General features: G+C 71.8%; 49 protein-coding genes, 1 tRNA gene and 1 pseudogene (1 of these 51 running past the window's edge). 20 read left to right on the plus strand and 31 right to left on the minus strand.

The annotated features are described in order from the left end of the window. The 4 genes and pseudogenes from E1285_RS03560 to E1285_RS03575 all read right to left on the minus strand — a co-directional run. Positions 1–320: pseudogene (locus tag E1285_RS03560) on the minus strand (hypothetical protein); the annotation flags it as partial. Positions 321–440: 120 nt separating this feature from the next. Beyond that, a complete protein-coding gene (locus tag E1285_RS03565) occupies positions 441–962 on the minus strand; it encodes a hypothetical protein (protein ID WP_132147974.1) in 522 nt (173 codons plus the stop codon). Positions 963–1,096: 134 nt separating this feature from the next. Continuing rightward, complete coding sequence (locus E1285_RS03570; protein ID WP_132147976.1) at positions 1,097–2,272, minus strand: C40 family peptidase; 1,176 nt, start codon at positions 2,270–2,272, stop codon at positions 1,097–1,099. 208 nt (positions 2,273–2,480) lie between these two features. Then, the gene (locus E1285_RS03575) at positions 2,481–4,466 is read right to left on the minus strand and encodes a thioredoxin domain-containing protein (RefSeq protein ID WP_132147978.1); all 1,986 of its coding nucleotides are present in this window, start codon (positions 4,464–4,466) and stop codon (positions 2,481–2,483) included. A 118-nt stretch (positions 4,467–4,584) separates the two neighbouring features. On the opposite strand from E1285_RS03575, the gene E1285_RS03580 reads away from it, so the two are divergent. Continuing rightward, complete coding sequence (locus tag E1285_RS03580) at positions 4,585–5,955, plus strand: MFS transporter (protein ID WP_132147980.1); 1,371 nt, start codon at positions 4,585–4,587, stop codon at positions 5,953–5,955. Between the two features lie 5 nt (positions 5,956–5,960). Here E1285_RS03580 and E1285_RS03585 read toward each other — a convergent pair whose 3' ends face one another. Together E1285_RS03585 and E1285_RS03590 are read right to left on the minus strand one after the other, a co-directional pair. Next, positions 5,961–7,319, minus strand: a complete 1,359-nt coding sequence (locus E1285_RS03585) for an NAD(P)/FAD-dependent oxidoreductase (RefSeq protein WP_132147982.1) — start codon at positions 7,317–7,319, stop codon at positions 5,961–5,963. Then, positions 7,312–8,280: a ribonuclease Z gene (locus E1285_RS03590; RefSeq protein ID WP_132147984.1), complete on the minus strand. Its 969-nt coding sequence runs from the start codon at positions 8,278–8,280 to the stop codon at positions 7,312–7,314. Before E1285_RS03590 ends, E1285_RS03585 begins: the two co-directional genes overlap by 8 nt. Before the next feature lie 85 nt (positions 8,281–8,365). Here E1285_RS03590 and E1285_RS03595 point away from each other — a divergent pair, with 85 nt between their 5' ends. Next, entirely contained in the window at positions 8,366–8,845 is a 480-nt protein-coding gene (locus E1285_RS03595; RefSeq protein WP_243722526.1) for a pyridoxamine 5'-phosphate oxidase family protein, read from the plus strand. A gap of 6 nt (positions 8,846–8,851) precedes the next feature. Here the strand turns inward: E1285_RS03595 and E1285_RS03600 are convergent, their stop codons facing one another. The 3 genes from E1285_RS03600 to mca are packed head-to-tail and all read right to left on the minus strand — an operon-like array spanning position 8,852 to position 10,654. Further along, positions 8,852–9,457, minus strand: a complete 606-nt coding sequence (locus E1285_RS03600; protein ID WP_132147986.1) for a tetratricopeptide repeat protein — start codon at positions 9,455–9,457, stop codon at positions 8,852–8,854. A gap of 49 nt (positions 9,458–9,506) precedes the next feature. Then, entirely contained in the window at positions 9,507–9,800 is a 294-nt protein-coding gene (locus tag E1285_RS45305) for a hypothetical protein (protein WP_243722527.1), read from the minus strand. Further along, positions 9,791–10,654: a mycothiol conjugate amidase Mca gene (gene mca, locus E1285_RS03610; protein ID WP_132148082.1), complete on the minus strand. Its 864-nt coding sequence runs from the start codon at positions 10,652–10,654 to the stop codon at positions 9,791–9,793. Before mca ends, E1285_RS45305 begins: the two co-directional genes overlap by 10 nt. A 178-nt stretch (positions 10,655–10,832) precedes the next feature. Between mca and E1285_RS03615 the strand changes: the two genes are divergently transcribed. Both E1285_RS03615 and greA read left to right on the plus strand, forming a co-directional pair. Further along, positions 10,833–11,216 (plus strand): DUF4307 domain-containing protein, encoded by a 384-nt coding sequence (locus E1285_RS03615; RefSeq protein WP_132147989.1) that lies wholly within the window; start codon positions 10,833–10,835, stop codon positions 11,214–11,216. A 206-nt stretch (positions 11,217–11,422) separates the two neighbouring features. After that, positions 11,423–11,923, plus strand: a complete 501-nt coding sequence (greA, locus tag E1285_RS03620) for a transcription elongation factor GreA (protein ID WP_132147991.1) — start codon at positions 11,423–11,425, stop codon at positions 11,921–11,923. Positions 11,924–12,006: 83 nt separating this feature from the next. Here the strand turns inward: greA and E1285_RS03625 are convergent, their stop codons facing one another. Continuing rightward, positions 12,007–12,516: an Lrp/AsnC family transcriptional regulator gene (locus tag E1285_RS03625; RefSeq protein WP_132147993.1), complete on the minus strand. Its 510-nt coding sequence runs from the start codon at positions 12,514–12,516 to the stop codon at positions 12,007–12,009. Between the two features lie 128 nt (positions 12,517–12,644). Between E1285_RS03625 and hppD the strand changes: the two genes are divergently transcribed. From hppD to E1285_RS03650, 5 genes are all read left to right on the plus strand, one after another. Beyond that, entirely contained in the window at positions 12,645–13,736 is a 1,092-nt protein-coding gene (gene hppD, locus E1285_RS03630) for a 4-hydroxyphenylpyruvate dioxygenase (RefSeq protein ID WP_132147995.1), read from the plus strand. 116 nt (positions 13,737–13,852) lie between these two features. After that, complete coding sequence (locus tag E1285_RS03635; RefSeq protein WP_132147997.1) at positions 13,853–14,722, plus strand: RDD family protein; 870 nt, start codon at positions 13,853–13,855, stop codon at positions 14,720–14,722. A gap of 103 nt (positions 14,723–14,825) precedes the next feature. Then, a complete protein-coding gene (locus E1285_RS03640; protein WP_132147999.1) occupies positions 14,826–15,647 on the plus strand; it encodes an RDD family protein in 822 nt (273 codons plus the stop codon). 61 nt (positions 15,648–15,708) lie between these two features. Further along, entirely contained in the window at positions 15,709–17,295 is a 1,587-nt protein-coding gene (locus E1285_RS03645) for a M1 family metallopeptidase (protein WP_132148084.1), read from the plus strand. A 174-nt stretch (positions 17,296–17,469) separates the two neighbouring features. After that, on the plus strand, positions 17,470–18,894 hold the full coding sequence (locus E1285_RS03650) for a M1 family metallopeptidase (RefSeq protein ID WP_132148001.1): 1,425 nt from the start codon (positions 17,470–17,472) through the stop codon (positions 18,892–18,894). Here the strand turns inward: E1285_RS03650 and ilvA are convergent. Genes ilvA through E1285_RS03665 form a run of 3 tightly spaced genes read right to left on the minus strand, consistent with a single transcriptional unit; the run spans position 18,887 to position 22,300 of the window. Further along, the gene (gene ilvA / locus E1285_RS03655; RefSeq protein WP_132148003.1) at positions 18,887–20,125 is read right to left on the minus strand and encodes a threonine ammonia-lyase; all 1,239 of its coding nucleotides are present in this window, start codon (positions 20,123–20,125) and stop codon (positions 18,887–18,889) included. The genes E1285_RS03650 and ilvA overlap by 8 nt on opposite strands. A gap of 25 nt (positions 20,126–20,150) precedes the next feature. Beyond that, positions 20,151–21,149 carry an ROK family protein gene (locus tag E1285_RS03660; protein ID WP_243722528.1) on the minus strand — a complete coding sequence of 333 codons (999 nt, stop codon included), beginning with the start codon at positions 21,147–21,149 and terminating at the stop codon, positions 20,151–20,153. Further along, on the minus strand, positions 21,146–22,300 hold the full coding sequence (locus tag E1285_RS03665; RefSeq protein ID WP_132148004.1) for an FIST N-terminal domain-containing protein: 1,155 nt from the start codon (positions 22,298–22,300) through the stop codon (positions 21,146–21,148). Before E1285_RS03665 ends, E1285_RS03660 begins: the two co-directional genes overlap by 4 nt. Positions 22,301–22,466: 166 nt before the next feature. Between E1285_RS03665 and E1285_RS03670 the strand changes: the two genes are divergently transcribed. From E1285_RS03670 to E1285_RS03690, 3 genes are read left to right on the plus strand one after another with little or no spacing between them, the layout of a single operon-like run. Then, complete coding sequence (locus E1285_RS03670; protein ID WP_132148006.1) at positions 22,467–23,903, plus strand: sigma 54-interacting transcriptional regulator; 1,437 nt, start codon at positions 22,467–22,469, stop codon at positions 23,901–23,903. A gap of 37 nt (positions 23,904–23,940) precedes the next feature. After that, positions 23,941–26,103, plus strand: coding sequence for a hypothetical protein (locus E1285_RS47095; RefSeq protein ID WP_243722529.1), 2,163 nt, complete (start codon positions 23,941–23,943; stop codon positions 26,101–26,103). Between the two features lie 26 nt (positions 26,104–26,129). Beyond that, the gene (locus tag E1285_RS03690) at positions 26,130–26,663 is read left to right on the plus strand and encodes a hypothetical protein (RefSeq protein ID WP_132148008.1); all 534 of its coding nucleotides are present in this window, start codon (positions 26,130–26,132) and stop codon (positions 26,661–26,663) included. Positions 26,664–26,729: 66 nt separating this feature from the next. On the opposite strand, the gene E1285_RS03695 is transcribed toward E1285_RS03690, so the two are convergent. Both E1285_RS03695 and E1285_RS03700 read right to left on the minus strand, forming a co-directional pair. Beyond that, the gene (locus E1285_RS03695; protein WP_243722530.1) at positions 26,730–27,839 is read right to left on the minus strand and encodes an alpha/beta hydrolase; all 1,110 of its coding nucleotides are present in this window, start codon (positions 27,837–27,839) and stop codon (positions 26,730–26,732) included. Between the two features lie 47 nt (positions 27,840–27,886). After that, positions 27,887–29,044, minus strand: a complete 1,158-nt coding sequence (locus tag E1285_RS03700; protein WP_132148010.1) for a cystathionine gamma-synthase — start codon at positions 29,042–29,044, stop codon at positions 27,887–27,889. A 170-nt stretch (positions 29,045–29,214) separates the two neighbouring features. On the opposite strand from E1285_RS03700, the gene E1285_RS03705 reads away from it, so the two are divergent. After that, on the plus strand, positions 29,215–31,371 hold the full coding sequence (locus E1285_RS03705) for an MMPL family transporter (protein ID WP_132148012.1): 2,157 nt from the start codon (positions 29,215–29,217) through the stop codon (positions 31,369–31,371). A gap of 165 nt (positions 31,372–31,536) precedes the next feature. Here the strand turns inward: E1285_RS03705 and E1285_RS03710 are convergent, their stop codons facing one another. After that, positions 31,537–32,928: a cystathionine beta-synthase gene (locus tag E1285_RS03710; protein WP_132148014.1), complete on the minus strand. Its 1,392-nt coding sequence runs from the start codon at positions 32,926–32,928 to the stop codon at positions 31,537–31,539. A 184-nt stretch (positions 32,929–33,112) separates the two neighbouring features. On the opposite strand from E1285_RS03710, the gene E1285_RS03715 reads away from it, so the two are divergent. From E1285_RS03715 to E1285_RS03725, 3 genes are all read left to right on the plus strand, one after another. Then, on the plus strand, positions 33,113–34,111 hold the full coding sequence (locus E1285_RS03715) for an SGNH/GDSL hydrolase family protein (protein WP_132148016.1): 999 nt from the start codon (positions 33,113–33,115) through the stop codon (positions 34,109–34,111). Between the two features lie 395 nt (positions 34,112–34,506). Beyond that, the gene (locus E1285_RS03720; RefSeq protein WP_132148018.1) at positions 34,507–35,727 is read left to right on the plus strand and encodes an acetyl-CoA C-acetyltransferase; all 1,221 of its coding nucleotides are present in this window, start codon (positions 34,507–34,509) and stop codon (positions 35,725–35,727) included. 199 nt (positions 35,728–35,926) lie between these two features. After that, positions 35,927–36,154: a DUF4287 domain-containing protein gene (locus tag E1285_RS03725; protein ID WP_132148020.1), complete on the plus strand. Its 228-nt coding sequence runs from the start codon at positions 35,927–35,929 to the stop codon at positions 36,152–36,154. A 357-nt stretch (positions 36,155–36,511) separates the two neighbouring features. On the opposite strand, the gene E1285_RS03730 is transcribed toward E1285_RS03725, so the two are convergent. From E1285_RS03730 to E1285_RS03745, 4 genes are all read right to left on the minus strand, one after another. After that, positions 36,512–37,360: a Bax inhibitor-1/YccA family protein gene (locus E1285_RS03730; protein ID WP_132148022.1), complete on the minus strand. Its 849-nt coding sequence runs from the start codon at positions 37,358–37,360 to the stop codon at positions 36,512–36,514. A gap of 105 nt (positions 37,361–37,465) precedes the next feature. Further along, a tRNA-Leu gene (locus E1285_RS03735) sits at positions 37,466–37,538 on the minus strand. Positions 37,539–37,555: 17 nt separating this feature from the next. After that, entirely contained in the window at positions 37,556–38,947 is a 1,392-nt protein-coding gene (locus tag E1285_RS03740; protein ID WP_132148024.1) for a class I SAM-dependent methyltransferase, read from the minus strand. Positions 38,948–39,033: 86 nt separating this feature from the next. Further along, positions 39,034–40,395 carry an NAD(P)/FAD-dependent oxidoreductase gene (locus E1285_RS03745; RefSeq protein WP_132148026.1) on the minus strand — a complete coding sequence of 454 codons (1,362 nt, stop codon included), beginning with the start codon at positions 40,393–40,395 and terminating at the stop codon, positions 39,034–39,036. A gap of 248 nt (positions 40,396–40,643) precedes the next feature. Here E1285_RS03745 and E1285_RS03750 point away from each other — a divergent pair, with 248 nt between their 5' ends. After that, positions 40,644–41,399, plus strand: coding sequence for a DUF4232 domain-containing protein (locus tag E1285_RS03750; protein WP_132148028.1), 756 nt, complete (start codon positions 40,644–40,646; stop codon positions 41,397–41,399). Here the strand turns inward: E1285_RS03750 and E1285_RS03755 are convergent. Next, entirely contained in the window at positions 41,396–42,217 is an 822-nt protein-coding gene (locus E1285_RS03755; protein WP_132148030.1) for a uracil-DNA glycosylase, read from the minus strand. The genes E1285_RS03750 and E1285_RS03755 overlap by 4 nt on opposite strands. A gap of 146 nt (positions 42,218–42,363) precedes the next feature. Between E1285_RS03755 and E1285_RS03760 the strand changes: the two genes are divergently transcribed. Further along, positions 42,364–43,140: a DUF2510 domain-containing protein gene (locus E1285_RS03760; protein ID WP_132148032.1), complete on the plus strand. Its 777-nt coding sequence runs from the start codon at positions 42,364–42,366 to the stop codon at positions 43,138–43,140. 48 nt (positions 43,141–43,188) lie between these two features. Here E1285_RS03760 and E1285_RS03765 read toward each other — a convergent pair whose 3' ends face one another. From E1285_RS03765 to eno, 4 genes are all read right to left on the minus strand, one after another. Continuing rightward, entirely contained in the window at positions 43,189–44,139 is a 951-nt protein-coding gene (locus E1285_RS03765) for a Ppx/GppA phosphatase family protein (RefSeq protein WP_132148034.1), read from the minus strand. Further along, the gene (locus E1285_RS03770; protein WP_132148036.1) at positions 44,136–44,735 is read right to left on the minus strand and encodes a DUF501 domain-containing protein; all 600 of its coding nucleotides are present in this window, start codon (positions 44,733–44,735) and stop codon (positions 44,136–44,138) included. The genes E1285_RS03765 and E1285_RS03770 overlap by 4 nt, the downstream gene beginning before the upstream one ends. A gap of 110 nt (positions 44,736–44,845) precedes the next feature. Next, complete coding sequence (locus tag E1285_RS03775) at positions 44,846–45,316, minus strand: septum formation initiator family protein (protein ID WP_132148038.1); 471 nt, start codon at positions 45,314–45,316, stop codon at positions 44,846–44,848. Further along, on the minus strand, positions 45,316–46,596 hold the full coding sequence (eno, locus tag E1285_RS03780) for a phosphopyruvate hydratase (protein ID WP_132148040.1): 1,281 nt from the start codon (positions 46,594–46,596) through the stop codon (positions 45,316–45,318). The genes E1285_RS03775 and eno overlap by 1 nt, the downstream gene beginning before the upstream one ends. A gap of 239 nt (positions 46,597–46,835) precedes the next feature. Between eno and E1285_RS03785 the strand changes: the two genes are divergently transcribed. After that, on the plus strand, positions 46,836–47,774 hold the full coding sequence (locus E1285_RS03785; protein ID WP_132148042.1) for a sulfite exporter TauE/SafE family protein: 939 nt from the start codon (positions 46,836–46,838) through the stop codon (positions 47,772–47,774). Between the two features lie 144 nt (positions 47,775–47,918). Beyond that, positions 47,919–49,262 carry a HAMP domain-containing sensor histidine kinase gene (locus E1285_RS03790; protein ID WP_243722531.1) on the plus strand — a complete coding sequence of 448 codons (1,344 nt, stop codon included), beginning with the start codon at positions 47,919–47,921 and terminating at the stop codon, positions 49,260–49,262. A gap of 72 nt (positions 49,263–49,334) precedes the next feature. Here E1285_RS03790 and E1285_RS03795 read toward each other — a convergent pair whose 3' ends face one another. The 6 genes from E1285_RS03795 to mfd form a co-directional block, all read right to left on the minus strand. Continuing rightward, positions 49,335–49,565, minus strand: coding sequence for a hypothetical protein (locus E1285_RS03795; protein ID WP_132148044.1), 231 nt, complete (start codon positions 49,563–49,565; stop codon positions 49,335–49,337). Between the two features lie 58 nt (positions 49,566–49,623). Further along, positions 49,624–50,568, minus strand: a complete 945-nt coding sequence (locus E1285_RS03800) for an NADP-dependent oxidoreductase (protein ID WP_132148046.1) — start codon at positions 50,566–50,568, stop codon at positions 49,624–49,626. A gap of 98 nt (positions 50,569–50,666) precedes the next feature. Continuing rightward, positions 50,667–53,177: a transglycosylase domain-containing protein gene (locus tag E1285_RS03805; RefSeq protein ID WP_165966438.1), complete on the minus strand. Its 2,511-nt coding sequence runs from the start codon at positions 53,175–53,177 to the stop codon at positions 50,667–50,669. 82 nt (positions 53,178–53,259) lie between these two features. Then, the gene (locus E1285_RS03810; protein WP_132148048.1) at positions 53,260–54,276 is read right to left on the minus strand and encodes a MazG family protein; all 1,017 of its coding nucleotides are present in this window, start codon (positions 54,274–54,276) and stop codon (positions 53,260–53,262) included. 5 nt (positions 54,277–54,281) lie between these two features. After that, positions 54,282–54,953 carry a SurA N-terminal domain-containing protein gene (locus E1285_RS03815; RefSeq protein WP_132148050.1) on the minus strand — a complete coding sequence of 224 codons (672 nt, stop codon included), beginning with the start codon at positions 54,951–54,953 and terminating at the stop codon, positions 54,282–54,284. Between the two features lie 42 nt (positions 54,954–54,995). Beyond that, on the minus strand, positions 54,996–57,671 hold the 3' portion of the coding sequence (mfd, locus tag E1285_RS03820) for a transcription-repair coupling factor (RefSeq protein ID WP_132148052.1). Its footprint extends 888 nt past the window's final position; the window shows 2,676 of its 3,564 coding nt (coding positions 889–3,564); its start codon lies off the right edge, out of view — the gene reads right to left on this strand; its stop codon occupies positions 54,996–54,998.

Here is a 57,671-nt window from a genome sequence, read left to right on the forward strand (position 1 = left end):
GTGCTCATCACGTCGCCGCGGTCGCGGTACCGGAACGCGAAGAGCTCCGGCTCGCGGGACGGGTCGCCCGGGGACGGGTCGGGGAAGCGGTCGTCGGGGTCGGGCCAGCGGGCGGCCTGCGGCGATCCGTCGGCCCTCGCGGCGTCCACGCGGGCGGCGAGGCCGGCCATGAAGTACCCGCACCGCTCCCCCACCGCACCGAAGGATTCGCCGTCGCGCCACAGCTCCAGCGTGATCTCGAACGGGTTGCCGCCGCGGTCGATGGAGGCGATCGGCACCACCGCGAGGTCGGAACCGTCCAGGCAGCGCAGCCCTCTCACCGCCGGACCACCCCCTCGCCGCCGCTCCTCGCTTCCAAGGCACATTAGGGCAGGTCATCCCCATGATCACACCCAATGATCATCGAGATCCGGTAATGGAGCCGAGCGGGACCGGGGCGGTCAGGCGCGCGGGCCGGCGGCGCGGGCGCGCTCCACGTGCTGGAGGGCGGTGCGCAGCTCGGAGAGCCACTCGTCGGTGTTCTTCCCGACGAGCCGCACGCACCAGGCGAGCGCGTCGCTGCGGCTGCGGGCGACCCCGGCGTCGACGAGGGTGTCCAGGACGCGGCGCTCGTGCTGCCGGAGCCGGGTCATGACGGGCACCGACAGCGTGGTGAACATCTCCCGCTCGTCGCCGCACTGGACGCCCCAGGAGACCTTGTAGCCGAAGCGCTCCTCGGCCTCGCGGGCGATGCCGACGCGGCGCTCGCGGGTGTCCTCGCGGAACCGCTGGATGTGACCGGCGATCACGCCGGCCCGTTCCGCGCCGGCCACCTCGGCGGCGGTTGCCGGTTCGGGCAGGCGGCCGACGACGCTGACCTCCTCGCGGTCGAGGACGACGTCGAGCGGCCCCTCGAACCAGGCCTCGGGGAGCCGTCCGGAGAACCAGCCCCGCAGCTCCTCCGCCGCTTCACTCGTATTCATGTAATGAAAATTACAACCTAACGGCGTACTGCGCCAGACCGATACCCGGATCGGCATCGATGGATACAGAGAAGGAGCCAGGACCCGCAGGGACCGTCGGCCGCCCTACGCGCCTCCGCAGGCCCGGTAACGGGTCAGCGGTTCACGTGCCGGGGGCTGACACGGACGGCGCCGCGCATGTTGCTGGTGTAGACGTTCTGGACCTGCACCACGGTCCCCCTGCGCGGAGCGGCGATCATCTTGCCCTTGCCCAGGTAGAGGGCGATGTGCGAGATGTAGCCGGGCGCGGTCGGGTCGTTGGCCCAGATCAGCATGTCGCCTGGCTCGGCCTTGCTGTAGGGGATGACCCAGCCGGCCCGCGCCTGGTCGGCGGCGACGCGCGGCAGGCGGATCCCGGCCTTGGCGAAGGCGTACTGCATGAGGCCGGAGCAGTCGTAGCCGCCCTCGGCCTCGGACTCGCCGCCCCACACGTACGGCCAGCCGAGCCGCGTGTGGGCGGCCTTGATCACCGTACGCACCTGCCGGGCGGTCATGACCTGCCCGTTCGCTTCCGCCTCGGGCACCTCACCCGTCTCGGGGAAGTCGATCTCCGGGTTGACCGCGACCGCCTTGGTGCCCTTGGGCAGCACCTTGCGGAGCTTCTTGATGAACGTCTTCGGCTCGGCCTTCGGGACGCTGATCAGCATCGCGTTCCCGGTGGGCATCCCGAGCGACTGCGCGGTGGAGTGCGAGATGACCGCGTCGACGTCGCTGATGCCCATCGTGGCGTACGCGCCGACGCGCATCGGCGACTTCTGCCGCTTGCCGCCGACGGGGACCTGGCTGCCGAGCTTGACGCCGCCGTCGTTGCCCATCGTGAACGAGATCGCGACGTCGCCGGAGGCCACGTTGCGCCACAGCGAGTCCGACTTGGCGGTGGGCTTGGGCGTGTAGTTGCGGAACGTGGACGGGTTGACGCCCATCAGCCCGACCTGCTTGCCGGCGACCATGCCCTGCACCGCGTCCACGACCTCGACGCCCTTCACGCCCTTGGCGCCGCGGACCTTCTGGACCACGTCGGCCGGGAGCGTGGACGGCGCGGCGACCATCACATGCGGTTCGAGCCGCTTGCCCTGGGGCGCGACCGCAGTCGGCGACGCGCTCACGGCGTCGGACGCGGCGACGTAACGGGCCCGCTGCGCGGCGGCGGCAGGCGTACCGGCGGGTTCGTCGCCGCCACGGGCGACCAGCACCGTGACGTTGGCGGCAAGGGTCGTGACGACCGAAACACCGATGATCGTCGGCAACACCCGGCGGTTCGGCTTCGCCACAGCCACACTCCTCGAAGGTCGCCTTGCCCCGCATCCTGACCCGCTGAGACACGACTATGGCTCAGACGGCGGGCCACCGTCCAGATACCCGGCCGATCGCCCGACACCCTCGTCCGCCGCGCCCCATCGGGTCAGCTCCAGCCCTGCTACTCAGTGGTAACACCAAGCCTTGACGAGATCAAGGTCACAGTGCCATAAAAGTGGACTGTCAGTCCAATTGCCCACGTAGTTCGCGGGTCAGCTCGGCCGTGGACGTCACCGGCCGCCGGCAGACGAACCCCTGGCACACGTAGGCCGCCGGGACCTCGTCCACGAGGCCGCGTCCCTCCAGCAGCGGCACGCCCTCCGCGTCCGGCGGGCCGACGCTGACCACCGCCCCCGGCGCGACCGACATGAGCGCCGTCCGGTGCAGCGCCCGGGTGCGCTCGTCATCCGGATCGCCGATCACCGCGATCTCCACCGGACCCGTCGCGCGCGCCTCCGCTACGGCCAGCCCCCAGCCCGCGAACCGCGCGTGCTTGTCGGCCAGCGTCGCCGCCGGGGCGAGCGCCGCCTCGGCGGCCTGCCGGTGCCGGTCCGACGCGGTGAACGCGGCGAACGACAGCAGCGCACCGGCCGCCGCGAACTGCCCCGAAGGCGTCGCGTTGTCGGTCGGGTCCTGCGGGCGCCGGAAGAGCCGCTCCGCGTCGTCGGCGGTGTCGTAGAAGCCGCCCTCCCCGTCCCCGAACCGTTCGAGGACGGTGTTCAGCAGCTCACCGGCAAGCCGCAGATGATGCGGATCCCCCGTGACGCCGTGCAGGGCGAGCAGGCCCTCGGCCACATCGGCGTAGTCCTCCAGGACACCGGCGTTGGCGCCCGCCGTCCCGTCCTTGGACGTCCGCGTGAGCCGCCCGTCATGCACGTGCACGCCGACCAGGAGCCGCGCCACCTCCTCGGCCGCCCGGACGAGATCCGGCCGGTCGAACAGCGCACCGCATTCGGCCAGCGCGGCGATCGCGAGCCCGTTCCAGGCGGCGACCACCTTGTCGTCCCGCGCAGGCGGAACCCTGTGCGCCCGCGCCGACAGCAACGCCGTCCGCACACGCTCGTACCGGTCGACGTCCTCGGGGTCGTTGAGAAGCTGCAGTACCGACGTCCCATGCTCGAACGTTCCGGTCACCTCGAACAGGCTCTCGGCGAACGCCCCGTCCTCATCACCGAGGACCTCGCGCAACTGCCCCGGCGTCCACACGTAGTACTTGCCCTCGACGCCCTCACTGTCGGCGTCCAAGGCGGACGCGAGACCGCCCTCGCCGGTCCGGAGGTCGCGGAGCATCCAGTCGCACGTCTCCAGCGCCACCCTCCGCGCGAACGGCGTCCCGGTCGCCCGCCACCAGTGCGCGTACACCCGCGCCAGCAGCGCGTTGTCGTAGAGCATCTTCTCGAAGTGCGGGACGACCCACCCCGCGTCGACCGAGTACCGGGCGAACCCGCCGCCGAGCTGGTCGTACAGACCGCCCCTGGCCATCGCCTCCATGGTGTGCCCGGCCATCGCGAGCGACTCCTCGCCGCCCGTCCGCGCATGGTTCCGCAGCAGGAACTCCAGCGCCATCGACGGCGGGAACTTCGGCGCGCCCCCGAACCCGCCGCGCGCCGCGTCGTAGGACCCGGCGAGCACCTTCACCGCGTGCGCGAGCATCTCCTCGCCGGGCACCTGCGTCCCCGCGAGCCCGGAGCCCCGGGACGTCAGCGCCGCGACGACCTGCTGGCCCTGCCCGACCACTTCGTCGCGCTGCTCCGTCCACGCCTTGTCGACCGCCTGCAGCAGCGCCCGGAACTGCGCCGGCGGGAAGTACGTCCCGCAGTAGAACGGATGGCCCTCCGGAGTCATGAACACCGTCATCGGCCAGCCGCCCTGGCCGGTCATGGCCTGGGTCGCCTCCATGTAGACGGCGTCGATGTCCGGGCGTTCCTCCCGGTCCACCTTGATGTTCACGAACAACTCGTTCATCACCCGCGCGATCTCGCCGTCCTCAAACGACTGATGCGCCATCACGTGACACCAATGACAAGCGGCATATCCGACAGAAAGCAGAACTGGGACATCTCGCCGACGCGCCTCGGCGAACGCCTCGGCGCTCCACTCCCACCAGTCCACCGGATTGTCGGCGTGTTGCAGGAGGTAGGGCGACGTCGCTTGAGCTAGCCGATTCACCCTTCCAGCCTCTCACACGCCGTCCCAGGTGCTGGGGCATTGCCATGGTGGGCGCGGGCGTGCTTAATTGGGGGCCGTTACTGGAAACACTGTTTCCCTGGAAGAAACATGGGCCACGATGAGCGCAGCCCCACCGACCCCCTCCGCTCGGATCGTCGCGTTCCCCGGGCGTCCGCCGGTTCCGTTCGATCCCGCTCGGGCCGCGCCGTTCGGCTGGTGGCCGGCGATCTGCATCGCCCTGGTCGCGCTGATCGACCGGGTCGAGGCCAACCTTATGGCCGGGGCGCTTCCCCGCATCCAGGAGGAGTTCGGTTTCTCCGACACCGCCGGAGGCGCCATCGCCACCGCCGCGGCCGTGGCCGGGGTGGTGCTGCTCATCCCGGCCGGACGGCTCGCCGACCGTACCCGGCGGACCTGGACGATCGCCGCCGTGGTGCTGATCTGGTCGCTGCTGACGGTCGGCAGCGGGCTGGTCCAGTCGTACGCGACGCTGTTCGCCGTCCGGGTCTTCCTCGGCAGCGCCGGGCTGCTCTACAACCCGTCCGGGTCCAGCCTGATCGCCGACTACTATCCCGGCTCCGGACGCGCCCGCGCGTTCGGGCTGGAACGCTTCGCCTACTTCTCCGGGCTCCCGCTGGGGATCATGCTGGGCGGTGCGCTGGCCCAGGCGTTCGGGTGGCGGGCGATGTTCTTCCTGGTCGCCGTCCCGGGCATCATCATCGCGCTGCTCTGCCTCACCATCCGGGAACCGGTCCGGGGCCTGGGCGACCGCATCGAGGCCATGCGCACGGCCTCGCCCGGCGCCGAACCGTCCGAGACCGAGGCGTCCGGTGACGGTGAAAAGGTCAAGGCGGTCGAACCGCTGTTCGCGCAGTTGCGGTCCCTGCTGGCCATCCGGACGCTGCGCTCGGTGGTCCTGGGGCTGACGATCCTCTTCTTCGGCCTCGGCGGCCTCTTCTTCTGGATGCCCAGCTACTACCAGCGCACGTACGACATCGCCGAAGGCCCCGCGGCGGCCATCGCGGGCGGCGTCGGGCTGCTCGGGATGGTCATCGGGACGCTGCTCGGGAGCCGGTACGGAGACCGGCGGCACGGACTGTCCCCCGGCTGGCGCGTCCACTTCGGCGCGATCGGACTGGCGATCGGCACCACGGGGCTGGCGGGCGCGGTCATGATCCCGGCGCTGCCCACGCAGATCGTGTTCTACTGCCTGGCCAACGTCGGGTTCTCGATCGCCATCCCCAACCTGACGGCGGCCAACGCGGACGTCGTCAGCGCCGGCCGCCGCGGGATGGGGTTCGCGGTCCTGCAGTTCCTGATCACGCTGGGCGGGGCGGCCGGGCCGCTGCTGGTGGGCGCGGCGTCCGACCTGACCGGCTCGCTGCGCGGCGCCTTCACCGTGCTGCTGCTCCCGCTGCTGGCCGGGACGCTGATCACCTTCGGCGGCCGCCGGCACTACGACGCCGACGCCGCCGAAGCCCTCAAGTGAGCCGGTCAGCCGGACAGGTCGGCCAGGGCGGCCTCGATCGCGCGGTGGAAGGTGGGGTAGGCGTACATCATCTCGCGGAGGACGGCGGTCGGGGCCTCGGTGTGGACGGCCACCGCGAGGGCGCCGAGGATCTCGCCGCCGGACGGGCCCACGGCGGTCGCGCCGACCAGGGTGCCCCACTCGGTGTTCTCGATGAGTTTGATGAACCCGTCGTTGCCGACCTTGTGGATCCAGCCCCGCGGTGACTCGGGAAGCTTGGCGATACCCGTGCGGACGGGAAGGTTCTGATCGCGGGCCTGGGCCTGGGTCAGGCCGACAGAGGCGATCTCGGGGTCGGTGAACGTGACCCGCGGGACGGCGCGGTACGAGGCGGGTGAGCCCTCCTCGCCGAGGATGTCGCGGACGGCGATGGCCGCCTGGTACATGGAGACGTGCGTGAACTGGCCCATGCCGGTGATGTCGCCGATCGCCCATACGCCGTCGGCGGCGCGCATGTGGCCGTCGACCGGGACCTGGCGGGCGTCCTCGTCCAGGCCGGCGTTCTCCAGGCCGAGGCCCTTGAGGTTGGGGCGGCGGCCGGTCGCGATCAGGAGCCGCTCGGCGGAGAGGGTCTCGTCGCCGAGGTCCAGGGTGAACTCGCCGTCGTCGTGGGTGACGGCGGTGACGTTCACGCCGGTGCGGACGCCGATGCCTTCGCGTTCGAAGACGTCGCGGAGGAGATCGCCGGATTCGGGTTCCTCGTTGAGCAGCAGGCGGTCGGCGGCCTCGATCACGGTGACGCGGCTGTCGAAGCGGGAGAACACCTGCGCCATCTCGGCGCCGACGACGCCTCCGCCGAGCACGATGAGCGACCCGGGCGCCCGGGTGGCCTGGACGGCTTCGCGGTTCGTCCAGTACGGGGTGCCGTCGAGTCCGTCGACGGGCGGGGCCGTGGGCGTGGTTCCGGTGTTGAGGACGATGCCGCGGCGGGCGCGGAAGACGCGGTCGTTCACCGTGACCTCGCCGGGGCCGGTGATGCGGCCCTCGCCCCGGACGAGCTCCGCGCCCTTTCCGGTGAGGCGGTCGGCGGCGACCTTGTCGTCCCACGAGTCGGTCGCCTCGTCGCGGATCCGGGCCGCCACCGGCGCCCAGTCCGGGCGGACGGTCGAGTCGCCCGCCATCCCCGGGACGCGGCCGCCCTCGGCGAGGAGCCCGGCGGCGCGCACCATCATCTTCGTGGGGACGCAGGCGTAGTACGGGCACTCGCCGCCCACCAGCCGGGACTCCACGGCGACAACGGACAGGCCCGCCTCGGCGAGGTTCCCCGCCGCGTGCTCTCCCCCTGGGCCGAGACCGATCACCACGACATCGACTTCGTCAGCCATGTGGTGTCTCCTGCCCACGTTGCCGGTCGGTTAGGCGGCGCGGCGCCATGGGAATTCGATCGAGGTCGTGAACGAGCGTGATCTCGCCTTTGAACACGGCGGATGCCTCGTCGACGAAGCGTTGTCCGTCCTGGACGCGGTACCGCTCGGAGAAGTGCGTCAGGACAAGGTGCCTGACGCCGGCTTCCGCCGCGACGGTGGCCGCCTGGGTCGAGGTGAGGTGGCCGTACTCGGTGGCGAGGGCGGCGTCCTCGTGCAGGAACGTGGACTCGATGACGAGCATGTCCACCCCATCGGCCAGTTCCCGGACGCCGTCGCAGAGCCGCGTGTCCATGACGAAGGCGACCTTCTGGCCGGGACGGGGGACGCTGCACTCTTCAAGCGTGACCGTCAGGCCGTCCGGGGCGGTGACGTGGCCGTCCTCCTGGAGCCGCCTGACCAGCGGCCCCCGCACGCCCCGCGCCGCCAGTTCGGCGGGCAGCATCGTGCGGCCGTCGGGCTCCTCCAGCCGGTACCCGTAAGCCTCGACCGGATGGGACAGCCGCCGCGCGACCAGGGAGAACGGGGCGCCGCCGGTGTCGAGCGGCATCCGCTCCCCCGAGACGGGACGCTCGCGGATCACGTCCGTGTCCCGGAAGGCGGTCGCGTTCCGCAGCCGCTCCCAGTACTCGCGGCCGCTCGCCGGGAACGCCGCGTCCACCGGGTGCTCGACGCCGTCGCGGGCGATGCGCTGGACGACGCCGGGCACGCCGAGGCAGTGGTCGCCGTGGAAGTGGGTCACGCAGATCCAGGTCACGTCGTTCGCCGAGACCCCGGCGTGCGCCATCTGCCGCTGCGTTCCCTCGCCCGGGTCGAACAGCAGGCCGTGGCCGTCCCAGCGCAGCAGATAGCCGTTGTGGTTCCGGGCCCGGGTGGGCACCGCGCTGGCGGAGCCGAGGACGATCAGGTCGCGAGCAGACATGCACCCATGGTGCCGGTAGAGGGGCCATGCAAGCGCTTGGTTATTCTGTGCGCGTTCGCAGGCGAGCAGCGTAAGGGAGGCCCCGGTGGCCGGGAGCAGCAAGCGCGAGAAGATCAAGATGACGCCGGACGAAGTCGCGTCCTACCTCGCCGACAACTACAAGGTGCAGGTCGCCACGGTCGGCAAGGACGGCGAGCCGCACCTGGTGACGATGTTCTACACGCTGTTCGAAGGAAAGATCGCCTTCACGACGTACAAGGCGTCGCAGAAGGTGCTGAACCTGCGCCGCAACCCCACCATGACGTGCCTGGTCGAGGACGGCGTCGAGTACAACGAGCTGCGCGGCGTCGCCCTCTACGGGCGCGGCCTCGTCATCGAGGACCACGAGCCCAGGAGCAAGGTCGGCATGGTCGTCGGCTCCCGCATGGCGGGGCTGCCCGTCCCGAAGCTGGGCGAACCGATCGACCCGGTCATCGCCGAGGGGATCGAGCAGGCCATCGCCAAGCGCGTCCTCGTCGTGATGGAGCCCGACCGGGTCGTCAGCTGGGACCACGGCAAGGCGTGACGCCGGTCAGCGGGTGAGGGCGGCGCGGCGCTCGGCCACCCCGGCGGCCTTCGGGCTCGGGATCGACTCGTAGAGTTCCACGGCGCGGTCCAGGGCGGCGCCCTCGGCGACGCGGTCCCCGCGCTGGCGGGCCGCGTCGGCTATGTGGACGAACATTCCGGCCTGCTGGTCGACGGCGTTCTCCTTGCGGAGGATCTCCAGGGCCTGGCCGAAGAAGTTGACGGCCGCGACGGGGCGGCGAGCCCGCAGGTACGCCTCGCCGAGGCTCGTCAGGGCGTGCGCGCGGGCCGCCTGGTCGGGTTCGGGGAGCGCGGCGAACTCGTCCGGGAGCTGGCCGAGCAGCTCGATCGCGCGGCCGGTGTCGCCCGTCCGGGTCAGCGCGCGTGCCAGGTTGTGGCGGGCCAGCAGGACGGTGCGGCGGTCGCCGTCGCGTTCGACGAGGCGCAGCCCCTCTTCCAGGACCTCGGCCGCCTCCGCCCAGCGTTCCCGCTCCAGGAGCGCCAGTCCTTCGGCCTCGACCTCTCCCGCGCCGGCGGCCGTGGCGGCGAGACGGTCGTCGAGGGCGCGCCGGAGCACGGCGTCCCGGTCGGAGTCCTCGAAGTTCGCACGCACGTCGAGGGTCCTCCCCGGACGCGGCCGGATCCAACCGAGCCGGGGCGGTTCAGGCGTCGTCGGAGTCGGCGGGCCGGCTCTTCGAACCCGCCGCCTTCGAACCCGCCGCCTTCGGACGGCCCGCCCGCTGCGCCTCGGCCCGCTCCCATTCCTCCTGCATCAGGTCGGCCTCCCGCGGCGCCTGGATCTTCTTCATCCGGCTGGTCATCGAACGGACGAGGAAGACGGTGGCGGCCACGAGCGCGAGGAAGACCCCGAAGCCCAGGAAGCCGGGGGTGACGGTGTCGTCGTTCAACGGGATGGCGTTGACCTGCACCGCGGTGAGGGAAAGCACTACAGACACACCTTCTCCCGGATGCCGGCGAACAGGTCGTCCTCCGGCAGCTCGGTGTCGATGAGGGACCTGGCCAAATGGTAGTCCTCGGTCGGCCATGCCTCGCGCTGGACGTCCATCGGGACGACGAACCAGAAGCCGTTGGGGTCGATCTGGGTGGCGTGGGCGAGCAGGGCGCGGTCCCTGGTCTCGAAGTGGTCGGCGCAGGGGACGCGGGTGGTCACCTCCCACCTCGCACGCTTCTCGCTCTCGTCGTCGAAGCGCTTGATCCAGTCGATGTAGGGCGACTCCAGGCCGGCCTTCTCCATCGCGGTGTGGAGGGCGAGGATGCGTTCCTTGTTGAAGGTCAGGTGGTAGTAGAGCTTCAGCGGCTGCCAGGGCTCGCCCGTGCCGGGGTAGCGCTCCGGGTCTCCGGCGGCCTCGAACGCCTCCACCGACACCTCGTGGCATTTCACGTGGTCGGGGTGGGGGTAGCCGCCCTTCTCGTCGTAGGTGAGCATCACGTGCGGGCGGAACTCGCGGACGGCGCGCACCAGCGGTTCGGACGCGCTCTCCAGCGGCTCCACCGCGAAGCAGCCCTCGGGCAGGGGCGGCGGCGGGTCGCCCTCGGGGAAGCCGGAGTCGACGAAGCCGAGCCAGCTCTGCCGGACGCCGAGGATCTCGCGGGCCCGTGCCATCTCGGCCTCGCGGACCTTGCCGATGTCGGCCTTGACCTCGGGGCGGTCCATCGCCGGGTTCAGGATGTCGCCGCGCTCGCCGCCCGTGCAGGTGACGACGAGGACCTCGACGCCCTCCGCGACGTACCGGGCCATCGTGGCCGCGCCCTTGCTGGACTCGTCGTCGGGGTGGGCGTGCACCGCCATGAGACGCAGCGGCTCCTCACCGCCGCCCGGCCGTTCGAACGTCGAATCGTCGATGACCTCGGACACCTGGAGTTCTCCTGTTCGGACCCTGAGAAGCGGGCCCCGGTTCGAGGCACGCGCGATGACAGACGAGAATTGTCCCTGACAACGTCCGCACACCGCACGGAGATTCCCCGCCATGACGACGAGCGTGCCGAAAACAGCGGAGCCGGCCCGGAGCCCGCGCAGATGGTTCGGGCTGGCGGTCATCGGCGTGTTCGTGGCGGTGGCCGCGGGCGGCTTCGGGATCATCACCGTCAACGCGGGCGGGAAGCCGGGCATCGTCGCGCAGACGGTCACCTACGACATCACCGACACCTCGGTCGAGATCAACTTCTCGGTGGCCAAGGGGGAGGGCGACGAGGTGCGCTGCACGGTGGACGCCTTCGACAAGAACTTCGAGGTGCTCGCCGAGAAGGAGGTCGCCGTGCCGGCGGGGACGTCCAGCATGAAGGGCACGGAGACACTGCGGACGCCGCGGCGGGCGACAGGGGCCCGGATCCACGACTGCCGCTCGGCCTGAGCCCGCCTTCCACGCCCTCGTCCGGCCGCCGATACGCCAGGTGAAGGCGAAAATACGATTGGCGGATTGCAGCCGCCGACTTCAGGGAACCTTTACCCGCACACACCGGATAGGCTAGAGGTTTCACCCGGCCGCACTTCATGTCGATGTGACACCCGTCTGCCACGGGCGGGGCAACGATCGCAACATGTGGATGAGGAGTACCCGTGACCGAGACCCGCGCTGACAACGTCACCTGGCTGACCCAGGAGGCGTATGACCGGCTCAAGGCTGAGCTGGAGCACCTGTCGGGCCCGGGCCGCATCGAGATCGCTCAGAAGATCGAGGCGGCGCGGGAGGAAGGCGACCTGCGCGAGAACGGCGGCTACCACGCGGCCAAGGAAGAGCAAGGCAAGATCGAGGGCCGCATCCTCCAGCTCCAGGGAATCCTGGAGAACGCGCGCGTCGGCGAGGCGCCGCGCACCGAGGGCGTGGTCGGCCCCGGTATGACCGTCACGGTCTCCTTCGAGGGCGACGACGAAGAGGTCACGTTCCTGCTCGCCTCCCGCGAGGAGGTCGGCGCCCCCATCGACGTCTACTCGCCCAAGTCGCCGCTCGGCGCGGCCATCAACGGCAAGAAGGTCGGCGACAAGGCCACCTATTCGCTGCCGAACGGCCGCAGCATGACGGTGGAGATCCTCGACGCCACCCCCTACGGAGCCGAGTGATCGCCATCGGCGCCTGAGCGGTCGGACGCGAGGCGCTGGGACGCGAGACGCTGGAGGCGGGGTGCCGGGCACCCCGCCTCCGATCAGCTCGGGGGGCGTTCCCCGGGCTTTCCCCCGGCCGCGGCGCGGACCAGCGGCAGGGTCCGGTAGGGCACCTGGGTGGCCAGTGAGATCACCGAGGACGCCCGTTCCACGCCGGCCACGTCCACGATCATGTCGATGACGCGCTGCAGGTCGGTGTTGCTGCGTGCCACGACGCGGCACAGCATGTCGCCCGGACCGGTGATCGTGTGCGCCTCGATCACCTCCGGCACCTGTGCGAGCCGGGCGGCGACCGGGTCGTGCCCGCTGTGCCCCCGCCCCCGGCTCTGCCTGATCTGGAGCGTCACGAACGCCGTCACGCCGTAGCCGAGCGCGGCGGGGTCGATCTCGGGGCCGTGGCCCGCGATGACGCCGTCCCGGGCCAGCCGGTCGAGCCGCGCCTGGACGGTGCCGCGCGCGACCCCGAGCCGGCGGGACGCCTCAAGGACGCCGACGCGCGGTTCGGCGGTGAAGAGCTCGATGAGCCGGCCGTCCAGTTCGTCGATCGCCACGGCACCCTCCGACGGTCGTGGTCACCATGTACAGAGCGACCGGTAGAAATCACAAAGCACTGTACAGACTGTCCAGGCATTCAAGTCACCCTTGCGCAGCTTGTAGGCGCGCACCGAGATTAGGTGGCATGGATGAGTTTCCGGTCAAGGGCATGGACGCCGTCGTCTTCGCCGTCGGCAACGCCAAGCAGGCTGCGCACTACTACTCGACCGCGTTCGGCATGCGCAGGGTCGCCTACCGCGGCCCGGAGAACGGCAGCCCCGACGAGGCGGTGCACGTGCTGGAGTCGGGCGGCGCCCGGTTCGTGCTCCGCGGCCCGGTGCGGGCCGGTACCGGGATCGGGCGGCACATCGCCGAGCACGGCGACGGCGTCGTCGACCTCGCGATCGAGGTGCCCGACGCCGAGGCCGCCTACCGGCACGCGCTCGCGAAGGGCGCGACGAGCCTCCAGGAACCGCAGGTCCTGGAGGACGAGCACGGCAAGGTGACGATCGCGGCGATCGCCACCTACGGCGAGACCCGCCACTCGCTGGTCGACCGCTCCAACTACGGCGGCCCGTACCTGCCCGGGTTCGCGCCCGCCGGCCCGATCGTCGAGCCGCCGGACAAGAGGTACTTCCAGGCGATCGACCACTGCGTCGGCAACGTCGAGCGCATGGACGAGTGGGCCGAGTTCTACCACCGTGTCATGGGGTTCACCGACATGGCCGAGTTCGTCGGCGACGACATCGCGACCGAGTACTCGGCGCTGATGTCCAAGGTCGTCGCGGACGGGACGCGCAAGGTCAAGTTCCCACTGAACGAGCCCGCGCAGAGCACGCGCAAGTCGCAGATCGACGAGTACCTGGAGTTCTACGGCGGGCCCGGCGTCCAGCACATCGCGCTGGCGACGAACGACATCCTCGCGACGGTCGACCGGATGCGGGCGGCCGGCGTGGAGTTCCTGGAGAGCCCCGACTCCTACTACGAGGACCCGGAGCTGCGCGAGCGCATCGGCGAGGTGCGGGTCCCGATCGAGGAGCTGCACAAGCGCCGGATCCTCGTCGACCGGGACGAGGACGGCTACCTGCTGCAGATCTTCACCAAGCCCGTCCAGGACCGCCCGACGGTGTTCTTCGAGATGATCGAGCGCCACGGTTCGCTGGGCTTCGGCAAGGGCAACTTCAAGGCGCTGTTCGAGGCGATCGAGCGTGAGCAGGAGCGCCGCGGCAACCTGTGACGGTCCGGCGCCACGTCCAGGAACCGGGCCGGACGCGCGCCCGCCCGTTTCCGGCCCGGACCCGGACACCGGTGCAGGGTGTCCGCCGTTCCCGGTAACCGGCACACTTGTGGCCCATGAGCGAACCGCCCCACACTCCCAAACCGGCGGACGGCGGCTGGCAGTCCCCCGACGCACCGGCCCCCGGCGATCCCGCCCCGGACACCCCGGACACCCCGGCCGCTGCGGACGCCACGCCCGAACGTCCGCCGCCGTACCAGGGCACCTACGGCGCGCAGCCCGGCCAAGCGCCTCCACCGCCCGTGGCCGGATACGGCCAGGCTGGGCAGCCCGTCCAGCCTCACCCCGGCTACGGCCAGCCCGGCTACGGACCGCCCGCCCAGCCCGGTTACGGTCACCCCGGCTACGGCCCTCCGGGCCACCCGCATCCCGGTCACGCCGGCCCCCAGGACATGCTGGCCGGACGTTGGGCGCGGCTCGGCGCCGCGGTCCTGGACGCCCTCGTCCTCAGCGTCGCGGCCGTGCCGGCGGTCCTGGTCTCCATCCGCTGGGACAAGATGCAGGAGTCCGTCGAGTCCGGTGAGCCGATCACCGACCCGTGGGCGCTCTACGACATCCCGCGGCTGCTGGCCGGGTACGCGGTCGTGTTCCTGCTGGGTTTCGCGTACTTCACGATCATGCACGCCAAGCGGGGCCAGACGCTCGGGAAGATGGCGGTCGGCATCCGCGTGGTGAGCGCGGCCGACCAGTCCGCGATCAGCTGGGGGCAGGCGCTCGGCAGGCAGGCGTTCGTCTACGTCATCACGATCGCGACGACCGTACTCAACGTCCTCGTGCCCGCCGGGGCCGTCATCGGGATGCTCGGGATGCTGGACAACGCCTGGATCCTGTGGGACGAGCGGCGCCAGGCCGTCCACGACAAGGTGGCCGGGACGCTGGTGGTGAAGGCGGTGCCGTGGGTGCCGAATCCGTACGCCCGATCCTGAGCGGTGGCGTTCGCGGCAACCTTTGATCATCAGCGGGTAAACATTGCGATGCCCCCGGACGTGGCGAGGTTTGGACGGCGGCGGCGCGGCCACCCTCTCGGGCATGACGCAACCGCCGAACGACCCCGCGTCCGGGGGAGAACCGGAAGACCGGCCGCACGGACAGGGGCAGCGGCCCGAACAGCCGGGGCAGTACGGCGGACAGCCCTACGGCGGCCAGGACCAGCCGTACGGCCAGGACCAGCCGTACGGGCAGGACCAGCCGTACGGGCAGCAGCAGCCGTACGGGCAGCAGCAGCCGTACGGAGGGCAAGACCCCTACGGGCAGCAGCAGCCGCGGCCCGGGGAACTGCCGAAGTACCCGAGCCAGCCCGGATACGGCGACCAGTACGGATACGGCGGGCCCGCGGGCTACGGCGGGGCGACGGGCACCTACGCCGAGCCGTCGCAGCAGCTGGCGAGCCGCTGGGCGCGGCTGGGCGCGGCGATCGTGGACATCATCCTCATCGGAGTCGTCACGTCCCTGATATCGCTGCCGTTCGTCGACTGGGGCCGCGTCTTCAACCCGGACACGGGCGAGACGACGTACTACTCGGGCGGCCAGGTTTCGACCAATGCGATCGCCGTCGTGCTGGCCTTCCTCTACTACTGGCTGATGCACGCCAAGTGGGGGCAGACGCTCGGGAAGAAGCTGCTGGGAATCCGGGTGGTCCGGCAGGACGACGGGCGGGCGATCACCACCGGGCAGGCCGCGGGCCGTTCCGCGTTCTACAGCGTGCTCGGCGGCATCTGCGGCTGCATCGGCTTCATCGACGTCCTGTGGATCCTGTGGGATCCGCGCAAGCAGGCCCTCCACTGCAAGGTGGCGCGGACCGTGGTCGTCAAGGCGAGTCCAGAGGTCCCCGACCCTTACGTATCGCGCTGACCCGGGTACCGATCCGAGTTGCCGTGCGTGGCCCCTGCCGGGCAGTCTTGGCCGCGTGGATATGGCCGGAAATTCCCCCAGCCCTCGCCGCCACGGCTCGCGGACCGCGTTCCGTGGCGCCGCGGGACTGGCCGCTCTCGCCGTCGCGGGGTCGCTGACCGCGGCCTGCCAGGTCTCCCCCATCGGCGGCGACCCGGAACCTTCCGGCTCTGGCGGCTCGGCCGTGTCCGGCCCGGCGGGGCCCACCAGCGCGGGCGACAAGTACGTCCCGGGCGACGGGAACGGCGGCTACGACGTCCAGCACTACGGGCTGAAGCTGAACATCGACCCCGGAGGCGACGCGCAGCTGAAGGGCACGGCGACGATCACCGCGACCGCGACCGAGCGGCTGGCCCGCTTCAACCTCGATCTGACCGGCCTCGAAGTGTCGTCGATCAAGGTGGACAACGCGCCGGCGCGGCAGCAGCGCGGCGGCGACGAGCTGGAGATCACCCCGGCCAAGGCGCTGGAGAAGGGCGCGAAGTTCACCACGGTGATCGAGTACTCGGGGACGCCGGAGCCGGTGTCGGACCCGGTGCTCGGCACGTACGGCTGGATCCGCACGTCCGACGGCGTGTTCGTGGCCTGCCAGCCGAGCGGCGCGCACACCTGGTTCCCGAGCAACGACCACCCGAGCGACAAGGCCACGTTCACCTTCGAGATCACGGTCCCGGAGGGGCTGACGGCGATCGCCAACGGCGAGCCGGAGACGCCGCCCACCGGCTCCGGGGGCGGCGGGGCGCCCGTCCCGCCGGGTTCGCCGCCCAGCGCGGCCCCGAGCGGGCCGCCGAGCTCGGGACCGGGCGGGCCGGGAATCGAGCCGATCGGGCATCGCGCCCAGACGACGTCCAAGTGGCACGTCAAGGCCCCGATGGCCACGTATCTGGCGACCGTGAACGTCGGGCGGTTCGAGGTGCGGACGGGACGGACGCAGAGCGGCGTCCAGGTCATCAGCGCCGTCGACCCGACCGTGACCGTCCCCACCGCGGACCTGGACGCCTTCCACAGCCTGAACACCGAGATCACCGACGAGTTCGCCAAGCTGTTCGGCCCCTACCCGTTCACCTCCTCGGGCGGGCTGATCGACAACGCGAACGTGGGTTTCGCGCTGGAGACGCAGACCCGTCCGGTGTACGGGGCGTTCGGGGCGCAGCCGACGATCGTCGCGCACGAGCTGGCGCACATGTGGTTCGGCGACAGCGTCAGCGTCACGGAGTGGAAGGACATCTGGCTGAACGAGGGCTTCGCGACCTACGGCGAGTGGCTGTGGGAGGAGATGAGCGGCGGCACGTCCGTCCAGGGGCAGTTCGACCAGCGCTACGAGAGCCCCGGCGCGCAGGAGCTGTGGGACAACCCGCCCGGTGACCCGGGCCGCAAGGAGATGTTCGGACGCTCGGTGTACGACCGCGGCGGCATGACGCTGGTCGCGCTGCGCGGGAGGGTCGGCGAGGACACCTTCTACGAGATCCTCAAGACGTGGGCGAAGGAGAAGAAGCACTCCAACGCGACGACGCCGCAGTTCATCGAGACGGCGAACAAGGTCTCGGGGAAGAAGCTCGACGACTTCTTCGACGACTGGCTGTACCAGGAGGGCCGTCCCTCGAAGTGACCCGGTCGAAGTAACCCGGCCGGAGCGACCCCGGCGGTATCCGGCCGCAAAATCCGCCTCATGCTCACGGATTCGAAACCAGTTCGCGCTTGAACCGGGCCAGGTCACGAGAAAGTCTTGATCGCGGTCGTCGTGACGGAGCGGCCGTCACCGAGGAGCATGAGGACGAGGCCGATGAGCAGAACCCCCAGAGCCCTCGCCGCCGTGGCGCTTGGCGTCGCCGCGGCACTCGCGGTATCGGCGGCGCCCGCCGGCGCCACGGCGAAGTTCACGCCCGGTGCGCCGGGCGCGGGCGACCCCTACTTCCCCGACATGGGCAACGGCGGCTACGACGTCGCTAACTACGACGTCGGTCTGAAGTACGACCCCGGGACGAAGGGGATCCAGGCCGTCACCAAGATCAAGGCGCGGGCGACGCAGAACCTGTCCCGGTTCAACCTGGACTTCCTCGGCCCGCTCGACATCTCGTCGCTGAAGGTGGACGGGCAGAGGGCGTCCTACAAGCGGACGGGAGCCCAGGAGCTCGTCATCACGCCGCGCAAGGGCCTGCGCAAGCACCGGCACTTCACCGTGACGGTCGCCTATTCGGGCGTCCCGCACACGATCAACGACCCCACGCTGGGGACGTCGGGCTGGCTGCCGACCGACGACGGCGCGGTGATGCTCGGCCAGCCGTTCGGCGCCGCCACGGTCTACCCGGTCAACGACCATCCGACCGACAAGGCGACGTACACCTTCACCCTGTCGGCGCCCGAGGACCTCACGACCCTGTCCAACGGCGACCTGCGCGGCAAGTGGACCAGGCAGGGCTGGACGACGACGCGCTGGGTCATGCGGCACCCCATGGCGAGCGAGCTGGCGATGCTCGCGATCGGCAAGTACGACGTCCGCACCGGGCGGACGGACGGCGGCGTGCCGAACCTGACGGCCACCGACCACGCCAACGCCATCAAGCCGGACGACGCCGAGAAGTTCCACCGGCAGACCGCGGAGATCACCGATTTCCAGTCGGCGCTGTACGGCCGCTACCCGTTCACCTCGACGGGCGGGATCGTGGTCAAGGTCGGCGTCGGGTACGCGCTGGAGACGCAGGGCCGCCCCGTGTACGACCTGGGCCACCGTCCGGGCAGCATCCCGAGCGGCGCGCTGATCGCGCACGAGCTGGGCCACCAGTGGTTCGGCGACTCGGTGTCGCCGGAGCGGTGGGCCGACATCTGGCTGAACGAGGGCTTCGCGACGTACGCCGAATGGCAGCAGGCCGAGGAGTTCGACGGCACGCCCGTCCAGGAGAGCTTCGACGCCCTCTACGCGACCCCGGCGGACGACGACCTGTGGAAGGGCGAGGTCGCCGACCCGGGCCGCGACCACATCTACGACGGTCTCGTCTACGACCGCGGCGCGATGGCCGTCCACGCCCTGCGCAAGGAGATCGGCGAGAAGTCGTTCCACCGGCTCATCAAGGCGTGGCCTGCCGCGTACCGCTACGGCAACGCCTCGACGGAGGACTTCGTCCGCTTCGCCGAGCGCGTCTCCAGCAAGAAGCTGGACGCCTGGGCCGACGCGTGGCTCTACAGCGAGGGCAAGCCGTCCCTCAGCTGAGGGTGAGGGTGTAGCCCTTTTCGCGCAGGCGGCCTATGACGTCCTCTGAGTGGCCGGAGCCACGGGTCTCCAGGTGCATGAGGACCTCGACCTCCTCCACGTGCAGCCGGGCCGCGACGCGCTCGTGCATCACGTCCAGGACGTTCACGCCCAGCTCGGCGAGTTCGCCCAGGAGTGTCACGAGCGCGCCCGGCCGGTCCTTCAGCCGGCACCGGACGACCAGGTAGCGTCCCGCGCCCGCGAGGCCGTGCCGGAGCACCTTCGACAGCAGCAGCGGGTCGATGTTGCCGCCCGACAGCAGCACCACGACGGGCGGCTCGACCGCGTACGCGTGCTCCAGCAGCGCCGCGACCCCGGCCGCGCCGGCGGGCTCGACGACCTGCTTGGCGCGTTCGAGGCACAGCAGCAGAGCCTGGGAGATGGACTCCTCGGTCACGGTGACGACCGCGTCCACCAGGTCGGTGAACATGTCGTAGGTCAGGTCGCCGGGGCGGCCGACCGCGATCCCGTCCGCCATCGTCGGTTCGGCCTCGACCTGCACGGGCTTCCCGGCGGCGAGCGAGGGCGGGAACGCCGCCATGCGTTTGGCCTGCGCGCCGAGTGTCTTGATCTCGCGCCCGCCGGTCTCCTCCGCCACGCCCTTGGCCGCGGCGGCGATCCCGGCCAGCAGGCCGCCGCCGCCGACCGGCGACACGATCGTCCGGACGTCCGGGCACTGCTCCATGATCTCCAGCCCGATCGTGGCCTGGCCGGTGACGACGTCGGGATGGTCGAACGGGTGGATGAACACCGCGCCGCACTCGTCGGCGTACTCCTGCGCGGCGGTGAGGCAGTCGTCGACGGTCGGCCCGGGGAACACGACCTCGGCGCCGTAGCCGCGCGTCGCCGCGATCTTGGGGAGCGGCGCGCCGACCGGCATGAACACCGTGGCCTTGCAGCCGAGGATGGACGCGGCGAGCGCGACGCCCTGGGCGTGGTTGCCCGCGCTGGCCGCGACGACGCCGCCGGCGCGCTGCGCCTCACTCAGCCCGGCGATCCGCGCGTACGCGCCGCGGATCTTGAACGAGCCGGTGCGCTGGAGGTTCTCGCACTTCAGCAGGACGGGCCCGCCGATCTGCTCCGACAGCACCCGGGAGGGGATCGTCGGGGTGGGGACGACCACCCCGCCGAGCAGCTCGCGGGCGGCGCGGACATCGTCGACGCTGACGGCGGTACTTCCGCGGTCGCTCATGGCCCGATCATCGCACCCGCCCGGTTCAGCCCGCACTCCAGTAGCGATCTTGCGCGAAGACCAGCGCGGCGGCGCCGACGAGCCCGGCGGTCTGGCCGAGCGCCGCCGGGACGATCCGGACGCGGCGCGCGAACTCCATCCGGGCGTGCTCGCGGAACGCCTCCTCCAGCGGGTCGAACAGCAGCGCCCCCGCCTGGGAGACGCCGCCGCCGATCGCGGCGACCTCCAGATCGCACAGGTGCGTCGCGGACGCGATCGCGATGCCGATGGCGCGGCCGGCGCGCCGCATCGCGGAGATGGCGACCGGGTGCGCCCGGCGGGCGTCGGCGGCCAGTTCGACGCCGGTGACGTCGGGGGTCCCCTGCCGCCAGCCCTGCTCCTGGGCCCAGGAGACCAGCCCGGGGCCGCGCGCGATGGCCTCCAGGCAGCCCCGGCCGCCGCAGGCGCAGGGCGGCCCGCCGGGATCGACGACGACGTGCCCGATGTGCCCGGCGTTGCCTGTTCCGCCGTTGATGAGCCTGCCGCCGAGGACGAGTCCGCCGCCGACGCCGGTGGACACCACCATGCCGAGGACGTTGTCGCGGCCGCGTCCCGCGCCGCGCCAGTGCTCGCCGACGGCGACGCAGATGGCGTCGTTGTGGATGCGGACCGGGAGCCCCGGGTAGCGGTCGCGGAGCCTGGCGCGCAGCGGGAAACCGTGCCGCCACGCGGGGATGTTGAGCGGGGACACCTCGGCGGCGGGCCAGGTCATCGGCCCTCCGCAGCCGGCGCCGACGCCCGCGAGCGGCGGGTCCCCCGCGTCGGCGGTGAGCTTGGCGAGGAGGGCCTCCAGCGTCCGCCACAGCCCGTCGGCGTCCAGCCCGGGGCCGCCCGGCGTGGCGACCCGGTCGTAGGCGGCGACGCGCCCGCCGGGTTCGACGATCGCGGCGGCCAGCTTCGTCCCGCCGATGTCGATGGCCAGCACGGGCGCCAGCACGGGCGCCTGGGCGGGCGCCTGGGCGGGCGCCGCGTCCGGCCCGCTCACCCTGCCCGGCCGAAGGCGAGGATGGACGCGGTGAAGCCGTGCACGTGGTTGCGTCCCGCGACCGGGCCGATCTCGCCGGCGCCGAAGAAGCCGCCCACCCCCGCGGGACCGAACGCGCGGTCGAGGATGCGGGCGTCGTGGTCGGAGTCGGGGAACATCGCCTGGCCGCGCCCGTTGCAGGAGAACAGCAGCGCGCCCTCGACCGGCGCCATGTCGAACCGGTCGAGCAGCGCGGCGAGGTCCTCGTCGGCGGCCCCGGCGTCGCGGACCTGGAAGCGGACGGTGCGTCCCACGTCCACCACGTCGCCGATCGCGATGGCGCCGCTGTCGGTGTCGGCGCCCACCACCCCGCGGACGAGGAAGTCGCCGTGGTCGTGCTGGTCGGCGTACTCGTCCATGGCGACGCCGATCAGCAGCCCGCTCCCGGCGAGCTCCTGCTCCTCCTCCGGCAGCCCGAGGACGATCTGCTCCAGCTTCTCCAGCGCGGGGACGCCCGCCAGCTCGTACAGGACGTTCTCCTCCGCCCTGGTCACGACCATGTCGGGGCCGATCGGGCGGGCGCCCTGGCTCACCACGGTCGCGGCGGCCACGGATCCGCCGATCACGACCCCCACCGCGCCGTCGCGGTAGATCTCCCCGCCGACGAACAGCCGGGCGTCGCCGCGCTCGTGGCCCTCCGCGAGGCCGCCGACGAGGGGCAGGCCCGGCAGCGCGTCGTCGGAGCGCTCGACGAACGCGTCCACCGGGAAGCTGTAGGGGTCGGTCAGCAGCACGCCGACCACGTCGTCGACCTGGGCCTCGGGCATGCCGACGACGACCAGGCGGTCGTCGGCCTTCAGCGTCTCCAGCCGGAACGGGTCGAGCCGCGCGCCGGGCAGCACCGCCGCCCACGCGCTGACCGCGCCGGTCTCCTCCACGCCGCGCCCTGCGCCGATCACCCCGGACGCGCTGCACCCCAGCAGGATCGCGGGCCCCGCCGCGCGCGCCGCGGCCACCGCCGCCTCCTCGAACGCCTCCGGATCGTCCCCCGTCATGAAGACGCAGACCAGGTCGGGCGCCGCACTGAGGGGCGCGAGGGCCTGCTCGACCGCGGACGCGGCCGCCTTGCTCAGGTCGGGTCCGAGGGCCAGGCCATCACCGAATCGCGCCATCGGCGCCGCCTCCCTCACTCCGTTTCACCGGCTGCTTCACAATGCCAGTTTCCCCTGCCACGCGCCCTCCACCCAAACATCACCCGATCCACGCACGTCCGTACATACTTGGACGAATCGTCCAGCGGGGTGCGATTCCGCGTACCGGCGACGTAATGTCGGTCGCGTGCGTTCTTCCACACCGCGTGAATCCCTACCCAGCGAGACCACACTGGGCGAGCTGCGCACCAGCGGTCACGTCCAGCGATCGGTGAAGGCCGAGATCCGCCACAACCTGCTCGACCGGCTGAGATCCGGGGAGCCGCGCTTCCCCGGCATCCTCGGGTTCGACGACACCGTCCTGCCGCACCTCGAACGAGCCCTCCTCGCCGGGCACGACCTGGTGCTCCTGGGCGAGCGCGGGCAGGGCAAGACGCGGCTGATCCGCACCCTGGCCGGGCTGCTGGACGAGTGGACCCCGGTCGTGGCCGGCTGCGAGATCAACGACCACCCCTACGAGCCGGTGTGCGTGCGCTGCCGGCGGCTGGCCGCCGAGAAGGGCGACGAGCTGCCGGTCGAGTGGCGGCACCGCGACGAGCGGTACGGGGAGAAGCTCGCCACGCCGGACACCAGCGTCGGCGACCTCATCGGCGACGTCGACCCGATCAAGGTGGCCGAGGGCCGCACCCTCGGCGACCCGGAGACCGTCCACTTCGGGCTCGTCCCGCGCACCAACCGCGGCATCTTCTCCATCAACGAGCTGCCCGACCTGGCCGAGCGGATCCAGGTGGCGCTGCTGAACGTCCTCGAGGAACGCGACGTGCAGGTCCGCGGCTACGCGCTGCGGCTGCCGCTGGACGTGCTGCTCATCGCGTCCGCCAACCCCGAGGACTACACCAACCGGGGCCGCATCATCACCCCGCTGAAGGACCGCTTCGGCGCCGAGATCCGCACCCACTACCCCCTCGAACTGGACGCCGAGCTGGCGCTGATCCGGCAGGAGTCCGACTTCGCCGATCTGGCCGGGCTGCCCGCCGAGGTGCCCGACCACCTGGTCGAGATCATCGGCCGGTTCACCCGGCTCGTCCGCGAGTCGACGGCGGTGGACGCCCGGTCCGGGGTGTCGGCGCGGTTCGCGCTCGCGGGCGCCGAGACCGTCGCGGCGGGCGCGGTGCGCCGCGCCGCGCTGACCGGCGAGGAGCACGCCGTCGCGCGGGTCTGCGACCTGCCCGCGGTCGTCCCGTCGCTGATGGGCAAGGTGGAGTTCGAGGTCAGCGAGGAGGGCCGCGAGCAGGAGGTGCTGGAGCACCTGCTGCGCCGCGCCATCGCCGAGACCTACCGGCGGACGCTGGGCCCCGCCGACCTGAACGGGCTGCTGGACAAGTTCGACTCCGGCGAGCGCGTCGAGGCGGGCGAGCTGGTGTCGGCGACGGAGCTGCTGCGCCGCATCGGCCACGTCCCCGGCCTCGCCAAGATCATGGAGCGGCTCGACCTGAGCGGGGAGTCCCCCGGGCAGGCCGCGGCCGCGCTGGAATTCGCCCTGGAAGGGCTGTTCCTCACCCGCCGGCTGTCCAAGGACGTCACGGAGGGACGCTCCGACGGGACGGCCACCTACCGGACCTGACGCCCGGACCTGAATTCTCCACGCGCAAGGAGATTCGATGAGCCGATACCGCTACGGCGCCTACGAGGACGGGCCCGACCCGCTCGCCCCGCCCTACGACGTCCGCGACGCCCTCGACGCCATGGGCGACTCCGTCCTGGACGGCACCCGTCCGGACGACGCCCTGCGCGACCTGCTGCGCCGCGGCCTGCCGGGCGCGGAGAACCGCCGCGGGCTCGACGACATGCTCCGCCAGGTGCGCGAGCGCCGCCGCGCCCTGCGCGACCGGGGCCGGCTGGACGGGACGCTGGAGCAGGCCCGCGCGCTGCTGGACACCGCGATCGGGCAGGAGCGGGCCGAGCTGTTCCCCGACCCGGGCGACGAGGCGCGGCTGCGGGAGGCGGAGCTGGACACGCTGCCGTCCGACACGTCCCAGGCGATCCGGCGGCTGTCGGACTACGAGTGGCGCTCCGACGCCGCCCGGCAGACGTTCGAGCGGCTGAAGGACCTGCTGCGGCGCGATGTGCTCGACGCGCAGTTCCAGGGCATGAAGCAGGCCCTGGAGAACCAGGACCCGGCCGCCATGGAGCGCGTCAAGGAGATGATGGGCGCGCTCAACGAGATGCTGGATCGCGACGCGCGCGGCGAGCACACCCAGGAGGACTTCGACCGCTTCATGCAGGAGTACGGGGACATGTTCCCCGACGATCCGCAGAACCTCGAGGAGCTGGTCGACTCCCTGGCCCGCCGCGCCGCCGCGATGGACCGGCTGCTCGCCTCGCTCAGTCCGGAGCAGCGCGCCGAGCTGGCCGGGCTGATGGAGCAGGCCATGCAGGACGCGGGTCTCGCGATGGAGATGACCCGGCTCGGCGACGCGCTGCGGACGCGCCGTCCCGACCTCGGCTGGGGCCAGTCCGAGCAGATGACCGGCGAGGACCCGCTCGGCATGGGGGACGCCACGACCGCGCTCGCGGAGCTGGCCGACCTGAGCGAACTGGAGGCTGCGCTCGGGCAGGAGTACCCGGGCGCGCGGCTCGACGACATCGACGAGGACGCCGTCCGGCGGGCGCTCGGCAGGCAGGCCGTCGACGACCTGAGCGCGCTGCGCCGCATCGAGGCGGAGCTGGAGCGGCAGGGCTACCTGCGGCGCAACCGCGGCAAGCTGGAGCTGACCCCGAAGGCGGTGCGGCGGCTCGGCGAGACGGCGCTGCGCCGGGTGTTCGCGCAGCTCACGTCCGGCCGGCAGGGCGACCACGACCAGCGGGACGCCGGCCAGGCGGGCGAGCTGACCGGGGCGAGCCGGGAGTGGCGGTTCGGCGACGAGCAGCCCCTCGACGTGGTCCGGACGGTGAGCAACGCCATCCGCCGCAGCGCCATGGACTCCGGCACGGCTCTCACCACCGGCTCCCCCACCACCGGCTCCCCCACCACCGGCTCTCCGATCACCGGCTCTCCCACCACCGGCCCGGCGGTGTCCACCGCGAAGGTCGTGGAGCCGAGCACCGCCGACATCGTGGAGATCACCGGGAACGGGTCGCGGCGTCCCCCGGGTGTGAGCCCCGCCGGTCTCAAGCCCGGTGGTGTGAAGCCCGGTGGGGTGAAACTCGGCGTGGACGACTTCGAGGTCCACGAGACCGAACGGCGCACCGGCGCGGCCGTCTGCCTGCTGGTCGACCTGTCGTACTCGATGGTGCTGCGCGGGACGTGGGCGGTCGCCAAGCAGACGACGCTCGCCCTGCACACGCTCGTGACCAGCAAGTTCCCGCAGGACGCGATCCAGATCATCGGGTTCTCCAACTACGCGCGGGTCCTGCATCCCGAGGAGATGGCGGGCCTGGACTGGGACATGGTGCAGGGCACCAACCTGCACCACGCCCTGATGATCGCGGGACGGCATCTGGACCGGCACCCCGACTTCGAGCCGATCGTCCTGGTGGTCACCGACGGCGAGCCGACCGCGCACCTGCGGCCGGACGGCCGCTCGCTGTTCGACTACCCGCCCTCGACCGACACGCTCGTCCTCACGCTCGCCGAGGTCGACAAGATGACCCGGCGGGGCGCCTGCATGAACTTCTTCATGCTCGCCGAGGACCGCCGCCTCGTCTCGTTCGTCGAGGAGGTCGCGCAGCGCAACGGCGGCCGGGTCTTCGCGCCCGACGCCGACCGGCTCGGCGAATATGTCGTGAGCGACTACCTGAGGGTGCGCCGCGCCCGCCGCTGAGGCCCCGCGAAGGCTAGGGTCGGCCCATGGCCGACCACCTGCTGCTGTTCTTCCACATCGGGTTCGCGATCTTCGCGCTCGGACCGCTGACCGCCGCGACGATGTCCACCCCGCGCTACATCCGCAAGCGCAACCTGGTCGTGGTGCGCTACCTGCACCGGGCCACCCAGATCTACGGCGTCGCCAGCCTGGGGATCTTCCTGTTCGGGCTGCTGCTCGCCCAGGGCGACCTGGCCGAGGTGTGGCTGTCGGCGTCGATGACGCTGTTCATCGTCGCGCTGGTGCTGCTGCTGATCATCGAGCGCGACCAGCGCAAGGCGGCGCATCTGCTGGAGGTCGCGGGAGCCGGGGAACCGCGGGAGGCGGTCCCCGCCGAGCCCGCCGGCACGAAGAAGAAGGACGGCAAGGACGGCGAGGACGCCGAGGCCGGGGAGAAGAAGCGGTCCGCCAAGGCGGATGGCGACATCGCCCAGGTGGAGCGGGGACGGCTGGCCGCCATGTCCGGCGTCGTCGCACTGATCTGGATCGTGATCCTGCTGCTGATGGTCTGGAACGGCTGAGTCACCCGGGCGGGTCGCTCAAGGCAGCCCGGGTCGCTCGGGGCCGGGGCCACCCGGGACTCGGTGCTACTCGGGGCCGGGCTTCAGGCGGTTCTTGAGCCAGGTCACGATCCCCGGGTAGGTGTGCTCGTCGGCCAGCAGCCCCGAGGCGTGCCTGTCGCCCTCGATCTTCTTGACCTCCGCCGGGACGCCCGCGGCGCGCAGCGCGCCCGCCAGCCCGGTGCTCTGCGTGAGCGGGACGAAGTCGCCCGTGGTGTGCATGAGGAGCATCGGCGCGTCCCCGGCGGAGGCGTGCGTGGAGGAGTTGGCGTCCTTCAGCCGCGTCCAGCAGTCCTTGTCGGTGGCCGCGCCGGGGACGCAGTTCACCAGGGAGGTCACGGCCTGCCGCAGCGTCTGCTGGCTGGGCGTCGCGTCCGGCTTCCCGCCGTCCTGGTAGGCGAGGTACGGGTTGTTCGGCGGCGACAGCGCCACCACGCCGCGGACCTGCGCGGTACCGGTCCCGAACGTGCCGAGCTGGGTCGCGAGGTGCCCGCCGGACGAGGCGCCGACGACGGCGATGCGCTGCGGGTCGACGTTCCACTGCCGGGCGTGCTTGCGGACGAAGGCGAGCGCGGACATCGCGTCGTCGCGCTGCGCCGGCCACTGCGCCTTGGGGGCGAGCCGGTAGTTCGCGGTCACGGCGACGAAGCCCTCCTCCGTCAGCCGCCGCGCGAAGTACTTCCAGCCGCTCTTGTCGCCCTGCAGCCAGTAGCCGCCGTGCAGGACCAGGACGGCGGGACGCGGCGTGGCCCGCGGGCCGGTCTCGCGCCAGTAGGCGTCGATCTTCTGCCGCCGGTCCTCGCCGTAGGCGTACGTCCGGGACCGCGGGAGATCCGGCGTCACCATGACGGCCTCGGCGGAGACGGTGCCGTCGGTCTCGCCGTCCGGCGCCGCCCCCCCGTGGGGAGGCCGCGACGTGGAGGACGAGGACGGCGACTGCGATCCGGGGGCGCCGGTCCGCGGGCCACCGGAGGGGGGTGTCGTCCCTGGCTCCCCCGTGGGGGACACCGCCGGAGGGGACGGGACGGACGAGGACGGCGTCGGTTCCGGCGTCGTCGCCTGGGCCCCGCCCGGAATGGCGACGGCGGACAAACACGTCGCGGCGAACGCCGCCCCACAGACCAGTACTTTGCGCACCCCGGGCCCTTTCTTTACGAACCTGGCGCGCCGATTATAGAGGTTGATCAAGTGCCGTGTGGCAGCGCCCGCTCAAGATCCCGGAGAAGATCGTCGGCGTCCTCGATCCCGACCGACAGCCGCACCAGGTCACCGGGGACCTCCAGCGGCGACCCGGCGGCCGAGGCGTGCGTCATCCGGCCCGGGTGCTCGATCAGCGACTCGACGCCGCCGAGCGACTCCCCGAGCGTGAACAGCTTCGTCTCCTCGCACACGCGGACGGCGGCGTCCTCGGACTCCATCCGGAACGAGACCATGCCGCCGAACGCCCTCATCTGCTTGGCGGCGACGTCGTGGCCGGGATGGCCGGGCAGCCCCGGGTAGAGGACCTGCCGGACGGACGGGTGCCGCCGCAGCATCTCCACGACCTTCTCCGCGTTCGCGCAGTGCCGGTCCATCCGCACGCCGAGCGTCTTGATCCCGCGCAGGGTGAGCCAGGCGTCGAACGGGCCCGCGACGGCGCCCATCGCGTTCTGGTGGAAGGTCAGCCGGTCGCCCAATTCCGCGTCCGACACGACCAGCGCGCCGCCGACGACGTCGGAGTGGCCGCCGATGTACTTGGTGGTCGAGTGGACGACCACGTCCGCGCCGAGTTCCAGCGGGCGCTGGAGATAGGGCGAGGCGAACGTGTTGTCGACGACCAGCAGCGCGCCCGCGTCGTGGGCGACGGCGGCGAGCGCCGCGATGTCGGCGATGCCGAGCAGCGGGTTCGTCGGCGTCTCCACCCAAATGATCTTCGTATCGGGCCGGACCGCCGCCCGCGCCGCGGCGACGTCGCCGAGGGGGACGGGGTCGAACGTGACGCCCCACGGCTCGGCCACCTTGGCGAACAGCCGGTAGGTGCCGCCGTAGGCGTCGTTCGGGATGACGACGTGGTCGCCGGGCCTGCAGACCGCTCGCAGGAGCGCGTCCTCGGCGGCGAGGCCGGACGCGAACGCCAGCCCCCGCGCGCCTCCCTCCGTCTCGGCGAGGCATACCTCCAGCGCGGTACGGGTCGGGTTCGCCGACCGGGAGTACTCGTAGCCGCCGCGCAGGCCGCCGATACCATCCTGTTTGTACGTGGAGACCTGGTAGATCGGCGTGACGACCGCGCCGGTCACCGGGTCCGGCTCCTGCCCGGCGTGGATGGCCAGGGTCTCGAAGCCTCGTTGAACGTCGTTGTCCATGGGTACGAGGCTATCCACCCAGGTGCCCTCCTAGAGGATGAGACGCTCCCCCGGAGGTATCAGCCCCTATTTCGGCGCAGCGGGTGACCCCAACGAGCCATCGATTCTCTAACGTTCTACAGGTACCCCGTTTGACCTTGAACTCCCATCACCCTGACTAAGGAAGCCTCATGTTCGCTCGGCTCGCGCGCTTCGTCGTGAGACACCCGTGGTGGACGATCGTGGCCTGGCTCGCAGCCGCGGTCATCATCATCGCCTTCTCCCCCAAGCTCACCACCGAGTCGGACCAGGGCGAATTCCTGCCGTCCGGGTACGAGTCCGTCCAGGCCGTCGAGATCGCCGACAAGGCGTTCCCCGAGGGCGCCGACCTGACCTCGCTGATCGTGGTGCAGCGCACCGACGGCGGGAAGATCACCCCGGCCGACAGCGCCAAGATCGCTGAGGCCTCGAAGAACCTGACGGCGAAGAAGTATCCGACGACCCACGGGTTCCTGACCGGCCCGGAGGCCGTCGCCCCCAACAAGAGCATCCAGCTGATCAACGTCCCGATGGACATGGCGACCGGCGATGCGGCCCAGGACCAGAGCCAGGCCATCAAGGACATCCGCGCGGAACTGCCCAAGCAGCTCGGCAGCGGGCTGGAGGCCAAGGTCGGCGGTGAGGCCGCCCTGTTCGTCGACAACGAGGACTCCTTCACCCAGTCCTTCGTGCTCATCACCGTGGCCACCTTCGCCCTCATCATCGGGCTGATCCTGGTGATCTTCCGGGCACCGCTGGCGGCGATCCTGCCGATCATCGTGATCATCGCGACCGAGCAGATGTCGATGGGGCTGATCGGCGCCGCGTCCAAGGTGCTGGACTTCTCCGGTGACGACAGCCTCCAGATCATCCTGACGATCGTGATGTTCGGCGTCGGCGCCGACTACTACCTGTTCCTGCTGTTCCGCTACCGGGAGCGGCTGCGCGCCGGCGAGGACCGCAAGACCGCGCTGATCCAGGCGGTGGAGCGGGTCGGCGAGGTCATCACCTCCGCGGCGGCCGCGATCGCGGTCACGTTCCTGGTGCTGATGCTGGCGTCCTTCGGCATCTTCGCCGCCTGGGGGCCGTCGCTGGCCATCGGCGTCGTGGTCATGGGCATCACGTCGCTGACGCTGTTCCCCGCGATCCTCTCGCTGGTCGGCACGGCGGTGTTCTGGCCGTCCAAGTCCTGGAAGAAGCAGCCGAAGGCCACCACCTCGGCCCGTCTCGGCCGGATGGTCGGCGCACGCCCCGCCCTGGTCGCCATCGGGGCCGGCGCCCTGCTGGTCGCACTGGCGTCCGGCGCGATCGGCTTCAAGTCCGACTACGACTTCCAGTCCAGCTTCCCGTCCGACACCGAGTCCGCCCAGGCCACCGAGGACATGAAGAAGGGCTTCCCGGCCGGGCAGACCACGCCGGTGCAGATCATGGTCCAGTCCACCGACGGGCAGCCGCTCACCGCGGCCGAGCTGAACGCCTTCGGGCAGCAGGCCAAGTCGCTGCCCGGTGTCGGCGGCGTCGCGCCCGCCAAGCTCAGCGAGGCCGACCCCAAGGTGGGCCAGGTCGACCTGATCCTGGACGGCAACCCGGTCAGCAACGAGTCGATCAACATGGTCAAGAACGATCTCGGGCCTGCCGTGCACGACATCACGCCGCAGGGCACGGAGCTGTTCGTCGGCGGCGAGACCGCGATCTACAGCGACATCAACAAGGTCGTCAACCGGGACCTGTCGGTGATCCTGCCGGTCGCCGGGGTACTGATCGCGCTGATCCTGCTGGCGCTGCTGCGCTCGGTCGTCGCGCCGCTGTACCTGGTCCCGGCGGTGCTCCTGGGCTTCACCGCGACCCTGGGCTCCGCGGTGTACGTCTTCCAGGGACTGCTGGGCCAACCCGGCGAGGTCTTCCATCTGCCGATCATGCTGTACCTGTTCGTGCTGGCCATCGGGACCGACTACAACATCCTGATGACCGCGCGATTGCGCGAGGAGGCCAAGGAGGGCCACGAGCCGCGCAAGGCCGCCGCGCTGGCGGTCGAGCACGCCGGCCCGACGGTCGCCGCGGCCGGGTTGATCCTGGCCGGCACGTTCTCGGTGATGCTGCTGGCCAAGGTGTCGATGCTGCAGCAGATGGGCTTCTCCATCGCGCTGGGGATCGCGCTGTCGGCCTTCGTGATGGCGATCTTCCTGGTGCCGGCCGTCACGGCGATGCTGGGCCGCAAGGCCTGGTGGCCGGGGCACGGCGCCGAGGCGAAGAAGGAGGTCAAGCCCGCCGAGACGCGGGAGGACCTCGCCCCGTCCGGGTCCCGGTAGCCGCCGGAACCCCATAGACGTCGGGTTGCGGAGCCCGGCCCGAAACGCCGCCCACCGGCCGGACTCCGCAACCCGACACCCTTATCCCACCAGGAAGCGCCGGAGACCACGACGGTCTCCGGCGCTTCCTTCGTCCCCGGACGGGACGGCGGCGGTCGCGCGGCGTCAGGTGGTGGAGGCGGCCAGGAAGGCGAGGAGGTCCTGGCGGGTGACGAGGCCCTTGGGCTTGCCGTCCACGAGGACGACGGCCGCGCCGGACTTCTCCAGGACGCCGACGGCCTTGCTGACCGGCTCGCCGGACCCGAGCGTCGGCAGCGGCCCCGACATGTGCCGCTCGACCGGCTCGGCGAGCTTGCCGCGCTCCCCGACGAGGATGTCGAGCAGGTCGCTCTCCACCACCGAGCCGACCACCTCGGCCGCCATGACCGGCGGCTCCTCCTTCATCACCGGAAGCTGCGACACCTCGTACTCGCGCATGATCGAGATGGCGGTCTGCACGCTCTCGTGCGGGTGGACGTGCACGAACTCCGGCAGCGTCCGGCGCTTGCGGGTGAGCACCTCGCCGACCCGGGCCTCCTCGGTGGAGGGGATGAGGAAGCCGTAGTCGGCCATCCAGTCGTCGTTGAAGATCTTGGTGAGGTAGCCGCGGCCGCCGTCCGGCAGCAGCACGACGATCACCGCGTCCGGGTCGGCACGCTCGGCCACGCGCAGCGCCGCGACGACCGCCATCCCGCAGGACCCGCCGACCAGCAGCGCCTCCTCGCGGGCCAGCCGCCTGGTCATGTTGAACGAGTCCTTGTCGGACACCGCGATGACCTCGTCGCAGATCTCCCGGTCGTAGGTCTCGGGCCAGATGTCCTCGCCCACGCCCTCGATGAGGTAGGGCCGTCCGGTGCCGCCGGAGTAGACCGACCCCTCGGGGTCCACGCCGATGATCCGCACGTCCCCGCCGGAGACCTCCTTGAGGTACCTCCCCGTGCCGCTGATGGTGCCGCCGGTGCCGATGCCGGCCACGAAGTGCGTGATGCGGCCGTCGGTCTGCTCCCAGATCTCCGGTCCCGTCGTCTCGTAGTGCGAGCGCGGGTTCTGCTGGTTGGTGTACTGGTTCGGCTTCCACGCGCCGGGGATCTCGGCGGCCAGCCGGTCCGACACGGAGTAGTAGGAGTCGGGGTGCTCGGGCGACACCGCCGAGGGGCAGACCACGACCTCCGCGCCGTACGCGCGCAGCACGTCGATCTTGTCCTTGGCGACCTTGTCGGGGCAGACGAAGACGCAGCGGTAGCCGCGCTCCTGCGCCACGATGGCGAGCCCGACCCCGGTGTTCCCGGACGTCGGCTCGACGATCGTGCCGCTCGGCCGCAGTTCGCCGGACTGCTCGGCCGCGTCGATCATGCGGACCGCGATGCGGTCCTTCACCGAGCCGCCGGGATTGAAGTACTCCACCTTGGCGATCACCTGCGGCCGCCGGCCGCCGGTGGTGCTGTCGCCGATCACCTTGCGCAGTCGAACGAGCGGGGTGTTGCCCATCAGTTCGACGAGCGAGTCGTGTACGTGCACCGCGACATCCTTGTCGTTCAGTGTGAATCTGAGCGTTGCGCCCCTGTTCAGCCCGCCTGTCGAGCGGGTGCGGGGACGCGGGTCCGGATGGATCCTCAGTGCCGACGGTAGCCGAGACGGGTGCCCGCAGGCATCAACGCACGAGCCCACGGGTAGGAACTTGATCACGGAGGGTCAACCACGCATGTTGAGAGCATTCACCGCACGCCGCATCGCGACGGCCGCGGCCTACGGGGGCGGTGGCATCACCGCCCTGGGCGGCATCACGTTCGGGCTCATCGTCGCCGAGGCCAAGCTGGCACGCAGGATGATCACGGCGACGCCGGGCAGCGACCCGCCGGTGGCCGACGGCCTGTACGGCGGGACGCTCGGCGGCACCCCGCTGTCCCTGGTCATGATCGGCGACTCCACCGCCGCCGGCCTCGGCGTGCACACCCCGGACGAGACGCCCGCCGCGATGCTCGCCAACGGCCTGTCGGCGATCGCGGACCGTCCCGTCCGGCTGACCAGCGTCGCCCGCTCCGGTTCCCGCTCGCAGGCCCTCTCCGGCCAGGTCGACCGGGCCATGCAAGCCCGTCCCGACATCGCCGTCATCATGATCGGCGGCAATGACGTGACGGGGCGGGTGCCGCCCGCCGAGTCCGTCCGCCATCTGACCTACGCCGTCGAGCGGCTCCGCGCCGCGGGCAGCCAGGTCGTGGTCGGGACGTGCCCCGACCTCGGCACCGTCAAGCCGCTGATGCAGCCGCTCCGGTTCATCGCCCGCCGCGCCAGCCGCCAGCTCGCCGCCGCCCAGACCATAGCGGTCGTCGAGCGCGGCGCCCGCTCGGTGTCGCTCGGCGACCTGCTCGGCCGCGAGTTCGCCGCCGACCCGCACTCGATGTTCAGCGAGGACCGCTACCACCCGTCCGCCCGCGGGTACGCCGCGGCCTGCGCCGCCGTCCTGCCCTCGATGGCATCCGCGCTGGACCTGGAGGCCGACGTCACCGAACCTCCGGGCGGGGGGATCCTGCCGGTCTACCTGGCCGCGGCCGAGGCCGCCGAGGTGTCCGGTACCGAGGTGCACGGCGCCTCGGTCGAGGGCCACGACCGCGGCCCCCGGGGCCGCTGGGCCACGCTCCTGCGCCGCCGCTCGGTCCCCGAGCGCGACGCGGCGGCCGACGACATGCGGCCGGCGACATGAGGGCCCGCGACATGAAGTGAAGGTTCCGGACGCGGGAGCGGGCGAGACCACCGGGACCGGGGCCCGTCCGGTCACCTATGACGAGCCCCGGCCGCCTCGGAGTGGCCACCCGGCCGGCCGCGCGCCCGCGCTTGCGGCGGCCGGCCGGTGGCGAGGTGTCAAGGGTCCGGTGGACGGCGTCCCGCCCGCATGGGACGGATGTCATCGGCGGGCCGGGAATCCGCAGGTGAATGAGTAAGTTCTTACTTATTGTTTGCATTGTCAACACTGTGCGGGGGCACATTGTGCGCGGGCGGCGGCGGGCGGTTAGATTGCTGGTGACCGGCGAGTAACACAGGCAGGGCAGCGCTGCCCGCCACGCCGACAGAACGGCCGCTGAGACAGGAGACCCGCACATGCCCGAGGCAGTCATCGTCGCAACCGCACGCTCGCCGATCGGCCGCGCCTTCAAGGGGTCGCTCAAGGACATGCGGCCCGACGACCTCACCGCACAGATGATCACCGCCGCGATGGCCAAGGTCCCCGAGCTGGATCCGGGCCAGATCGACGACCTCCTGCTCGGCTGCGGCCTGCCCGGCGGCGAGCAGGGCTACAACATGGGACGGGTCGTGTCCGTGTTGCTGGGCTGGGACAACGTGCCCGGTGCGACCATCACCCGGTACTGCTCGTCCTCGCTCCAGACGACCCGGATGGCGCTGCACGCGATCCGCGCGGGCGAGGCCGACGTCATCGTCTCGGCCGGAGTCGAGACCGTCAGCCGCTTCGCCAAGGGCAGCAGCGACGGCCTTCCCGACACCCAGAACCCCAAGTTCGCCGAAGCCGAGGCCCGCACCGCCAAGGCCGGCGAGGGCGGCGCGCCCGTGTGGCACGACCCGCGCCAGGACGGCAGCCTGCCCGACATCTACATCGCGATGGGCCAGACCGCAGAGAACGTGGCCGGGATGCGCGGCGTCAGCCGGCAGGCGCAGGACGAGTTCGGCGTCCGCTCGCAGAACCTCGCCGAGAAGGCTCTCAACAACGGCTTCTGGGAGAAGGACATCACCCCGGTGACGCTGCCGGACGGCACCGTCGTCGCCAAGGACGACGGCCCGCGCCCCGGCACGTCCTACGAGAAGGTCTCCCAGCTCCAGCCGGTGTTCCGCCCGGACGGGACGGTCACCGCCGGCAACTGCTGCCCGCTGAACGACGGCGGGGCCGCGGTCGTCATCATGAGCGACACCAAGGCCGCCGAGCTCGGCATCACCCCGCTGGCCCGGGTCGTGTCGACCGGCGTCACCGGCCTGTCCCCCGAGATCATGGGCCTCGGCCCGGTCGACGCGTCCCGCAAGGCGCTGGCCAAGGCGGGCATGACCATCGCCGACATCGACCTCGTCGAGATCAACGAGGCGTTCGCCGCGCAGGTGCTGCCGTCCGCCGAGGACCTCGGCATCGACATCGACAAGCTGAACGTGAACGGCGGCGCGATCGCCGTCGGCCACCCGTTCGGCATGACCGGCGCACGGATCACCTCCACGCTCCTGAACGGCCTGGAGTTCCACGACAAGCAGTTCGGGCTGGAGACGATGTGCGTGGGCGGCGGCCAGGGCATGGCGATGGTCCTGGAGCGCCTTTCCTGACGGCCCGGCGGGCGGCCCGCACGGAAATCGTCCGTCCACGATGACGGCGTCCGTGCGGGCTCACCTGCGTGTTTCCGGGGAACTTCCCCGCTATTAACGATCTACGTAACGTATTAGATAGGTCCCCGTTAGGGGGTTGTCACATCCGGTCCGCTGTTGCAGAGTCAGCAGGAAGAGCCCCGCGACCTGGAGGTGCCAATTGTCACTGAACCACTCGCCGGAGACGCACAGCAAGCTGATAGCCCGCATCCCGCAAGTCACAGGACGTGACATCCCCGAGTGGTTCACCGCCATCGAGAACGGCCCGTCGTTCACACGCTGCGAGGAACGCAGCCACTGGCTGGCCGAAGAGCACAACCTCTCCCACGGCTACGCCTCGGCGCTGGTGCGCGAGCACGAGCGCGAGCGCCGCGCACGGCACTACTGAGCGCGGGCCCGCCGGGCGGGAACGAACACAGGAACGAGCAAGACCGAGCACAGCCGAACACCGAGTCGCCGTCCGGCGCGTCCCGCCGACCGGCCGGCCCGCCGAGGCCCGCGGACGCGGCACCGGAAGGGGCGACTCACCCGCAGAACTTCATACGGCCTGCTTCACATTGACGTTGCGGGATCCCGCCAACGGATGCCCCCGCCGTCGTGCCGCCACGCCGCGCCACGACCCTGGCGCAGAGATCCCGCACAGATCAGCCCCGCGCCGGAAGGCGCGGGGCTGATCATTGTTCAGAGCTGAACGCGGGGGCGAATTCCGGCGGGGCCGGACGCGCTGCCCGGCCCGCCGGACGCGCTAGTCCCTGCCGCCGTAGAAGTAGCTGAGCAGCCGGAGCATCTCCAGGTAGATCCAGACCAGCGCCAGCACCAGCCCGAACGCGCAGTACCAGGCGAACTTCTCCGGTGCCCCGCTGCGGACGCCCTGCTCGATCGAGTCGAAGTCCAGCAGCAGGAAGAAGCAGCCGACGAGAATCGCGACGACGCTGAACACGTAGGCGAGCGGGTTGTCCGGGTCGCGGATGCCGAGCCCGTCGTCCGAGCCGAACATGTACATCAGCATGTTGATGAGCATCAGCGCGATCAGCGCGACCCCGGCCGCGATGGCGAACTTCGCGAACTTGGGCGTGACCCGGACGATCCGCAGCGCGTAGACGGCGAGCGTGGCGGCGAACGCCAGGGCCGTGCCGATCACGGCCTGGAAGACCACGCCGTGGAAGAGGTCGTTGTAGATGTGGCTGATGATGCCGACGACGACGCCGTAGACGGCCGCGAACGTCAGGACCATCGGCGCGTTGGCCTTGCGGCCGAACGTGATGAACGCCCAGATCCCGATCTGGGCGATCAGCGCCACGACCAGGACGGGGACGGCGGCGCTCGTCGGTACGAGCACCCAGGCCGCGGCCGCGGCGATCACGAGGGTGACCAGCGTCATGAAGCCGCGGACGACGACGTCGTCCATGGTCATGGGCCTGGTGGGCGCCGGCGGCGCGTAGCCGGGCGCGGGTTGTCCCGCGCCTCCGTAGGGCTGCGTGCCGTATCCGGGGCTCCCGTATCCCGCTGCGCCCTGACCGGGCGAGCCGTAGGCCGCGCCTCCGGCCCGCTGGTTGAAGGCGTTACCGCGGAACGCCGGGTTCCTGCTCTCCATCAGAGCCCCTCCACTTCGGCCGACCTGGCCTCACAGTCTATGCTCGAAATCCCTTCACGATCACTCCGGCGCCGCCGCGCACGGGTGAACACTCTGCGTCCTCGGTGCCCCTGGTCGGACTCGAACCGACACGATGGCTCTTTTAGGGAGCCCGCCTCTGCCATTGGGCTACAGGGGCGGCGTCATCATATCGAGTCAGCCGTCGAATCCGGTGGGTCCTGGGGCCCGGTTCGTGTCCCCGCGGGCCCCATCGTCCCGGCGTTCCGCACGTATCTCATGCCTGCCGATCCGGCCGTTCTCGCAGGCCAGTGCGGACGTGGCGAGGTAGAGCAGCCAGACCCGTGCCCGGCCGGGTCCGGCCAGCTCCGCGCACTCGCTCCAGTGCCGCTGGAGGCCCGCGGCCCAGGCGCGCAGCGTCCGCGCGTGGTGTTCGCGGAGCGCCTCCACGGCCCGCACTTCGAGGCCCGCGTCCTCCAGCTCGCCGGCGAGCACGCCGAGCGGCCGCGGCTCGCTCTCGTCCTGGAACAGGTAGCCGGTGGTGAACGTGCGCCGGTTCGGCCGGGGCCCGGGACGGCGCACCGGCTGCTGCAGGACGAGACGTCCGCCGGGTGCGAGCAGGTCGAACAGCCGGGACGCGGGACGGTCGATGGGCGCCACGTCCGCCAGCCCGACGATCGCGTCATAGGGGCCGTCGCCCGCCTCGGGCAGGTCCCAGCCGCGTGCCTCGACATCGGCCCTCGCGCCGGCGGCAATGGCGCGTACGTGGTCGGCCTGCCCGGGGGTACGGGTCAGCCCGACGACCCGGGCGCCGTGCCGGACGGCGGCGTGCCGGGCGAACGCGCCCCACCCGCAGTTCAGGTCGAGGAGCCGGGCACCGGGGAACAGCCCGAGCTCCTCGGCGACGGCCTCGTGGGCGGCGGACTGGGCCCGGTCGAGGCCCGTGTCCATGCCCGTGTCCATGCCCGTGTCCAGGCCTGCGGCCCGGTCCCAGCGCCCGGTGCCGTGCGCCAGCCCGTCCCCGAACAGCCGGGCGAAGAACGCGGCGGGTTCCCGCATCGGCCCGGCGTGGCCGGGTTCCCCGCCGCCGCGCCGGCCGGGCGCCGACTCCTCGGGCGGCGCCTTCGGCTCGGGTCCGACGGCGCCGAGGGTGACGGCGGTGCGCACGATGTCGCGCTTGTCGTCGCCGCTCAGCCGGATCGGCCCGTCGCCGTCGCCCAGCACCCGCTGGACGGCTTCGAGCGCGGCGAAGACGTCCCCCTCGATGTCCAGCTCGCCGGCCACGTAGGCGCGGACGAAGCCCAGCTCGCCGGGCTTCCACAGCAGCCGCCGCAGCGCCCGCCGATGCCTGATGACGAACGCGGGAGCGGTGGCCGGGCCGATGGCGCTGCCGTCCCAGGCCCGGACCCGGATCGGCAGCTCGTCCGCGGCCTCGCGCCCCTCCGCCGGCATGAGCCTGGTGAGCAGCGGCGCCAGCCGCGACGCGACACCCGCCGCCCCGAGTTCCGCGGCCTCGGCGGCCGCCGCCGAGGCGGACGCCGCCGCCAGCTCCGCCCGCGCCTCGTTCCAGGTGGCGTCTCCGTCGTGCATGGTCAGGGCGCCTCCTCGGTGACGATGCCGGCGGGCGGGACCCGGCCGGGCCATCCCCCGCCGGACGCCGTCAGCCGGTCATGCGTTCATACGTCCTCGCGCCGGCCGGCCGCGAGCTCGAACTCGAAGCGGGGCGACTCCAGCTCGCCGAGCGAGACGATCTCGCGCCGGAAGAAGGAGGCGAGCGTCCAGTCCATGGTGATCCGGAACTTGCGGTTGACGGTCGGCATCCGAGACAGATGGTAGGTGCGGTGCATGAACCAGGCGGGGAACCCGCGCAGCTTGATCCCGTAAACGTTCGCGACGCCTTTGTGCAGGCCAAGGCTCGCCACCGAGCCGACGTAGGCGTGCACGTACTGCTTGCGGGGCTTCCCGTGCAGATCCGCCACGATGTTGTCACCGAGGCGCCTGGCTTGCCTGACCGCGTGCTGGGCGTTGGGCGCGGTGAAGTCGCCGGTGTCGGTGAGGTCGGGGACGGCCGCGTTGTCCCCCGCCGAGTAGACGTGCTCCAGCCCCTCGACGGTCAGCTCGGCGGTCGCCTTGAGGCGCCCCTTGTCGTCCAGCGGCAGGTCGCTGTCGCCGAGGACCGGGTGGGGCTTCACCCCGGCCGTCCACACCAGCGTCCCGGCGTCGAACTCGTCTCCGTCGCTCAGCACGATGTGCCGCTTCTCCGCGGACTTCAGCAGCGTCTCCATCTTGACCTCGATTCCGCGGCGGCGCAGCGCCTCGGCGCTCCGCTGGCCCATCTCGGGCCCCACCTCGGGCAGGATCCGGTCGGTCGCCTCGACCATCACCCACCGCATCTCGCCCGGGTCGATGGTCGGATACCACTTGCAGGCGTCCCGCGACATGTCCTCCAGCTCGGCCATCGCCTCGACGCCCGCGAACCCGGCGCCGACGAACACGAACGTCAGCGCCCGCTTCCTGATCTCCTCGTCGCCCGCGTTGGACGCGGCGATGTCGAGCTGGTGCAGGACGTGGTTGCGCAGGAAGATGGCCTCTTCGACGGTCTTGAAGCCGATCCCGCATTCGGCGAGGCCGGGGATCGGCAGCGTCCGCGAGATGGAGCCGAGGGCGACCACGAGCATGTCGTAGTCGACGTCCCGCTCCGGGACGCCGGCCGTCTTCGTTCCGGCGGGACGAAGCCTGACCCGCTTGGCGGCGTGGTCGATCCGCGTCACGTACCCGTTGACGACGCGGCACCGCTTGAGCACCTTCCGCAGCGGCGCCACGACGTGCCGGGGCTCCAGGTTCCCGGCCGCGGCCTCCGGGAGGAACGGCTGGTAGGTCATGTAGGACTGGGGGTCGATGACGGTGACGGCGACCTCACCTCGCCGCAGCTCACCGCGCAACTTCTTCTGGAGGCGGAGCGCCGTGTACATGCCGACGTACCCGCCGCCGATGATCAGGATCTGCTTCGCGGAGCCCGCGGTGCGATCGGAAGCCATGGCGGAGCGATACCCGGATCCACGGCGTGCTCACCACTTCGCCCGATTCGTGAACTTCATAACTCCGTCCGGCATCTCACCCGATGTATCACCAGAAGGACGGCGGGACAGGGCCGGACGGGGGCGTCAAGCGGCCATGGGCGGCCGGACCGGCAGGGGGAAGCCGGCCCGGTAGCCGGGTCGCTCGGCCAGGCCCTGTCCCGCCGTTTCCTGGTTCACGGGGAAGGGCGAGGATGGGGAAGACTCGTATGCCGAAAATCATCTGGGGGACGCTGGCCGCGGCCGCCGTCACCGTCGCACTCGCGGGTTGCGGCTCCAGCACGAACGCGGGCCCGGTCGCGGCCGGCGGCTCGACCGCACCGGGCGGCCCGGCAACGGCCGAAGCCCCCGGCTCGGGCACCGGGGCGGGCACCCCCGGAAAGGGAACGCCCGCCGGCGGCTCACCGAGCACCGGGACCGGGACCGGAACGGGATCGGGCACCGGAACGGGCGACGGAAGCGGCACGGGGGCCGCGACCGGGACCGGAACGGGAACCGAGACCGGCGACGCACCCGGGGGCGGGCTCGGCGGCGACGGCGCCGGCGACTCGCCGCGCTGCACCAGCCAGATGCTCGGCGCGAGCCTCACCAGCAGCTACGCCGTGGAGACCAACCGCTACGTGACGCTCGTCCTGACCAACACGTCCGACAGGTCCTGCACGGTCCGCGGCTGGTCCGGCCTCCAGCTGGTCAACGCGGCCGGACTCGTCCACACCGACGTCCTGCGCCACGGCACGCCCCGGACGGTCGCGCTTCCCAGCGGCGGCCGCGCCTACGAGCGGCTGTACTGGACCTCCGAGCTGGCCGGCGACGAGACCGTCCCGTGCCAGCCCAGCGCGAACGCCCTGAAGGTGGTCCCGCCGAACCAGACGCGGCAGCTCGAAGCGCCGTGGAGCTACGGCCCGGTCTGCCGGCACGGCAGGATCTCGCTCACTCCGCTGTCGGCGAGCCCGACGGGCGGCTAGCGGTGATCGCGGGCGCGGGTGAAGACGGCGTCCAGCATGTCCTCGGTGACGCGGCCGGTGAAGGTGTTCTGCTGGCTGGGGTGGTAGCACCCCAGCATCAGCACCGGGTCGCGCCGCGCCACCGAAGGCGGCGGGACCAGCTCCACCTCGGCGCCGTGACCGAACTTCGGCCGGGGACGCGGCACCCCGTACCCGGCCTGCTTCAGCGCCGGCCACGCGGCCTGCCAGGCGAACCCGCCGAGGCACACGACGCAGCGGACGCCCGGCGCGACCAGCGCGACCTCGCGGGCCAGCCACGGCAGGCAGGTCGTGCGCTCGATGGGGGCCGGCTTGTTGTCGGGCGGGGCGCAGCGGACGGCCGCCGCCATCCGCGCGCCGATCAGCCGCTGCCCGTCGCCCGCGTGGACGCTGGTCGGCTGCGCGGCGAGCCCCACCCGGTACAGCGAGGCGAACAGCCAGTCGCCCGAGCGGTCCCCGGTGAAGATCCGCCCGGTGCGGTTGCCGCCGTGCGCGGCCGGGGCGAGGCCGACGATCAGGATCCGCGGCTCCGGGTCGCCCCAGCCGGCGATGGGGCGTCCCCAGTACTCCTCGTCCGCGAACGCCCGGCGGCGCTGGACGGCGACCTTCTCCCTCCACTCCACCAGGCGGTCGCAGGCGCGGCACACCGACTGCCGGGCGCACAGCTCGTCCAGGTCCGGCGCCTCGGCGGCCAGGTCGATGACGTCGCCGGTGCCGTGGGCGACGGGAGTGCCCGGACCGGCGGGGTCGTACGGCCACCCGGATCCGGGCGGCACGAACGGGGCGTTGGCGGTCGGCATACCACCGATCGTCGCACGCCACAGGCGGTGGCCGGGTTCCGCCCATATCTCTTCAGAAGCCGCCCTGATCGGTACGATGCGTTCGCCGGTCGGGGAGGCGGGTGTCCGGCACGCCGTGGGCTGTGTGGGCTGAGCGGAGGCAGGCAGTGTCGCAACCGGGCTGGTATCCGGATCCCTACGGCACGGGCAGCCTGCGCTGGTGGGACGGCCGGACCTGGACGGATCGGCTCAATCCGGAGCCGTCCCGCCCGCCGCGGGTGCGGCTCCCCCAGCCTGAGCAGCGAGGCCCCGAGGAGCAGGCCCAGTGGACGGCCTACGCGGCCCCGCAGGTCCAGCAGACCAGCTGGGGCGTCCGGCCCGCCGTCCAGCCGCTGGACGTGAACGTCCGCGGCCTCCACCTGCACGCCGACGACCAGATCGTGGCGTACGGGGACTCCTCGCTCGCCTGGCCGTACGTGGAGTGGGTGGCGTACTGGGCCGCGGAGCGTCCGGCCGGATATGGCCAGATCCCCGGCACCCAGTGGATCTTCCAGGCGGGCCGGTTCCCCTTCCACGGCGGCCCCCGCGTCGAGGTGGTCATCGAGTCCGGCGCGATCGCGTCCGGGCGCGGCGAGCCGGAGCAGGTGTGGGGGCGGCTGATCCAGCTGTGCCAGGAGCACGCCGAGCGGCGGCTGGTGGCGGAGCTGGCCGGACGGGTCCGGGCGGGCGAGTCGATCGACGTGGCGCAGGGGCTGACCGTCCATCCCGGCGGCGTCCGCGGCAACCGCGTGTCGCTGAGCTGGTCGGCGATCTCCGGCGCGACGGTCGACAGCGGCCGGGTGTGGATCCAGCAGTCCAGCAGCAGCTCGCCGATCCTCTACGTCCCGCAGCAGAACCCGAACGCGATCCTGATCCCGGCCCTGCTGGCGCACCTCAAGCAGTGAGCGTCGCCCCGGACGAACCGGGCGGCAGAATCAGTACCGGCGACCGGGTCACACCAGGGACCAGGCGATGCCGTCCAGGATGTCGTGCTCGCTGACGACGACCGCGCCGAACCCGTACTCCCGCATGATGCGGTCCAGGATCAGCGCGCCCGCGCCGATCACGTCGACCCGGCCCGGGTGCATCACGCCGAACTCGGCGCGCTCGGCGCGGGTGGCGTGCAGGATGCGCCGCGTCACCTCGTGGACCTGGGTGGCGGTGATCCTCGACAGGTGGATGCGGGACGCGTCGTACTCCGGCAGGTCGAGCGCGATCCCGGCGACCGTGGTCACCGACCCGGCCAGGCCGACGAGCGTGCGCGCCTCGTCCACCGGCACGGTCTCCCGGACGGCGGCGAGGGCCGCGTCGATGTCGGCGACCGCGCCCGTGATCTGCACCGGCGACGGCGGGTCGCCGTCCTTGAGGTGCCGTTCGGTCATCCGGACGCAGCCGATGTCGATCGAGCGCGCGGCGTCGGCCGACGAGCTGCCGAGCACGAACTCGGTGGAGCCGCCGCCGATGTCGACCACCAGGTAGGGGCGGGCCGGGCGCAGCGCGGCCAGTTCCCGGGTGGCGCCGAGGAACGACAGCTCGGCCTCCTCGTCCCCGCTGATCACCTCGGGCACGACGCCGAAGATGTCGACGACGCCGCTGACGAAATCGGCCCGGTTCGCGGCGTCGCGGGTCGCGCTCGTCGCCACGACCCTCGTCTTGACGGGCCCGTGGCCCGCCCGCTCCCCGTTCCGCTCGATCAGCTCCGCGTACCCGCGCATCGCGGTGAAGGTGCGCTCCAGCGCGGCGGGCGACAGCCGCCCGGTCTCGTCGACGCCCTCCCCGAGCCGGACGATCTCCATCCGGCGCTCGACGTCGGTCAGCGCCCCGCCGCTCTCGCCCGGGGCGATGTCGGCGATCAGGAGGCGGACGGAGTTGGTCCCGCAGTCGATGGCCGCTACCCGCGTCACCGGGCCTCCCCCGCACCGTCATCGGCACCGGCGCCGGGCTCGTCCGCCTCGGCGTCCGGTTGGACGCAGGGACCGGAGCGCCACCACTCGGGGAGCGCCTCCAGGCCCTCCCGCCCGAACGGGTTGGCGCCGGGCACGGCCAGCTCGTGGGCGATGAGGGCGTGCAGGCACTTGACGCGCTCCGGCATGCCGCCCGCGCTCTGCATGCCGCCGGGCAGCGGCTCGATGCCGTCCGCGCGGGCCGCCTCGTCGCGCCGGCGCAGGTAGTCCTCGTGGGCCGCGGTGTACTCGGCCTTCAGCCTCGGGTCGGCGGCGAGCCGGTCCTGCATCTCGCGCATGATGCCGCTCCCCTCCAGGGTCCCGATGGCCGAGGCGGCCTTCGGGCAGGTCAGATAGAACAGCGTCGGAAAGGGCGTACCGTCCGGCAGCCTCGGGGCCGTCTCGATCACGGCGGGCAGCCCGCACGGGCAGCGGCTCGCCACCCCGCGCACGCCGCGCGGCTCGCGTCCCAGCTGAGCCGCGACCGCGGCCCGGTCACCGGCCGCGACCGCGGCGTCGTCATCAGCCGCGACCGCGGCGTTGTCGCCTGCTTCCATCACCCGTGTCCCCACCCGCGGATCTCGCGTCCGGTCCCTCCCACCGGACGCGTCCGGCCCTCCTCGTCGGCCCGTCTCCTCGGCACCGTCCCGCCGAGCCACGGAACGGATCAGCGTGGCCGGTCGGCCGCCTCCACCGACCGCCACAGCGTCTCGTACCACGGCGGCCTGCTCGTCGGACCGCCCTTGTTGGCCTGTCGGCCGCCTTCTCCGCCGCCGTCCAGCACGATGTAGCACTTTACGTCAGGACGGCAGTAATGAAGTCTTCGCGTCGCCTCACGCTCAATGTACGACTTATCCCCCAACTGCTGCTTGCGTTGGGCCAGAATCTCCACCTGCCGGCGGGCCGCCGCCTCCTTCTGCCGGAGGTCGGCGATCTCCTGGCGCTGGGCGATGTACTCCCGGACCGGATAGGCCAGGCTCAGCGCGATCGCGCACACCACCACGGCCAGGATGGCCGCGCGGCTGGTCAGCGCCGGGTTGCCGCGGCGCTGACCACCCCCGCCGTCGTCGCCGTGGTCGTCGTGGTGGTCGTCGTCGGGCCCGCCTCCGCGATCCGCCCGGTCCTCGCCCCGCGCCATCAGTCGTGCACGAAGCGCGGGAACGCGGCGGCACCGGCGTAGCGGGCGGCGTCGTCCAGCAGTTCCTCGATGCGCAGGAGCTGGTTGTACTTGGCGACCCGGTCGCTGCGGGCGGGGGCACCGGTCTTGATCTGCCCGCAGTTGGTCGCGACGGCCAGGTCGGCGATCGTGGTGTCCTCGGTCTCACCGGACCGGTGGCTCATCATGCAGCGGTACCCGCTGGTCTGCGCGAGCGAGACGGCGTCGAGCGTCTCGCTGAGCGTGCCGATCTGGTTGACCTTGACCAGCAGCGAGTTGGCGGCGCGGGCCTTGATGCCGCGGGCGAGCCGCTCGGGGTTGGTGACGAACAGGTCGTCGCCGACGATCTGGACGCGGTCGCCGACGGCGGCGGTGAGGCCCTCCCAGCCGGTCCAGTCCTCCTCGTCGAGCGGGTCCTCGATGGAGACGAGCGGGTACTCGGTGAGCAGCTCGGCGTAGTAGGCGGCCATGTCGTCGGAGTTCCGCTTGGTGCCCTCGAAGGCGTACTGGCCGTCGGCGTGGAACTCGGTGGCGGCGACGTCCAGGGCGAGCGCGATGTCGCGTCCGGGGGTGAAGCCGGCCTTGCGGATCGCCTCCATGATGAGGTCGAGCGCGTCCCGGTTGCTCGGCAGCTCGGGCGCGAACCCGCCCTCGTCGCCGAGGCCGGTGTTCAGGCCCTTGGACTTCAGCACCGACTTCAGCGCGTGGTAGGTCTCGGTGCCCCAGCGCAGCGCCTCGGCGAAGGTGGCCGCTCCGATCGGCGCGACCATGAACTCCTGGATGTCCACGTTGGTGTCGGCGTGTGCGCCGCCGTTCAGGATGTTCATCATCGGGACGGGCAGCAGGTGCGCGTTCGGGCCGCCCACGTAGCGGAAGAGCGGGAGGCCCGCGGAGTCCGCGGCGGCCTTGGCGACGGCCAGGCTGACCCCGAGGATCGCGTTGGCGCCGAGCGCCGACTTGGCGGGCGTGCCGTCGAGGTCCACCAGCAGCTGGTCGATCAGCCGCTGGTCGGACGCCGGGTAGCCGACGACCTTCTCGTCGATGGTCTCGTTGACGGCCCGGACCGCGTCCCGGACGCCCTTGCCGCCGTAGCGCTCACCCCCGTCCCGCAGCTCGACGGCCTCGAACTGGCCGGTCGAGGCCCCGCTCGGCACGGCGGCGTGCGCCTCGGTCCCATCGGCGAGCAGGACCTCGACCTCGACGGTCGGATTCCCGCGGGAGTCAAGGATCTCCCGGGCGAGTACGGCCTCGATCGACGACACGGGGAACCCCCTGGTGGTGCGGCTGGTGGTGCGACTGGTCCGGATGCAGCGATTCCGATGCGGTCACCGAGCCTATCCCGCACCGCCCCGGGGCCGCCCAACTGGCACGCCGTTCTCCCGGAACGGCCGCGAATCACCCGGTTCGACCGGCCGAGGGCGCCTTGACGTTGAACCATACATTGTCTACTAATTAAGTATACAAACCGTATTTATCGGAAATCCTCCCTGGTGGTGCACCCGTGCGAAAACTCGTCCTGCTCGCCCTGGTCGGTCTGGGCGCCCAACTCGTCGACGGGAGCCTGGGCATGGCCTACGGCGTCACGTCGACGACACTGCTGCTCGCCATCGGCACCAACCCGGCCGCCGCCTCGGCCACCGTGCACCTCGCCGAGATCGGGACCACACTGGTGTCGGGCGCGTCGCACTGGAAGTTCGGCAACGTCGACTGGCGCGTCGTCGCCAAGATCGGCATCCCCGGCGCCGCCGGGGCGTTCGCCGGCGCCACGTTCCTGTCCGGGCTCTCCACCGAAACCGCCGAGCCGGTGATGTCGGTCATCCTGCTCACGCTGGGGACCTACATCCTGGTCCGCTTCACCGTCCGGGGGATCCGCACGGACCGGCTCGGCAAGCCGCTCCGCAAGCGGTTCCTCGGCCCGCTCGGCCTGGTGGCCGGCTTCGTCGACTCCACCGGCGGCGGCGGGTGGGGGCCCGTCGGCACCCCGGCGATCCTGGCCAGCGGGCGGCTGGAGCCCCGCAAGACGATCGGATCGATCGACACCAGCGAGTTCCTCGTCTCCGTGGCCGCCAGCGCCGGCTTCCTGATCGGCATCGGCTCCGAGGGCATCGACTTCACCTGGGTGGCCGCGCTGCTGATCGGCGGAGTGATCGCGGCCCCGATCGCCGCGTGGCTGGTCCGGCACATTCCACCGCGCGTCCTGGGCAGCGCGGTCGGCGGGATCATCATCATCACCAACGCCCGGACCCTGCTGCGCGGCGACTGGATCGACGCCTCGGACGGCGTCCGGTGGGTCTTCTACGCCGCCATCTACGCGCTGTGGGCGGCGGCGCTGGGCCATTCCATCCGCCGGCACCTGGCCGAACGCGACCCCGAGCCCGCCGCCGCTGAGGGGGACGTGCCGCCCGAGCCCGACAAGGCCGCCGCCCCGTCCGCCACCTGAACGATCTTTTACCCGCCGACCACGGTCGCGTTTGCCCCGTTCAGGCAAGAAATCCCGGGTACTCGCACATGCGTACCCCGGGAGGTCGTCATTGGTGTCCGGCCCCGGCCGTCCGCGGGCCTGAACCGCTGGATCTGGCGGGCCGTGCTGCGTCACCCGGAGATCCGGGTCCGGGTGACGCTGACGGCCGCGCTGGTCACCCTGCTCCTGTCGACGGTGCTGTGCGCGGTGCTGCTGACCATGGTCAGACGGCAGACGGTCAGCGATGAGATGCGGGAACTGGCGCGCGAAGGGCGCAGGACGGTGACGGCGATGAACGCCAACGTCCTGGACGAAGTGATCCTCAGTGAGGGTGACGCGCTCCAACAGGTGGTGGACCTGGACGGCGACGTGATCGCCGCGTCGCCCGAGATGCGGGGACGCCCGCCGGTGCGGTTCCCCCCGCCGCCGATCACCGACGACCGCCGCGACGGCCAGAGCTGCCGCATCGACGCGCCCGGCGCGAAGTGCTTCCTCGTCGTCGAGCACCGCGTGGGCCGGGGGCGCAACGCGCGCTTCGTGTACGCGCTGAAACCCGCCCCCGGGCTGCTGCCGAACCCGCTCACGGCGGCACTGCTCATTCTCGGCGTCCCCCTGGTCACCGGTCTGGTCGCCTACGGGATGTGGGTCGCGGCGAGCCGCGCGCTGCGACCGGTCGACGCGATCCGCCGGGAACTGGACGAGATCACCGCCACCGACCTCGAGCGCCGGGTGCCGCAGCCGTCCCGGCGGGACGAGGTGGGCCTGCTCGCCGAGAGCATCAACGCGACCCTCGACCGGCTGGAGCAGGCCGTCGCACGGCAGCGCGGGTTCGTCTCCGACGTCTCCCACGAGCTGCGCAGCCCGCTCGCCGCGCTGCGGATGGAACTGGAACTCGCGCTGGCGGCGCCCGATGAGGCCGACATGACCGAGACGTTGCGGGCCATCCTGGACAACACCGACCGGCTGGCGGCGGTGGTGGACGACCTGCTGGCCTTGGGCCGCCTCGAGGCGGACCGGAACTTCCAGCGCGAGCCGGTGAACCTGACCGAGCTGGCGGACCAGGAGGTCCTGAGCCGCCCGCGCCGCACCCAGGTGACGGTGCTGTCGGAGGGATCGGTGGCGGTGCAGGGCGGGCGCGGCGAGCTGGCGCGGCTGCTGACGAACCTGATCGACAACGCCGACCGGCACGCGGCCCACGAGGTGACGGTGATCCTGCGGGTGGAGCCGCCCTCCACCGCGGTCGTCGAGATAATCGACGACGGCACCGGCATCGCGCCCGAGGACCGCGAGCGGGTGTTCGAGCGGTTCACCCGGCTGTCCCAGGGCGGGCACCGCGACGCCGGCGGCACCGGCCTCGGACTGGCGATCTCCCGCGACATCGCCGAAGCGCACCGCGGCTCGCTGATCCTCACCGACCGCGCCGACAGCGTCCCCGGCGCCCGTTTCGTCCTGCGCCTGCCGCAGTGACCCCTGCCGGGACCAGCCGCCGGAGCCGCCCGGCGGCGGTGAGCGCGCGGCCCGGCCGCACCGGTCGGGGCCTCAGGAGATCCCGAGCTGCTCGCGGAGGCGTTCGCGTTCGGACTCCAGCAGCTCGATCTGGCCCTCGAGCTCCTCGCGGGCCGCGAGGTACTGGCCGGAGTCGGCGAAGTCCGTGGCATCGGTGGGCGGCGAGGGCAGGTCGGCGCGGAGCCGGTCGAGGGTCTCGTCGAGCTCGCGGAGCCGGTCCCGTCCGTCCTCGCCGCCGGCCTGGTCCATTCTGCTCTGGTTCATATGTCCTCCCGTGAGGACTCCATGCCCGTGATGCGGTGTTCCTCACCCGCGCACGCGGTCAGATGCGGATCACGGTCTTGCCGCGTGCGCCGCCGGCGCGGTTGTCGGCCAGCGCGCCGGGCGCGTCCTCCAGCGGTATCTCGCGCTCGGCCCGGACCTGGAAGTCGCCCGCGTCGATCAGGTCGGAGAGCCGGTCGAGCAGCTCGGCCGACGGGTCCGTGTCGAAGTTGATCCCGCGCAGCCCCATGGCCTCCATCGCGTCGGGGTTCACCGACCAGACGGAGCTGACGTACGTTCCGCCGGGGCGCAGCAGCTGCGCGATGACCTCGGTCTCCGGAGTGTCGCCGACCGTGTCGATGACGGCGTCGATCCCGTCGTTGTGGACGGCCAGCACCTGGGCGTTGAGGTCTCCCTCGGAGTGGTCGACGGTCTCGTCCGCGCCGAGCCGCCGCATCGTCCCGGCCATGTCGTCGCGGGCCGTCGCGATGACCTTGGCGCCCTCCCGGGCGGCGAGTTGCACCACGCCCTGCCCGACGCCGCCGGTCGCTCCCACGACGAGGACGGTCTGCCCGGCGTCGACCCGCGCCTCCTCCACCATGGCGAGCGCGGCCACGCTCGCGGTCGGCACCGCGGCGGCCTGCGTGTAGATCATGCCCTCCGGCATCCTCGCCACCGGACCGTCGTCGCGGGCCAGGGCGTACTCGGCGAAGGCGCCGAGCCCCCGTTCCGGCATGGCGAAGGTCCCGTAGACCTGCTCGCCGTGGCGCAGGCGTGTGACGTCCTCGCCGACCGCGTCCACGACGCCGGCGCCGTCCTGGCCCAGGATCAGCGGAAAGGACGCGTCGACGGAGTCCTTGAGCATCCCGTCGGCGACCTTCCAGTCCAGCGGATTCAGCCCGGCCGCGATCATCTTCACGAGGATCTCGCCCGGACCCGGCTCCGGGCGCGGCAGGTTCATCGGCGCCGGTGTGGCGCCGTACTCGGACACGGCGATGGCTCGCATGACGATCGTCCCCCCGATCGGATCAGCAGGGGCGGTCCGCCCCGCCCGATGATCTACCCGGCGGCACGACGATCACACAGGTCAGGCGGCCGCCGGCGTCACCCGGGCTCGCCGGGAACGGGCGGGAGGGTCGGCGTGTTGGTGGGGCGCGGGGTGACGGGCGGGACCGGCGGCCGCTGCCCGCCGCCACCGCCACCGTCGCCGTCGCCGTCGCCGTCGTCGCCGCCGCCCCCGGGGCCCCTGCTGACGCGCAGGGTGATGGTCGCGCCGGGCTCCGCCGACCCCGGGCCGGGGGACATCCCGGCCACGGTGCCGCTGTCGTACCGGCGGGACCGGACGCGCTCGCCGACGCGGGTCTGGAATCCGGCGGCGCGGAGCCTCGCGACGGCGTCGCCCACCCGCATGCCGCGCACGTCGGGCACCGTGACCCGTTCCTCGCCCGAGCCCCTGCTGAAGTAGAAGGACGGGGGCCGGTGGAAGGAGCTCGCGTCCGTCCCCTCCAGCGCCCCGCTCATGCTCTGCCGCCAGATCGGCGCGGGGATCGTCGCCCCGAACACGGCGCCGTAGCACCGGCCGTTCATGCACAGGCCGTCCATCGGGTGCCGGTAGCCGCCGCGCGGGTCGCCGACCCACACGGCCGCGGCGAGGTCCGGGGTGTAGCCGGCGAACCAGGCGGCGGAGAAGTTGTCGACGGTACCGGTCTTGCCCGCGGCGTCGCGGCCGATGCCCATGCCGCGCGCCGTGCCCTTGGTGAGGACGCCGCTGAGGATGTGGTTGACGGCGTCCGCGACGCCCTCGTCGATCGCCTGCTCGCAGTCGCGCGGCGGGATCTTCAGCTTCTTCCCGGACGCGTCGGTGATCTGCTTGATCGCGATCGGCCGGCAGTACTCGCCGCGGGCGCCGAACGCCGCGTAGGCCGCCGCGAGCCGCAGCGGGGAGACGGCGTTGAACCCGAGCGTGAACGACGGGTACTGCTCCAGCGGCTTGCCGTTGGCCTGCTTCATCCCGAGGCGCTCGGCCATCTTGGCCGTGTCGCAGAGGCCGACCTCCTTCTGCAGCGCGAGGAAGTAGGTGTTGACCGAGTTCTGGGTGCCCGTGACGAGGCTGAACCGCCTGCCGCCCTCACCGTCGGCGGCGTTGCCCAGCGACGCGCTCGGGTCGCCGACGTTGTCGCCGTCGCAGTTGCGGAAGCCGACGGGCGTGTACTCCTCCGGCGCCATCAGCCGGGTACCGAACGGCATGCCCTCGTCCAGAGCGGCGGCCAGCGTGAACGCCTTGAACGTGGACCCGGCCTGCATGCCGATGCTGGAGCCGTGGCTGGCGTCGGCGGCGAAGTTGATCCAGGTCTTGCCGCGCTCCTCGTCCGGGCCGAGCTCGCGCCCGACGACCAGGGCCTTGATCTCGCCGGTGCCGGGCTCCACCATCGCCTCCGCGGCGGCCTTGTGCGCGGAGTTCTTCGGCGGGACGTGCTGGAGCACGGCCCGCCTCGCGGCCTTCTGCGCCCGCCGGTCCATGGTCGTGCGGATCGTGAGCCCGCCCCGCTTGAGGAGTTCCTCCCGTTCCTTGGCGGTCTCGCCGAACACCTTGTTGGTGAGGATCTCGCGCTGGACGTAGTCGCAGAAGAACGGCGCCTTGCTGGACACGCAGCCGCTCTGGATCTCCTGGACGTCCAGCCTCACGGGCCGGCTCTTGGTCTCCTCCGCCTTGGCGTGCTCGATCCAGCCGAGCTCGGCCATCCGGTTCAGGACGGTGTTGCGGCGCTGGAGGGCCTCGCGGGGATGCTGGGTCGGGTCGTAGGCGTAGGGGTAGCGGATGACGCCGGCCAGCAGCGCCGCCTCGGCGAGGTTCAGCTCGGAGGCGTGCTTGGAGAAGTAGTGCCGGGACGCCGCCTCGATGCCGTAGGCGCCGTCGCCGTAGTAGGCGATGTTGAGGTAGCGGCGCAGGATCTCGTCCTTGCTGAACCGCTTCTCCACCGCGACGGCGTACCGCAGTTCGCGGACCTTGCGCGCGGCGGTGACCTCCTTGGCCGCGTCGCGCTCCTTGCTGGAGTCGGCCTGGGTGAGCAGCAGGTTCTTCACGTACTGCTGGGTGATGCCGGAGCCGCCCTGCGTCACCTCGCCGCTGCTGACGTTGCTGGCGAGCGCCCGCAGCGTGCCCTGCACGTCGATGGCGCCGTGCTCGTAGAAGCGGCTGTCCTCGATGGCCAGCACGGCCTGCTGCAGGATCGGCGCGATCTTGTCCAGCGGGACGTCCACCCGGTTCTGGTAGAAGAACGTCGCGATGGTGCGGCCGTCGTCGGACTTGATCGTGGAGCGCTGCGGGACGCCGGAGGTCGTCAGGCCCTCGGGCTCGCTCTGGAACCAGTCGGCGGCGTCGCGGGCGCCGACTCCGGCCGTGCACGCGGTGGGCAGCAGCATGAGCGCGACGAGGAATCCGGCGACGCCGCCGAGCGCGCCGAGCCCGCGGAGCGCGCGGGCCTTCTCCTCGCGTGTCGTGGACCCGGTCAGCACCCGGCGTGGACGGGGTGGACGGGGTGGCGCGCCGGGGTCACCGGGACCGCCGTCTTCCGCGTCCGGGTCACCCTCGTCGCTTTCCGCCCCAGGCAGCACGCGCTTAGCGTAAACGTGCCTTCCCGGCCGGACTACCCCATCGGCGGTGTTCCGGTCGATATCGCCCTGAATATCGTTCGATTCAGCCCTGCGGCGATCGTCGTTCCCAGGCTCGGACACGATCACGAAATACCCGGGAAACCGCCCGCAACTCGGACTCCGGATCGGCGCCCCGCTCCGCCGCCTCCCGGACGAGCTCGAACAGCCGCACGCCCAGATCGTTTCCGGTGCCCGGGTCGTTGCCGGTTCCCGGCTCGTTTCCGATGTCCGGGCCGTTCCCGATGTCCGCGAGATCGGCCGGGGCGCCCATCCGAGCGGCACGCCGCTGGAGCTGCGCGGCGAGCGACAGCGCGGGCTGCCCCATCGGCACGCCGTCGAGCGCCGACGCGTCCGCGCCGCTCTTCTCCGCCCGCTCGGCCGCCTTGATCTGCTCCCAGTTGGCGTTGACCTCGTCGGCGCCGGAGACCGTCACGTCCCCGAACACGTGCGGATGGCGGCGGACGAGCTTGTCGACGATCGCGCCCGCCACGTCGTCGATGGTGAACGCGGTCTCGTCGTCGCGCTCGGCGGCGACCACCGAGTGGAACGCGACCTGCATCAGCACGTCGCCCAGCTCCTCGCGCAGCGCGCCGTAGTCGCCGGACTCGACGGTGTCGAGGACCTCGTAGGCCTCCTCCAGCAGGTACGGGACGAGGGTGGCGTGCGTCTGCTTGCGGTCCCACGGGCATTCGCGGCGCAGCGTGTCCATCACCGAGACGAGGTCGAGCAGGCGCGCGCCGGGCAGGTCGTAGGACCCGTGCAGGACCTCCACGTCCAGGGGGTCGTTCACGACCAGGGACCCGATCTCGCGCATCAGCGGCTCGTCGCCCTCGGGCGCGGCCACCCACAGGACGTCCCCGCTCCGCGCGTCCGCCACCAGCCGGGACGCGTCGGGCGCCGCCACCGGCTCCAACACGATCCCGGCGTCGCGGAGGGACGGCGACAGCGGATGCCCGTCGCGCAGGCGGACAACGCCGGCCGACCGGAGCGCGTCCCAGGCGCGCCACGTCAGCAGCCCCGGCGCCACCCGGTGCGTGGTGGCGAGCAGTGTCAGGCTCATGCGGCTCAGGTACCCGAATCGGGCTTGGACAGCCGGTGGTCGACGGGGCCGACCAGGAACTTGCCCGGGTCGTAGGTGCCGTAGCGCGGGTTGACCTCGACCTTCATGTCGTCCGCGGTGCGCCGGAACAGCTCGTTCCACTTCTGCCCGGCCTGCTGCGTCGCGGGGCTCATCGGGTTGGTCCGGTCCGCCCCGAAGCGCTCCATCATCGCGACCTGCGTCGCGACCAGGCGCGCCAGGCCGCGGGTCCGGTCGCGGGGCAGGCCGCTCGCCAGCGTGACCGTCTCGGCCCCGCCCTGCTGGTTCAGCGCGCCGATGGTGTCGTCGACCCGCGCCCGGGTGATCTCGACCCCCGCGTCCTCGGCGACCTCCGCGGCGACCCGGAAGTTGATCAGCAGGGTGAGGGCGCCCCGCACGTCGGACTCGGAGTCGCCGGCCAGCTGCGGCGCCGGGTTCGCCGGGCTGGCCCGCATCTGGTTGGCGGCCGGGTCCGTCCGGAACTGCTCCCGCCAGTCGCGGACGGTCTGGCTGAGCTCGGTGACGGTGATGCGGTCGTCGCCGACGAGGGCGGCGGTGCCCGGCTTCTGCGTGCCGCCGCAGCCGGCCAGCGCACCGGCCGCCACGACGGCGGCCATGGCGGCCTGCACGGACTTGGCGAACACGGACTTACCGAACACGGAGGAATCCCATCTCGTCGATCAGGCGGGGGCCGCGCCAGCCTACCGGCCCGCCGGGGCGGGCGCGGCCTCCAGGAACAGGGCCTCCACCAGGTCGGTCGCCCATTTCAGCAGCTCCTGGTCGCGCAGCGGTCGGCCGCCGAGCGGCGCGGTCTTCGGCGCCGGCACCAGCAGGGTGTCGGTGGCCGGCTTGAGGATGCTCTTCGGGTACAGCCGCTGCAGCCTGACCTGCTTGGAGTCGGGCAGGTGCACGGGCGTGAACTTGATGAAGTTGCCCTGGACGGTGACGTCGGCGAGCCCCGCCCTGCGCGCCTTCGACCGGAACCGCGCCACTTCGAGGAGGTTCAGCACCGGGACAGGCAGCGGCCCGAACCGGTCCTTCAGCTCGTCGTGGACGGCGCCGATCTCGTCCTCGGACGTGATCGCGGCGATGCGGCGGTAGGCGTCCAGCCGGAGCCGCTCCCCCGGCACGTACTCGTGCGGCAGGTGGGCGTCGACGGGCAGCTCGACCTTCGTCTCGACGGCCGCGGGCTCCCTGCCGCCCTCCTTCAGGTCCTGGACGGCCTCCCCGACCATCCGCACGTACAGGTCGAACCCGACACCGGCGACGTGCCCCGACTGCTCGGCGCCGAGGATGTTGCCGGCGCCGCGGATCTCCAGGTCCTTCATCGCGACGTACATGCCGGCGCCGATCTCGGTGTGCTGCGCCAGGGTCGCGAGCCGCTCGTGCGCGGTCTCGGTCAGCGGCTGCTCGGGCTGGTAGAGGAAGTACGCGTACGCCCGCTCCCGGCCGCGCCCGACGCGGCCGCGCAGCTGGTGGAGCTGCGACAGCCCGTACATGTCGGCGCGGTCGACGATCAGGGTGTTGGCGTTCGGCACGTCCAGGCCGGACTCCACGATCGTCGTCGCGACCAGGACGTCGTGGTTGCGCTCCCAGAAGTCGACCATGACCTTCTCGAGCTCGTGCTCGTTCATCTGGCCGTGCGCGATCGCGATCTTCGCCTCCGGGACGAGCCGCGCCAGGTTCGCCGCGACCTTGTTGATCGAGCGGACCCGGTTGTGCACGAAGAACACCTGGCCCTCGCGCAGCAGCTCGCGGCGGATCGCGGCGGCGATCTGCTTCTCCTCGTACGGGCCGACGAACGTCAGGACGGGGTGCCGCTCCTCCGGCGGGGTCAGGATCGTGGACATCTCCCGGATGCCGGTCAGGCCCATCTCCAGCGTCCGCGGGATCGGCGTCGCCGACATCGCGAGCACGTCGACCTGGGTACGCAGCCGCTTCAGCTCCTCCTTGTGCTCGACGCCGAAGCGCTGCTCCTCGTCGATGATCACCAGGCCGAGGTTCTTGAACCGCGTCTGCGACGACAGGATGCGGTGGGTGCCGACGACCACGTCCACGGTGCCCTCCGCCAGGCCGCGCAGCGTCTCCTCGATCTCCCCGTCCGACTGGAACCGGCTGATCGGCTTCATCACGACCGGGAACGCCGCGAACCGCTCGGCGAACGTCGACATGTGCTGCTGCACCAGCAGCGTCGTCGGCACCAGCACCGCGACCTGCTTGCCATCCTGGACGGCCTTGAACGCGGCGCGGACCGCGATCTCGGTCTTGCCGTAGCCGACGTCGCCGCAGATCAGCCTGTCCATCGGGACGGGCTTCTCCATGTCGTCCTTCACCTCGTCGATGGCGGCGAGCTGGTCGGGCGTCTCCACGTACGGGAACGCGTCCTCCAGCTCCCGCTGCCACGGGGTGTCGGCGCCGAACGGGTGGCCGGGGCTCGCCATCCGCGCCGAGTACAGCCGGATCAGCTCCCCGGCGATCTGCTTGACGGCCTTGCGGGCGCGGGACTTGGCCTTCTGCCAGTCGGCGCCGCCGAGCCGGTGCAGGCTGGGCGCCTCGCCGCCGACGTAGCGGGTCAGCTCCTCCAGCTGGTCGGTCGGGACGAACAGCCGGTCGCTCTTGGCGTACTCCAGGATCAGGTACTCGCGGGTGGCGCCCTGCACCGTCCGGCTGACCATCTCGACGTACCGTCCGACGCCGTGCTGCTCGTGGACCACGTAGTCGCCGGGCTTGAGCTGCAGCGGGTCGATGCCGCCGCGCCGCCGCGACGGCATCCGCCGCGCGTCCTTGGTGGACGACTTCTGCCCGGACAGGTCGGTCTCGGTCAGCACCGCCAGCTTGGCCGACTCCCAGGTGAACCCGTTCTCCAGCAGCCCGGTCGCCACGTTGACCAGCGACGGCTCGGGCGGCCCGGCGAGGTCGGTGAGCCGCGCGCCGATGCCCTCCTCCCCGACGAGCTGGACGAGCCGTTCGGCCGGCCCGTGCCCGGCGGTGACCATCACGACGTGCCATCCGCCGTCGATCCAGCCCTTGAGGTCGCCGACGACGCGCGTGGTGTCGCCCCGGTACGCCTCAGCCTGCTGCACGCCGAGGTTCAGCGCGTCGCCCTCGGGGTTCAGGGCGGTGACGCTCCAGCGGGGAAGGCCCAGCTCCGTGCTGTGCGCGCGGACCTCCTCCAGCGACCGGAACGCGGCGGCGCCGAGGTCGATCGGCGCCTCTCCCCCGGCGGCCGCGTTCACCCAGCTCGCCTCCAGGAACTCCTGGCTCGTCCGGACCAGCTCGACCGAGCGGGTGCGGATGCGCTCCGGCTCGCACACCAGCAGCGCCGACCCGTCCGGCAGCAGGTCGGTGAGCAGTTCCATGTCGTCGGCGAGGACGGG

Source organism: Actinomadura sp. 7K507 (assembly GCF_004348425.1).
GTDB lineage: Bacteria > Actinomycetota > Actinomycetes > Streptosporangiales > Streptosporangiaceae > Spirillospora.

Excerpts from the sequence above, each read along its gene's own strand:
- E1285_RS03565 (WP_132147974.1), bottom strand. The coding sequence starts at position 962 with ATGAATACGAGTGAAGCGGCGGAGGAGCTGCGGGGCTGGTTCTCCGGA.
- E1285_RS03580 (WP_132147980.1), top strand. The coding sequence starts at position 4,585 with ATGAGCGCAGCCCCACCGACCCCCTCCGCTCGGATCGTCGCGTTCCCC.
- E1285_RS03585 (WP_132147982.1), bottom strand. The coding sequence starts at position 7,319 with ATGGCTGACGAAGTCGATGTCGTGGTGATCGGTCTCGGCCCAGGGGGA.
- E1285_RS03590 (WP_132147984.1), bottom strand. The coding sequence starts at position 8,280 with ATGTCTGCTCGCGACCTGATCGTCCTCGGCTCCGCCAGCGCGGTGCCC.
- mca (WP_132148082.1), bottom strand. The coding sequence starts at position 10,654 with ATGGCGGTGCACGCCCACCCCGACGACGAGTCCAGCAAGGGCGCGGCC.
- E1285_RS03615 (WP_132147989.1), top strand. The coding sequence starts at position 10,833 with ATGACGACGAGCGTGCCGAAAACAGCGGAGCCGGCCCGGAGCCCGCGC.
- hppD (WP_132147995.1), top strand. The coding sequence starts at position 12,645 with ATGGATGAGTTTCCGGTCAAGGGCATGGACGCCGTCGTCTTCGCCGTC.
- E1285_RS03635 (WP_132147997.1), top strand. The coding sequence starts at position 13,853 with ATGAGCGAACCGCCCCACACTCCCAAACCGGCGGACGGCGGCTGGCAG.
- E1285_RS03640 (WP_132147999.1), top strand. The coding sequence starts at position 14,826 with ATGACGCAACCGCCGAACGACCCCGCGTCCGGGGGAGAACCGGAAGAC.
- E1285_RS03645 (WP_132148084.1), top strand. The coding sequence starts at position 15,709 with ATGGCCGGAAATTCCCCCAGCCCTCGCCGCCACGGCTCGCGGACCGCG.
- E1285_RS03650 (WP_132148001.1), top strand. The coding sequence starts at position 17,470 with ATGAGCAGAACCCCCAGAGCCCTCGCCGCCGTGGCGCTTGGCGTCGCC.
- ilvA (WP_132148003.1), bottom strand. The coding sequence starts at position 20,125 with ATGAGCGACCGCGGAAGTACCGCCGTCAGCGTCGACGATGTCCGCGCC.
- E1285_RS03665 (WP_132148004.1), bottom strand. The coding sequence starts at position 22,300 with ATGGCGCGATTCGGTGATGGCCTGGCCCTCGGACCCGACCTGAGCAAG.
- E1285_RS47095 (WP_243722529.1), top strand. The coding sequence starts at position 23,941 with ATGAGCCGATACCGCTACGGCGCCTACGAGGACGGGCCCGACCCGCTC.
- E1285_RS03690 (WP_132148008.1), top strand. The coding sequence starts at position 26,130 with ATGGCCGACCACCTGCTGCTGTTCTTCCACATCGGGTTCGCGATCTTC.
- E1285_RS03700 (WP_132148010.1), bottom strand. The coding sequence starts at position 29,044 with ATGGACAACGACGTTCAACGAGGCTTCGAGACCCTGGCCATCCACGCC.
- E1285_RS03705 (WP_132148012.1), top strand. The coding sequence starts at position 29,215 with ATGTTCGCTCGGCTCGCGCGCTTCGTCGTGAGACACCCGTGGTGGACG.
- E1285_RS03715 (WP_132148016.1), top strand. The coding sequence starts at position 33,113 with ATGTTGAGAGCATTCACCGCACGCCGCATCGCGACGGCCGCGGCCTAC.
- E1285_RS03720 (WP_132148018.1), top strand. The coding sequence starts at position 34,507 with ATGCCCGAGGCAGTCATCGTCGCAACCGCACGCTCGCCGATCGGCCGC.
- E1285_RS03730 (WP_132148022.1), bottom strand. The coding sequence starts at position 37,360 with ATGGAGAGCAGGAACCCGGCGTTCCGCGGTAACGCCTTCAACCAGCGG.
- E1285_RS03740 (WP_132148024.1), bottom strand. The coding sequence starts at position 38,947 with ATGCACGACGGAGACGCCACCTGGAACGAGGCGCGGGCGGAGCTGGCG.
- E1285_RS03745 (WP_132148026.1), bottom strand. The coding sequence starts at position 40,395 with ATGGCTTCCGATCGCACCGCGGGCTCCGCGAAGCAGATCCTGATCATC.
- E1285_RS03750 (WP_132148028.1), top strand. The coding sequence starts at position 40,644 with ATGCCGAAAATCATCTGGGGGACGCTGGCCGCGGCCGCCGTCACCGTC.
- E1285_RS03755 (WP_132148030.1), bottom strand. The coding sequence starts at position 42,217 with ATGCCGACCGCCAACGCCCCGTTCGTGCCGCCCGGATCCGGGTGGCCG.
- E1285_RS03770 (WP_132148036.1), bottom strand. The coding sequence starts at position 44,735 with ATGGAAGCAGGCGACAACGCCGCGGTCGCGGCTGATGACGACGCCGCG.
- E1285_RS03775 (WP_132148038.1), bottom strand. The coding sequence starts at position 45,316 with ATGGCGCGGGGCGAGGACCGGGCGGATCGCGGAGGCGGGCCCGACGAC.
- E1285_RS03795 (WP_132148044.1), bottom strand. The coding sequence starts at position 49,565 with ATGAACCAGAGCAGAATGGACCAGGCCGGCGGCGAGGACGGACGGGAC.
- E1285_RS03800 (WP_132148046.1), bottom strand. The coding sequence starts at position 50,568 with ATGCGAGCCATCGCCGTGTCCGAGTACGGCGCCACACCGGCGCCGATG.
- E1285_RS03810 (WP_132148048.1), bottom strand. The coding sequence starts at position 54,276 with ATGAGCCTGACACTGCTCGCCACCACGCACCGGGTGGCGCCGGGGCTG.